Origin of the sequence: Micromonospora vulcania, from assembly GCF_042658605.1 — a bacterium.
GTDB lineage: Bacteria > Actinomycetota > Actinomycetes > Mycobacteriales > Micromonosporaceae > Micromonospora > Micromonospora vulcania.
On sequence record NZ_JBHSQS010000027.1, the window covers coordinates 1 to 55,989 of the forward strand.

Annotated in this window: 54 protein-coding genes and 1 riboswitch (1 of these 55 only partly in view); of the genes, 26 read left to right on the top strand and 28 right to left on the bottom strand. The window is 72.6% G+C overall.

The features are described 5' to 3' along the window. A partial coding sequence (locus ACFQGL_RS27975; RefSeq protein ID WP_377515534.1) for a TRM11 family SAM-dependent methyltransferase occupies nt 1–1,164 on the bottom strand: 1,164 nt, incomplete at its 3' end. A 148-nt stretch (nt 1,165–1,312) separates the two neighbouring features. On the opposite strand from ACFQGL_RS27975, the gene ACFQGL_RS27980 reads away from it, so the two are divergent. Next, nucleotides 1,313–2,185: a zf-HC2 domain-containing protein gene (locus ACFQGL_RS27980; protein WP_377515536.1), complete on the top strand. Its 873-nt coding sequence runs from the start codon at nt 1,313–1,315 to the stop codon at nt 2,183–2,185. 7 nt (nt 2,186–2,192) lie between these two features. Here the strand turns inward: ACFQGL_RS27980 and ACFQGL_RS27985 are convergent, their stop codons facing one another. Further along, on the bottom strand, nt 2,193–3,818 hold the full coding sequence (locus ACFQGL_RS27985) for a flavin-containing monooxygenase (protein ID WP_377515538.1): 1,626 nt from the start codon (nt 3,816–3,818) through the stop codon (nt 2,193–2,195). Then, nucleotides 3,815–4,480, bottom strand: a complete 666-nt coding sequence (locus tag ACFQGL_RS27990; RefSeq protein WP_377515539.1) for a TetR/AcrR family transcriptional regulator — start codon at nt 4,478–4,480, stop codon at nt 3,815–3,817. Before ACFQGL_RS27990 ends, ACFQGL_RS27985 begins: the two co-directional genes overlap by 4 nt. A 243-nt stretch (nt 4,481–4,723) precedes the next feature. Here ACFQGL_RS27990 and ACFQGL_RS27995 point away from each other — a divergent pair, with 243 nt between their 5' ends. After that, entirely contained in the window at nt 4,724–4,882 is a 159-nt protein-coding gene (locus ACFQGL_RS27995; RefSeq protein WP_377515540.1) for a helix-turn-helix transcriptional regulator, read from the top strand. 57 nt (nt 4,883–4,939) lie between these two features. On the opposite strand, the gene ACFQGL_RS28000 is transcribed toward ACFQGL_RS27995, so the two are convergent. Then, the gene (locus ACFQGL_RS28000; protein WP_377515542.1) at nt 4,940–6,190 is read right to left on the bottom strand and encodes an HNH endonuclease signature motif containing protein; all 1,251 of its coding nucleotides are present in this window, start codon (nt 6,188–6,190) and stop codon (nt 4,940–4,942) included. A 94-nt stretch (nt 6,191–6,284) separates the two neighbouring features. Here ACFQGL_RS28000 and ACFQGL_RS28005 point away from each other — a divergent pair, with 94 nt between their 5' ends. The 6 genes from ACFQGL_RS28005 (at nt 6,285) to ACFQGL_RS28030 (ending at nt 13,726) form a co-directional block, all read left to right on the top strand. Further along, nucleotides 6,285–7,472, top strand: coding sequence for an alpha/beta hydrolase (locus ACFQGL_RS28005; protein WP_377515544.1), 1,188 nt, complete (start codon nt 6,285–6,287; stop codon nt 7,470–7,472). 31 nt (nt 7,473–7,503) lie between these two features. Next, nucleotides 7,504–8,661, top strand: coding sequence for an acyl-CoA dehydrogenase family protein (locus tag ACFQGL_RS28010; RefSeq protein ID WP_377515545.1), 1,158 nt, complete (start codon nt 7,504–7,506; stop codon nt 8,659–8,661). Then, complete coding sequence (locus tag ACFQGL_RS28015) at nt 8,651–9,865, top strand: acetyl-CoA C-acetyltransferase (protein ID WP_377515547.1); 1,215 nt, start codon at nt 8,651–8,653, stop codon at nt 9,863–9,865. The genes ACFQGL_RS28010 and ACFQGL_RS28015 overlap by 11 nt, the downstream gene beginning before the upstream one ends. 18 nt (nt 9,866–9,883) lie before the next feature. Then, nucleotides 9,884–12,061: a 3-hydroxyacyl-CoA dehydrogenase NAD-binding domain-containing protein gene (locus ACFQGL_RS28020; RefSeq protein ID WP_377515548.1), complete on the top strand. Its 2,178-nt coding sequence runs from the start codon at nt 9,884–9,886 to the stop codon at nt 12,059–12,061. A 169-nt stretch (nt 12,062–12,230) separates the two neighbouring features. After that, a complete protein-coding gene (locus tag ACFQGL_RS28025; protein WP_377515549.1) occupies nt 12,231–13,346 on the top strand; it encodes a CaiB/BaiF CoA transferase family protein in 1,116 nt (371 codons plus the stop codon). A gap of 110 nt (nt 13,347–13,456) precedes the next feature. Further along, nucleotides 13,457–13,726 (top strand): hypothetical protein, encoded by a 270-nt coding sequence (locus ACFQGL_RS28030; protein WP_377515550.1) that lies wholly within the window; start codon nt 13,457–13,459, stop codon nt 13,724–13,726. A gap of 42 nt (nt 13,727–13,768) precedes the next feature. On the opposite strand, the gene ACFQGL_RS28035 is transcribed toward ACFQGL_RS28030, so the two are convergent. Together ACFQGL_RS28035 and ACFQGL_RS28040 are read right to left on the bottom strand one after the other, a co-directional pair. After that, nucleotides 13,769–14,560 (bottom strand): cytochrome c oxidase assembly protein, encoded by a 792-nt coding sequence (locus tag ACFQGL_RS28035; protein WP_377515551.1) that lies wholly within the window; start codon nt 14,558–14,560, stop codon nt 13,769–13,771. A gap of 50 nt (nt 14,561–14,610) precedes the next feature. Further along, nucleotides 14,611–15,102: a DUF2243 domain-containing protein gene (locus tag ACFQGL_RS28040; RefSeq protein ID WP_377515553.1), complete on the bottom strand. Its 492-nt coding sequence runs from the start codon at nt 15,100–15,102 to the stop codon at nt 14,611–14,613. A 221-nt stretch (nt 15,103–15,323) separates the two neighbouring features. On the opposite strand from ACFQGL_RS28040, the gene ACFQGL_RS28045 reads away from it, so the two are divergent. From ACFQGL_RS28045 to ACFQGL_RS28055, 3 genes are all read left to right on the top strand, one after another. Then, a complete protein-coding gene (locus tag ACFQGL_RS28045) occupies nt 15,324–16,580 on the top strand; it encodes a DUF2786 domain-containing protein (protein WP_377515555.1) in 1,257 nt (418 codons plus the stop codon). A 145-nt stretch (nt 16,581–16,725) separates the two neighbouring features. Continuing rightward, the gene (locus ACFQGL_RS28050) at nt 16,726–17,082 is read left to right on the top strand and encodes a YciI family protein (protein WP_377515612.1); all 357 of its coding nucleotides are present in this window, start codon (nt 16,726–16,728) and stop codon (nt 17,080–17,082) included. Next, nucleotides 17,079–18,332 carry an RNA polymerase sigma factor gene (locus tag ACFQGL_RS28055; protein ID WP_377515556.1) on the top strand — a complete coding sequence of 418 codons (1,254 nt, stop codon included), beginning with the start codon at nt 17,079–17,081 and terminating at the stop codon, nt 18,330–18,332. Before ACFQGL_RS28050 ends, ACFQGL_RS28055 begins: the two co-directional genes overlap by 4 nt. An 86-nt stretch (nt 18,333–18,418) precedes the next feature. Here ACFQGL_RS28055 and ACFQGL_RS28060 read toward each other — a convergent pair whose 3' ends face one another. The 7 genes from ACFQGL_RS28060 to ACFQGL_RS28090 all read right to left on the bottom strand — a co-directional run bounded on the left by ACFQGL_RS28060 (nt 18,419) and on the right by ACFQGL_RS28090 (nt 24,603). Next, nucleotides 18,419–19,954 carry an alpha/beta hydrolase gene (locus tag ACFQGL_RS28060; protein ID WP_377515557.1) on the bottom strand — a complete coding sequence of 512 codons (1,536 nt, stop codon included), beginning with the start codon at nt 19,952–19,954 and terminating at the stop codon, nt 18,419–18,421. Nucleotides 19,955–20,104: 150 nt separating this feature from the next. Then, on the bottom strand, nt 20,105–20,374 hold the full coding sequence (locus ACFQGL_RS28065) for a hypothetical protein (protein ID WP_377515558.1): 270 nt from the start codon (nt 20,372–20,374) through the stop codon (nt 20,105–20,107). Next, nucleotides 20,371–20,718, bottom strand: coding sequence for an ArsR/SmtB family transcription factor (locus ACFQGL_RS28070; protein ID WP_377515559.1), 348 nt, complete (start codon nt 20,716–20,718; stop codon nt 20,371–20,373). Before ACFQGL_RS28070 ends, ACFQGL_RS28065 begins: the two co-directional genes overlap by 4 nt. A 153-nt stretch (nt 20,719–20,871) precedes the next feature. Further along, complete coding sequence (locus tag ACFQGL_RS28075) at nt 20,872–21,045, bottom strand: CsbD family protein (RefSeq protein WP_377515560.1); 174 nt, start codon at nt 21,043–21,045, stop codon at nt 20,872–20,874. An 80-nt stretch (nt 21,046–21,125) separates the two neighbouring features. Continuing rightward, a complete protein-coding gene (locus tag ACFQGL_RS28080; protein ID WP_377515561.1) occupies nt 21,126–23,390 on the bottom strand; it encodes a heavy metal translocating P-type ATPase in 2,265 nt (754 codons plus the stop codon). A 12-nt stretch (nt 23,391–23,402) separates the two neighbouring features. Next, the gene (locus ACFQGL_RS28085) at nt 23,403–24,380 is read right to left on the bottom strand and encodes a hypothetical protein (protein WP_377515562.1); all 978 of its coding nucleotides are present in this window, start codon (nt 24,378–24,380) and stop codon (nt 23,403–23,405) included. Between the two features lie 13 nt (nt 24,381–24,393). Then, entirely contained in the window at nt 24,394–24,603 is a 210-nt protein-coding gene (locus tag ACFQGL_RS28090) for a heavy-metal-associated domain-containing protein (RefSeq protein WP_377515613.1), read from the bottom strand. A gap of 153 nt (nt 24,604–24,756) precedes the next feature. Between ACFQGL_RS28090 and ACFQGL_RS28095 the strand changes: the two genes are divergently transcribed. Continuing rightward, nucleotides 24,757–25,053, top strand: coding sequence for a metal-sensitive transcriptional regulator (locus ACFQGL_RS28095; protein WP_007454936.1), 297 nt, complete (start codon nt 24,757–24,759; stop codon nt 25,051–25,053). Between the two features lie 597 nt (nt 25,054–25,650). After that, nucleotides 25,651–25,781: riboswitch (cyclic di-AMP (ydaO/yuaA leader) on the top strand. A 4-nt stretch (nt 25,782–25,785) separates the two neighbouring features. Next, nucleotides 25,786–26,805: a coiled-coil domain-containing protein gene (locus ACFQGL_RS28100; RefSeq protein WP_377515563.1), complete on the top strand. Its 1,020-nt coding sequence runs from the start codon at nt 25,786–25,788 to the stop codon at nt 26,803–26,805. Nucleotides 26,806–26,858: 53 nt separating this feature from the next. Here the strand turns inward: ACFQGL_RS28100 and ACFQGL_RS28105 are convergent, their stop codons facing one another. Continuing rightward, nucleotides 26,859–27,578 carry a carbonic anhydrase gene (locus ACFQGL_RS28105; protein ID WP_377515564.1) on the bottom strand — a complete coding sequence of 240 codons (720 nt, stop codon included), beginning with the start codon at nt 27,576–27,578 and terminating at the stop codon, nt 26,859–26,861. A 200-nt stretch (nt 27,579–27,778) separates the two neighbouring features. Here ACFQGL_RS28105 and ACFQGL_RS28110 point away from each other — a divergent pair, with 200 nt between their 5' ends. Beyond that, a complete protein-coding gene (locus tag ACFQGL_RS28110; protein ID WP_377515566.1) occupies nt 27,779–28,120 on the top strand; it encodes a helix-turn-helix transcriptional regulator in 342 nt (113 codons plus the stop codon). Between the two features lie 49 nt (nt 28,121–28,169). Beyond that, nucleotides 28,170–29,411 carry a type VII secretion-associated serine protease mycosin gene (gene mycP / locus ACFQGL_RS28115; protein ID WP_377515567.1) on the top strand — a complete coding sequence of 414 codons (1,242 nt, stop codon included), beginning with the start codon at nt 28,170–28,172 and terminating at the stop codon, nt 29,409–29,411. 60 nt (nt 29,412–29,471) lie between these two features. Here the strand turns inward: mycP and ACFQGL_RS28120 are convergent, their stop codons facing one another. The 6 genes from ACFQGL_RS28120 to eccCa all read right to left on the bottom strand — a co-directional run bounded on the left by ACFQGL_RS28120 (nt 29,472) and on the right by eccCa (nt 37,880). Then, on the bottom strand, nt 29,472–30,836 hold the full coding sequence (locus ACFQGL_RS28120; RefSeq protein ID WP_377515569.1) for a WXG100 family type VII secretion target: 1,365 nt from the start codon (nt 30,834–30,836) through the stop codon (nt 29,472–29,474). Between the two features lie 17 nt (nt 30,837–30,853). Beyond that, the gene (locus tag ACFQGL_RS28125; protein WP_377515570.1) at nt 30,854–31,417 is read right to left on the bottom strand and encodes a WXG100 family type VII secretion target; all 564 of its coding nucleotides are present in this window, start codon (nt 31,415–31,417) and stop codon (nt 30,854–30,856) included. Between the two features lie 37 nt (nt 31,418–31,454). Further along, on the bottom strand, nt 31,455–33,014 hold the full coding sequence (locus ACFQGL_RS28130) for a S8 family serine peptidase (protein ID WP_377515571.1): 1,560 nt from the start codon (nt 33,012–33,014) through the stop codon (nt 31,455–31,457). 83 nt (nt 33,015–33,097) lie between these two features. Beyond that, nucleotides 33,098–33,376, bottom strand: a complete 279-nt coding sequence (locus tag ACFQGL_RS28135) for a WXG100 family type VII secretion target (RefSeq protein ID WP_377515574.1) — start codon at nt 33,374–33,376, stop codon at nt 33,098–33,100. A 25-nt stretch (nt 33,377–33,401) separates the two neighbouring features. Further along, nucleotides 33,402–33,710, bottom strand: a complete 309-nt coding sequence (locus ACFQGL_RS28140) for a WXG100 family type VII secretion target (RefSeq protein ID WP_074316322.1) — start codon at nt 33,708–33,710, stop codon at nt 33,402–33,404. A 204-nt stretch (nt 33,711–33,914) separates the two neighbouring features. Beyond that, nucleotides 33,915–37,880, bottom strand: a complete 3,966-nt coding sequence (eccCa, locus tag ACFQGL_RS28145) for a type VII secretion protein EccCa (RefSeq protein ID WP_377515575.1) — start codon at nt 37,878–37,880, stop codon at nt 33,915–33,917. A 168-nt stretch (nt 37,881–38,048) separates the two neighbouring features. Here eccCa and eccD point away from each other — a divergent pair, with 168 nt between their 5' ends. Next, a complete protein-coding gene (gene eccD / locus ACFQGL_RS28150) occupies nt 38,049–39,446 on the top strand; it encodes a type VII secretion integral membrane protein EccD (protein WP_377515576.1) in 1,398 nt (465 codons plus the stop codon). A 51-nt stretch (nt 39,447–39,497) separates the two neighbouring features. On the opposite strand, the gene ACFQGL_RS28155 is transcribed toward eccD, so the two are convergent. Further along, nucleotides 39,498–40,682, bottom strand: coding sequence for a type VII secretion protein EccE (locus ACFQGL_RS28155; RefSeq protein ID WP_377515577.1), 1,185 nt, complete (start codon nt 40,680–40,682; stop codon nt 39,498–39,500). A 161-nt stretch (nt 40,683–40,843) separates the two neighbouring features. On the opposite strand from ACFQGL_RS28155, the gene eccB reads away from it, so the two are divergent. The 8 genes from eccB to ACFQGL_RS28195 all read left to right on the top strand — a co-directional run bounded on the left by eccB (nt 40,844) and on the right by ACFQGL_RS28195 (nt 47,556). After that, nucleotides 40,844–42,445, top strand: a complete 1,602-nt coding sequence (gene eccB, locus ACFQGL_RS28160; protein ID WP_377515578.1) for a type VII secretion protein EccB — start codon at nt 40,844–40,846, stop codon at nt 42,443–42,445. 87 nt (nt 42,446–42,532) lie between these two features. Beyond that, nucleotides 42,533–42,901, top strand: a complete 369-nt coding sequence (locus tag ACFQGL_RS28165) for a hypothetical protein (RefSeq protein ID WP_377515579.1) — start codon at nt 42,533–42,535, stop codon at nt 42,899–42,901. Further along, nucleotides 42,894–44,216 (top strand): WXG100 family type VII secretion target, encoded by a 1,323-nt coding sequence (locus ACFQGL_RS28170; protein WP_377515580.1) that lies wholly within the window; start codon nt 42,894–42,896, stop codon nt 44,214–44,216. The genes ACFQGL_RS28165 and ACFQGL_RS28170 overlap by 8 nt, the downstream gene beginning before the upstream one ends. Nucleotides 44,217–44,430: 214 nt before the next feature. Next, nucleotides 44,431–44,793, top strand: coding sequence for a hypothetical protein (locus ACFQGL_RS28175; protein ID WP_377515581.1), 363 nt, complete (start codon nt 44,431–44,433; stop codon nt 44,791–44,793). 47 nt (nt 44,794–44,840) lie between these two features. Beyond that, nucleotides 44,841–45,728 (top strand): hypothetical protein, encoded by an 888-nt coding sequence (locus tag ACFQGL_RS28180; RefSeq protein ID WP_377515582.1) that lies wholly within the window; start codon nt 44,841–44,843, stop codon nt 45,726–45,728. Between the two features lie 49 nt (nt 45,729–45,777). Next, complete coding sequence (locus ACFQGL_RS28185) at nt 45,778–46,119, top strand: YkvA family protein (protein WP_377515583.1); 342 nt, start codon at nt 45,778–45,780, stop codon at nt 46,117–46,119. 30 nt (nt 46,120–46,149) lie between these two features. Further along, complete coding sequence (locus ACFQGL_RS28190; protein WP_377515585.1) at nt 46,150–46,557, top strand: pyridoxamine 5'-phosphate oxidase family protein; 408 nt, start codon at nt 46,150–46,152, stop codon at nt 46,555–46,557. 336 nt (nt 46,558–46,893) lie between these two features. Then, nucleotides 46,894–47,556, top strand: a complete 663-nt coding sequence (locus ACFQGL_RS28195; protein WP_377515587.1) for a C39 family peptidase — start codon at nt 46,894–46,896, stop codon at nt 47,554–47,556. Nucleotides 47,557–47,566: 10 nt separating this feature from the next. On the opposite strand, the gene ACFQGL_RS28200 is transcribed toward ACFQGL_RS28195, so the two are convergent. The 3 genes from ACFQGL_RS28200 to ACFQGL_RS28210 all read right to left on the bottom strand — a co-directional run bounded on the left by ACFQGL_RS28200 (nt 47,567) and on the right by ACFQGL_RS28210 (nt 49,892). Further along, nucleotides 47,567–48,892 carry an FUSC family protein gene (locus ACFQGL_RS28200; protein ID WP_377515589.1) on the bottom strand — a complete coding sequence of 442 codons (1,326 nt, stop codon included), beginning with the start codon at nt 48,890–48,892 and terminating at the stop codon, nt 47,567–47,569. Between the two features lie 160 nt (nt 48,893–49,052). Continuing rightward, nucleotides 49,053–49,406, bottom strand: a complete 354-nt coding sequence (locus ACFQGL_RS28205; RefSeq protein ID WP_377515592.1) for a hypothetical protein — start codon at nt 49,404–49,406, stop codon at nt 49,053–49,055. Nucleotides 49,407–49,709: 303 nt separating this feature from the next. Further along, nucleotides 49,710–49,892, bottom strand: a complete 183-nt coding sequence (locus ACFQGL_RS28210) for an antitoxin (protein ID WP_377515594.1) — start codon at nt 49,890–49,892, stop codon at nt 49,710–49,712. 158 nt (nt 49,893–50,050) lie between these two features. Here ACFQGL_RS28210 and ACFQGL_RS28215 point away from each other — a divergent pair, with 158 nt between their 5' ends. Then, complete coding sequence (locus ACFQGL_RS28215) at nt 50,051–51,244, top strand: AI-2E family transporter (RefSeq protein ID WP_377515596.1); 1,194 nt, start codon at nt 50,051–50,053, stop codon at nt 51,242–51,244. Here the strand turns inward: ACFQGL_RS28215 and ACFQGL_RS28220 are convergent. Further along, a complete protein-coding gene (locus ACFQGL_RS28220; RefSeq protein WP_377515597.1) occupies nt 51,210–51,887 on the bottom strand; it encodes a dienelactone hydrolase family protein in 678 nt (225 codons plus the stop codon). The two genes, ACFQGL_RS28215 and ACFQGL_RS28220, sit on opposite strands and share 35 nt — an antisense overlap. 158 nt (nt 51,888–52,045) lie before the next feature. Between ACFQGL_RS28220 and ACFQGL_RS28225 the strand changes: the two genes are divergently transcribed. Further along, nucleotides 52,046–52,225 carry a hypothetical protein gene (locus ACFQGL_RS28225; protein WP_377515599.1) on the top strand — a complete coding sequence of 60 codons (180 nt, stop codon included), beginning with the start codon at nt 52,046–52,048 and terminating at the stop codon, nt 52,223–52,225. Nucleotides 52,226–52,297: 72 nt separating this feature from the next. Here the strand turns inward: ACFQGL_RS28225 and ACFQGL_RS28230 are convergent, their stop codons facing one another. The 3 genes in view from ACFQGL_RS28230 to ACFQGL_RS28240 are tightly spaced (at most 60 nt apart) and all read right to left on the bottom strand, a layout consistent with a single transcriptional unit that may run on beyond the window. After that, nucleotides 52,298–54,670: a glycoside hydrolase family 65 protein gene (locus ACFQGL_RS28230; RefSeq protein ID WP_377515600.1), complete on the bottom strand. Its 2,373-nt coding sequence runs from the start codon at nt 54,668–54,670 to the stop codon at nt 52,298–52,300. Next, complete coding sequence (locus ACFQGL_RS28235) at nt 54,667–55,476, bottom strand: HAD family hydrolase (RefSeq protein WP_377515602.1); 810 nt, start codon at nt 55,474–55,476, stop codon at nt 54,667–54,669. Before ACFQGL_RS28235 ends, ACFQGL_RS28230 begins: the two co-directional genes overlap by 4 nt. Nucleotides 55,477–55,536: 60 nt before the next feature. Continuing rightward, nucleotides 55,537–55,989: the 3' portion of a DUF4442 domain-containing protein gene (locus ACFQGL_RS28240; RefSeq protein WP_377515603.1), read on the bottom strand. 12 nt of this gene lie beyond the right edge of the window; the window shows 453 of its 465 coding nt (coding positions 13–465); the start codon falls outside the window, past its right edge; it ends in the stop codon at nt 55,537–55,539.

Consider the following 55,989-nt stretch of genomic DNA (forward strand, 5'->3'; position numbering starts at 1 on the left):
GGCGGCGTGTACGCGGGCCGCGCCGACGACCTCTCCCTGGTCACCACGATGCCGGCCCTGGGCCGCGCCGGCCGGGTCGGGGACACCCCGGGCGGGGGGGGGCGGGGGGGGGGGGGCGGGGGGGCGGGGGGGGGGGGGGGCTACCAGGATGTCGCGCATGATGGACTGGTCTACCCGGTGGCGTAGGGCCTGGTAGGGCTGCGCGTCGATTACGGACAGGCCGGCCGCGTCCAGCGCTGCTGCGGCGGCGTCCCGGTCGGCGACGTGCGTGTTCCAGGAGATGCCGAGCGCGCCGCCGGGACGCAGCAGTCGCGCCCAGACCGGCGCAGCCTCCTCCAGCAGCGCCAGCGGACCCCGGGTCAGCCCGTGCTCGGCCGTACGGCTGCCGTGCTGGACGCCGTACGGGGCGTCCGCGACGAGCAGGTCGAAGGTCTCCGGCCGGAAGAACTCCCCGGCGCGGGTGGTGTCGGCGTTGACCACGTCCAGCAGTTGGACGTTGCCGGCCTTGTGCTCCTCGCGGGTCGACGCCAGCTCGATCCGCACCCGGCGACCGACGACCTTGCGCTCCCGCCGTACCGGCCCCGACTCCAGCACCCGGTGCTTGAGCCGCTTCTGCTTCAGCCAGGTGGTGACGAACGCCCGGTACGCCTCGACGTCCTTCTGGTCGCGTTCCACGCCGGAGGCGTCGAAGCCGTACATCAGTGCCTGGTTGAGGGTGGTGCCCCGGCCGCAGAGCGGGTCGAGCACCCGGAACCGTCGGCTGGTCAGCTCGCCGGCCCAGTCCGAGGCGAGCAGGGTGACGTTGAGCAGCAGCTTGGTGAACTGCTCGTTGGTCTTGCCCGGGTACTTCAGGATCGTGAGCAGATCGTCGTCGTAGCGGTCCAGCCGGCTCCACTCGACCGGGCGCAGCAGCTCGCCCACGAACTCGAACAGCGCGTACCCGGCGGAGAGGTTGCCCAGCACGGCCAGGTCCCGCTCGGTCAGCCCGTCGCCGCTGAACGTCACGTAGCTGGCCCCGCCGACGGTCTCGGTGGCCAGGTCGCCGATCCGACCGTCGAGCGCCGAACGGCCGAATATCTCCAGCTCAGCTTGGGTGAGGTCGACGGCGGAACGGGCGTACACCCGATTTGTCGCGGGCAGGATCAGCAGGCCGTAGCGGTTCATGATCGGGCGAGTATTCCACAACGGGCGTCGGTCGCCGCTGGTGAACGGGCGTGCCGGCCGGAGGAGCGCGATTTTCCAGCGACCGGGGTCACGTCGGTTCCGACCGGTCGGCGGGAACCGGGGCGAGGGCCGGACCGACTACCCGTACATGGGGTGTGAGCAGTGGCGGGAAGTCCTGTCGGTGCAGTTGGACGGCGAGGAGACCGCCGTGGAACGGGCGGCGGCGCAGCACCACCTCGACGGCTGCGCGGACTGCCGGGCCTGGCTGACGGTGGCGGCGGCGGTGACCCGTCGGGTCCGTACCCGGCTGGTCGTCGACGTACCCGACCGGACCGACGCCATTCTCGCCGCCGCCGCGCCGCCGCCCGGCCGACCCCGGCGGCGCTGGCGGCGCTGGCGGCCCGCGGTCGCGCGGCGCGGGGCAGCCTGGCGCGGGGCAGCCTGGCGCGGGGCAGCCTGGCGCGGGGCAGCCTGGCGCGGGGCAGCCTGGCGGGGCCGGCTGGTCGCCGGGCTGCGCGCGGCGCTCGGGCTGCTCGGCGCGGTGCAGTTGGTGCTCGGCCTGGCCCAGGTCGGCCGGGGGGCAGCCGCCGATCACCTGCACCCGGCCGGCCAGCACCTGTGGCACGAGTCAGCCGCCTGGAACGTCGCGGTGGGCGCCGGCTTCCTCTTCGTGGCGGTACGCCGCAGCCCACCAGCCGGCCTGCTGCCGATGCTCAGCGCGTTCGTCGGCACGTTGCTGCTGCTCTCGGTCAACGACCTGGCCACCGGAACGGTGAGCGGGGAGCGGCTGGTCAGTCACGGGTTCCTGGTGGTGGGCTACCTGATCACGGTGCTGCTGTCCCGGCCCGGGCTGCGCCCCGGGGGCCCCGCGCCGCAGCGGCAGCCGACGTCGTCACGCTGGCGATTCCGGACCGACGAGGTGGACCGGCCGCTGCGGGTGGTCCACTCCGAGCCGTACCCGGCACAGGCCGCCGACCGCCGGGCCGCACCGGCCGCGAGCGCCGGCCGCCGCGCCGCCTGAGGACCGACTAGACGGTACGGCCGTAGTCGGCCGGGTTCAGCCGGGCGGTACGACGGCGGTACTCGTCGGCCATTCCCGGCCAGTTGGTGACCACTCGCCCGCTGGCCGTGCGGTACCAGCTCTGACACGCGGTCCACACGCTGGAGGCGAGCCGGCGTTGCAGCTCGGCGTCGTGGTCGGCGGCAACCTCCGGGCGTACCTCCAGCGGCGGGCCGCCGGCGGCGAGCAGGCATACCGCCTGGGCGATGTGCCGGGCCTGCGCCTCGTGGAAGTAGACGACCGAGGTGTTGCCGGTGTTGGTGTTCGGGCCGTACACCAGGAAGAGGTTGGGAAAACCGGGAACCGCCATCCCGAGGTACGCGTACGCGCCGTCGCGCCACTCGTCGGTGAGCCGCCGACCGGCACGCCCGGTGACCCGGATCGGGGCCAGGAACTCGGTGGCCGCGAAACCGGTGCCGTAGACCAGCACGTCGCAGGGGTGGATCCGACCGTCGGCGGTACGCAGCCCGACCTCGGTCACCTCAACGATCTTCTCGGTGACCAGCTCGACGTCGGGGCGGGCCAGGGTGGGCAGCCAGTCGCTGGTGAACAGCACCCGCTTGCAGCCCATCGGCTCGGTCGGCGTGACCCGGGCCCGCAGCTCGGGATCGCGTACCTGCCACCGCCGCTGCGCCCGCGAGACGCCCCGGAGCACAGCGGCGGCGGCACGGTTGCCGGTCACCGCAAGCCCGGTGAACACGGTGAGCGACCAGAACGCCGCCCGAGGAAGCCGCATCAGCGCCGGCACCCGCTGGTAGAGCGCACGGCCCAGCCGCCCGTACCGGCGGTTCGGCTTCGGCAGCGTCCAGGGCGGGGTGCGCTGGAAGACGGTGACCCGCGCCGTACGGTCCGCGATGGCCGGTACCAGCTGTACCGCGCTGGCCCCGGTGCCGATCACCGCGACCCGGGCACCATCCAGCGAGATCGACGGGTCCCACCGGGCGGTGTGCAGCGCCGGCCCGGCGAACCGCTCCGCGCCGGGCAGCGCCGGCACCACCGGGCGGGAGAGCTGGCCGACGGCCGGCACCAGCACGTCCGCGGTCAGTTCCGCGCCATCGGCGGTACGCAGCCGCCAGCACTCCGCCGCCTCGTCCCACTCGGCGTCGGTGACCTCGGTACGCAGTCGGACGCTGTCGGCCAGCCCCAGCTCGTCGACGCAGCGGTGCAGGTAGTCCAGGATCTCCCCGTGCGGCGGGAAGCGCCGCGTCCAGCCGGGGTTGGGTGCGAAGGAGTACGAGTAGAGCGGCGCCGGGATATCGCAGGCGCAGCCCGGATAGGTGTTGTCCCGCCAGACGCCACCGGCCCGGTCAGCCCGCTCCAGCAGCACCACCTCGGCGTCACCGCCCCGGCGTAGCGCGGCGGCCACCGCCACCCCGCCGAACCCAGAGCCGATGATCGCCACCCGCAGCCTGCGCCGGGGACCGCCGAGCGCGGTGATGGTCGGCGCGGTGCCATCGAGCGCGGCACCATCGAGCGCGGTGCCATCGAGCGGCGTGCGGTCGGGCGAGGTGCGGTCGGGCGAGGTGCGGTCGGGCGAGGTGCGGTCGGGCGAGGTGCGGTCGGGCGTGGCAGTGGTCGGCGCGGTATCGGTCATGGCGCTGCGCGACCGGGTACGTCCGTCGTACGAGGCCGAGCGCCCGGGGCGATGGCCTCCGGAATGACCTGCTCGACGATGGCCAGCAGTGTGGTGGTGAGCAGCAGGTGTACCTGGACGCGGGTCAGCGCGCCGCGTTGCAGCCACTCCCGGGCGGTCGAGGTGGCCAGCCCGCCGTACGCCCGGACCATCCCCCGCAACTCCTCGCGGTGCTCCGCCTCCCCGGCCAGGCCGACGGCGACCAGCATCCGGTCGGCGGCGACCTCCTCGGCCTCGGCGAGCACGCGCTCCACGTCGGCGTCGCCGCCCATTCCCCGCGCGGTGACGGCGGCGAGCCAGGAGGTGCCGTGTCGGGAGACCACGTCGAGGAACCAGGAGACGCTGGCGTCCACCCGGGTACGCAGATCGCCCTTGGGCAGCCGCTCGACGGCCACCTCCGGAATGGTCACCATGACCCGGACGACCTCCAGGTAGAGCTCCTTCTTGGTGCCGAAGTAGTGGTTGACCAAGCCCCGTGCGACACCCGCCTCGCGGGCGATGTCGGTGGTCGACACGTCCGGGTAGGGGCGCTCGCCGAACAGCCGGACCGCGCAGGTCAGGATCTGCCCGCGCCGGGCGTCCGGCTCCAGCCGGCGACGACGCGGCGCAGTCTCGACGCTCATCTGCCCGACCCTAGCGGCAGCTCACGCCCCCGGCCTAGACGCGCACGCCCGCCCCCTCCCCCGCTCCTTGATCACTTGATGCTCAGCAGTTACCCAACACGTTTTCCAACTACTCAGCATCAAGTGATCAAGGGATTGCCGCGTCGGCGGCGCAAATGGGCATTGCTGATCGCCCTACCGTCAGGTGGTGGGTGGTATCCCGGGTCGCTGGTCGGCCCGCACGAGCTGCAAGATCTGCTCGGCGTGAGCCGGACTCGAATGCGCCAGCTCATCCGCTACCCAACGTTTCCCGCCCCGTTCCAACGGCTGCACGGCACGACGGTGTGGCTGCGTGCTGACGTGGAGGCGTGGATCGCCGAGCACCGCCCGCCGCGTCCCACCGATGGCGACGAGGCGGAGTGACTCGTCGCCGAGCGAGCCTCGGCAACGTCAGGCACGCGTAGGCACGCGCCCGGCGACCTATCTGCGCAGGCGGTAGTGGTTGCGGCGGGGTAGCTGATTCGGATCGAGCCAGGCCGGCGGGACGAACTCCGGGTGGCCGTCGCCGGCAAGCTGGACGGCCCAGTCGCCGTGGTGCAGGTGTCGGTGGTGGTGACCACAGAGCAGTACGGCGTTCGACAGGCTGGTCGGGCCGCCATCCGCCCAGTGCCGAATATGGTGGGCATCGCACCAGCGTGGCGGCCGGTCACAACCGGGAAAGGCACAGCCACGATCGCGTAACACCAGGGCTCGCCGCAGCGGGCCGGTGATGAGACGGCGTTGCCGGCCCACGTCGAGGACCTGCCCCGCACCGCCGAGCACGGCGGGCAGGATGCTGGCGTCGCAGGCCAGGCGGCGCACCGCCTCAGGACTGAGCGCGAGACCGGTGTCGAGGGCGCCCGCGTCGAGGCGCTGAAGCAGCGTGTCGTAGCCGGCGGTGATCACGATCTGGGCCGGGTCGCCGCCATGCTCGGGCAACTCACCAGTGCGCAGAGCCAGTCTGCACACGTCGGTGAGCGCGTCGTGCCGACGCTGGCCCGGCGTGCGAGTGTCATCCGGCCCGGCGGGCGCGCTGAGCGGGTCGATGACGGCGCGCAGAGCAGCGGCAGTCTCGGCGTCGAGGCTGCCGGCCAGGCGTAACCGACCATCGGAATATTCGCTGATGGTGACGTGCCGGTCCCGGGCGGCCCGGCGAGCCTCGGCCTCCAGTTCGGCGCGGGCGGCGGCGTCAGCGACCTCGGGGGCGACATGATCGAGGATTCGGCCGCCGAGTTTGCGCAGCAGCGCCGGATCGAACTGCCCGGCCCAATCGATCAGAACGCCGACCGCCTTGTCGGCCGCATCCGCACCGGCGCAGGCATGCACCGTGTCGATCGTGCCGGCGATGACCTGGGCCTGCTCCACGGTGATGCTGCCGTCGGCGAGGGCACGCCACACGTCGCGGGCGCCGGTGTCCAGGGCGGCCGCGAGGTCGACCAACCGGCGGGCAGCGGGGACGGTCAGCCGTAACCGCTCCCGCAACCACACGACCGTCGACGACGCACCTTGCGCGACCGCCACGCCCCGCCCGTCCAACTCCCGCACGGCCGCCAGTTGCACCGCGGCCAGCCGCTGCTGAAGCCGGTGCGACGCGTCGATCACCGCGACCAGTTCCGATTCCGGCATCGCCCAGGTAGCCGCGTCGGAGCATGCCGCCACTGCGACTTCTGCCCGCTCCAACGCCTCGACCATGACAAAAGAATAGAACAGGTGTACGACACTTTCGGTCGCGCTCGGGCCCGCCGCGGGCCTGGCTGAGGCATCGATGGTGTGCCAGGGTCGGACGATGCGACGCGCGCATCCCGACTGGCTCGCCCACTCGCGGCGCGGCAACGGCCCACCGCTAGTGCTCATCCACGGCATCGGGAGCCGCTGGCAGGTGTGGCAGCCGGTGCTGGACGAGGTGGCCCGGCACCGGGACGTCATCGCGCTCGACCTGCCAGGCTTCGGCAGCTCTCCCCCGTGGCCCAACGCGCTCAGCGCCGACGCCTCCGGCCTGCCCGGAGCCGACTTACTCAGAGCCGACCCACCCGGAGCCGACCCACTCAGAGCCGACCCACCCGGAGCCGGCCCACTCGGAGCCGACCCACCCGGAGCCGACCCACCCAGACCCCGCCCTCCCGGCTCGGTCGACCTCCTGGCCGATCGGGTCGCCGCGTTTCTGGACGCGCTCGGGGTACACCAGCCCGCCGTGGCCGGCAGCTCCCTGGGCGGCGGCATCGCGCTGGAGCTGGGCCGGCGGGGGCTGGTCCGGTCGGTCACCGCGTTCTCGCCGATCGGCTTCTGGGGGCCGGTCGGGCGGCGCTGGTGCCAACTGACGGTGGGTGGTGCACGGTCGGCGGCCGTCGCACTGCGCCCGGTGCTGCCTCGACTGCTGGCGAGCCGGGCCGGCCGGGTCTCTCTCTGCGGGCTCTTCTACGGCCACCCGAGCCAGCTGACCGCCGACGAGTGCGTCGCCTCGGCGGCGGCGCTCGCCGACGCGCCGGGCTTCCCGGCGGCCCGGACGGCATTCGGGCAATGGCAGCTCGGCCGAGGGCAGTGCCAGCTCCGCCAAGGGCAGTGCCAGCTCCGCCAAGGGCAGTGCCAGCTCCGCCGAAGGCAATGGCAGCACCGCCAAGGGCAGTGCCAGCTCCGCCGAAGGCAGTGCCAGCTCCGCCGAAGGCAGTGCCAGCTCCGCCGAAGGCTGTGCCAGCTCCGCCAAGGGCAGTGCCAGCTCCACAAGGGATACTCACAGAATCCACACGGCGGGCAGCCCCACGGCACCGCCAGGCAGCGCACGCCGGGGGCGCTGGCGCGGATTCCGGTGACGGTCGCCTGGGGTACGCGCGATCTCGTGCTGCCGTACCACAGTCAGACCCGGCGGGCCCGCGCGGCGCTGCCGGAGGCCCGGCACGTGCCGCTACCGGGCTGCGGACACCTGCCCTTCGCGGACGACCCGGACGCCTGTGCGCGGCTACTGATCGAGACTTATTGACATGCCGTCAACAGCGCGCGAGGGTGTGCACATGCCGACGCCCGCATCCGACGCGCCCTGGCGTGAGCCGGAGCATGACGACCTGGCCGACCTGGCCCGCACCTTCTTCACCAAGGAGGTGCTGCCGCACGCCGACCGCCTGCTTGCGCAGGGCCATCCGGACCGCGAGCACTACCGGCGCGCGGGTGAGCTGGGGTTGCTCGGCCTCTCGGTGCCGGAGGAGTACGGCGGTGGCGGCGGCGGGTTCACCCACGAGGCCGTGCTGCTGCACGAGCAGGCGTACACCGGGGAGGGCAGCCTCGGGCTGGCCGTGCACAGTGGCATCGTCACCGGCTACCTGGCGACGTACGGCAACGAGGAGCAGAAGCGACGTTGGCTGCCCGGCCTGTGCAGCGGTGAGCTGATCGGCGCGATCGCGATGACCGAACCGGACGGCGGCTCGGACCTCCAGGCGATCCGCACCCGGGCGGTCCGTGACGGTGACGACTACCTGGTCACCGGGGCGAAGACGTTCATCACCAACGGCGGGCTCGCCGACCTGATCATCGTGGCCGTCAAGACCGACCCCGAGCAGCGGGCGGCCGGCGTGTCGCTGCTGGTCTGCGAGGTCGGCGGCGATCCCACCGGGTTCCGACGAGGTCGTCTGCTGTCCAAGATCGGGCTGCACGCCAACGACACCGCCGAGCTGTTCTTCGACGAGTTCCGGGTGCCGGCGGGCAACCTCCTCGGCGGCACCGAAGGGTTGGGCTTCATCCAGCTCATGCAGCAGCTTCCCCAGGAGCGGCTGGTGATCGGTGTCGGCGCGGTGGCAGCGATGGAACGAGCTGTCGAGCTGACCGTCGCGTACACCAAGGAGCGCACCGCCTTCGGCAAGCCACTGATGGGCCACCAGAACACCCGGATGGTGCTCGCCGAGTGCGCCACCCGTACCCGGGTCAGTCGGGTCTTCCTGGACGACTGCATCGTCCGGCACACCCGTGGCGAGTTGGACGTGGCGACCGCCGCCATGGCGAAGTCCTGGCTCACCGACGGGCAGTGCGAGGTGATCGACCGCTGCCTGCAACTCTTCGGCGGCTACGGCTACACCACCGAGTACCCGATCGCCCGGATGTACGCCGACGCCCGCGTCCAGAAGATCTACGGCGGCACCAACGAGATCATGAAGGAGCTGATCGCCCGTGCCCTCTGAGGCGTACGTCTTCGACGCGGTCCGCACCCCGCGCGGACGCGGCCGGGACACCGGCGCGCTGCACGGGGTGAAGCCGATCTCCCTGGTGGTCGGCCTGATCGACGCGCTGCGCGAGCGCAACCCCGGGCTGGACGTCGCCCGGCTGGAGGACCTGCTGCTCGGCATCGTCACCCCGATCGGCGAACAGGGTGGCGACCTGGCCCGAGCCGCCGCACTCCTGGCCGGGCTGCCCGACCAGGTGGGCGGGGTCCAGCTCAACCGGTTCTGCGCCTCCGGCCTGGAGGCGGTCAACGTCGCCGCCGCGCGGATCCGCTCCGGCTGGGAGCATCTGCTGCTCGCCGGCGGGGTGGAGTCGATGTCCCGGGTGCCGATGGGGTCCGACGGCGCGGCCTGGGCCACCGACCCACAGACCGCGTTGGCCACCTCGTTCGTACCGCAGGGTGTCAGCGCGGACCTGATCGCCACCCTGGAGGGCTTCACCCGCGACGACGTGGACGGCTACGCGCTGCGCTCACAGGAGCGGGCCGCCAAGGCGTGGGCCGGCGGGCACTTCGCCCGCTCGGTGGTCCCGGTACGCGACGGCACCGGGCTGGACATCCTCACTGTCGACGAGCACCCGCGTCCGGAGACCACCCGGGAGGCGCTGGGGCGGCTCACCCCGTCGTTCGCGACGATGGGCGAGGCGGCCGGCTTCGACGCGGTCGCGTTGCAGAAGTTCCACTGGCTGGAGGCGATCGAGCACGTCCACCACGCCGGCAACTCGTCCGGCATCGTGGACGGCGCGGCGCTGGTGCTGATCGGCTCGGCCGAGGTCGGTCAGGAGCTCGGCCTCGCCCCGCGGGCCCGGATCGTCGGCGCGGCGGTCAGCGGCGCCGACCCGACGCTGATGCTGACCGGCCCGATCCCGGCCACCCACAAGGCGCTCGCCGCCGCCGGGCTGACCCTCGCCGACATCGACCTGTTCGAGATCAACGAGGCGTTCGCCGCGGTGGTGCTCAAGTACATCCGCGACCTGGGACTCGACCCGGACCAGGTGAACGTCAACGGCGGCGCGATCGCTCTCGGCCACCCGCTCGGTGCCACCGGTGCGATGCTGCTCGGCACCGCGTTGGACGAGTTGGAGCGCCGCGACCTGCGCCGCGCCGTGGTGACCCTCTGCATCGGCGGCGGTATGGGCGTCGCCACCGTTCTCGAGCGCTGCTGACGACCCGGAAGGACGATCATGACCGACACCATCCGGTACGACCGCGGCGCCGACGGCATCGTCACGCTCACCCTGGACGATCCGACCCAGTCCGCCAACACCATGAACCGGGCGTACGCCGCATCGATGAGCGCCGTTCTGGACCGACTGGAGTCCGAGCGCGAGGAGTTGGCCGGGGTCATCGTGACCAGCGCGAAGTCCACCTTCTTCGCCGGCGGTGACCTGCCGGAGATGGTCCGGGCGACCCGCGCCGACGCGCCCGCGCTGTCCGAGCTGCTCGGCACCATCAAGCGGGACCTGCGACGACTGGAGACGCTGGGTCGACCGGTGGTCGCCGCGGTCAACGGCTCGGCGCTCGGCGGCGGCCTGGAGATCGCGCTCGCCTGCCACCATCGGATCGCGCTGGACGCGCCCGGCTCCCGGCTCGGGCTGCCCGAGGTGACCCTCGGTTTGCTGCCCGGTGCCGGTGGCGTCACCCGGACCGTGCGGATGCTCGGCCTGGCCGGGGCGCTGACCACGGTGCTGCTCACCGGCCGACGGATGCGCCCGACCGACGCCCTGGCCGCCGGGCTGGTCGACGAGGTGGTGGCCACCCCGGCGGAGCTGCTGGACCGGGCCCGAGCCTGGATCGCGGCCAACCCGCAGCCGACTCAGCCGTGGGACCGACCGGACTACCGGATGCCCGGCGGCACACCGGCCAGCCGTGCACTGGCCGCACAGTTACCGGCCTTTCCGGCCACGCTGCGCAAGCAGCTCAAGGGGGCCCGGCTGCCCGCACCCGAGGCGATCCTGGCCACCGCCGTCGAGGGCGCGCAGGTCGACCTGGAGACCGCGTTCACCGTGGAGACGCGGCACCTGATCGGTCTGCTCACCGGGCAGGTCGCCAAGAACATGATCGGGGCGTTCTTCTTCGACCTGAAGGCGGTCAACGGCGGTGCCGCCCGGCCGCCCGGAGTGGATGTCGCTCCGGTACGCCGGGTGGCGGTGCTGGGTGCCGGCATGATGGGCGCGGGGATCGCGTACGCCTGTGCCAGCGCCGGCCTGGACGTGGTGGTGAAGGACGTCTCGCCGGAGGCCGCCGGCCGGGCCCGGGAGCACGCCGAGCGGCTGTTGGCCCGCAAGGTCCGCAAGGGCCGCGCCACCGAGGCGGACGCCCGGGCCGTACTGGACCGGATCGTCACCACCGACCAGGTGGACGCCCTCGCCGGCTGCGATGCGGTGATCGAGGCGGTCTTCGAGGACCCGGCCCTGAAGCGGACGGTGTTCGCCGAGGTGCTGCCGGTGCTGGCCCCGGGCGCGCTGCTCGCCTCCAACACCTCCACCCTGCCGATCACCGGGCTGGCCGCCGGAGTGGACCGGCCGGCCGACTTCATCGGCATGCACTTCTTCTCCCCGGTGGACCGGATGCCGCTGCTGGAGATCGTGGTCGGTGAACAGACCGGGGACGCCGCGCTGGCCCGGGCGTTCGACCTGGGCCGGCGGATCGGCAAGACACCCATCGTGGTCAACGACGGCCGGGGCTTCTTCACCAGCCGGGTGATCGGCCGCTTCATCGACGAGGCGGTCGGCATGGTCGCCGAGGGAGTGCCGGCCGCCTCGGTGGAGCAGGCCGCCCTCCAGGCCGGCTACCCGACCGGGCCGCTGGCACTGGCCGACGAGGTGAGCCTCACCCTGATCCAGCGGATCCGGCGGCAGTTCGAGGCTGCCAGCGAAGGCTTCCTGCCGCTGCCGCTGCCGGCGCACCGGCTCGTCGACGAGCTGGTGGACGCGTACGACCGGCCGGGGCGTTCCGCCGGGCGCGGCTTCTACGGGTACGCCGACGGCACCCGTGGTCGGCTGTGGACCGGCCTGGCCGAGCTGACCACCGACGCTGGCCGGGCGGTGCCGTTCACCGACCTCCAGGAGCGGATGCTCTTCGCCGAGGCGCTGGACGCGCTGCGTTGCCTGGACGAGGGGGTGCTGCGGACCGAGACCGACGCCAACATCGGTTCGATCTTCGGCATCGGCTTTCCGGCGTGGACCGGAGGGGTGATCCGCTACGTCCGGCAGTACGCGGGCGGCCCGGCGGGCTTCGTGGCCCGGGCAACCGAGCTGGCCGCGCGTTACGGCGACCGGTTCACACCTCCCGCCGACCTGACCGACCGGCTGGCGGCGGCGACGGCCGTCCGCCCCACCGAACCGGCGGCCGTCGCGTGACGACCACGAGCGGTGGATCCGAGCGGATCGCCGACCGCGCCGGAGGGGTCGGCAGCATGATCGCGCTCGATCAGGAAGGTAGTGGCGTCGAAGGGCTTCGTACCCCACCACATCCTGGATCGAGCACGATCTTGGCTGAGCGCGGCGAGGTCACGACCGTGGGTGCCGCGTGACCGCCTCGGGCGGGCCGCTGGCCGGGGTGCGGGTGGTCGAGCTGGCCAGCCTGGCTCCGGCACCGTTCGGCTGCATGGTGCTCGCCGACCTCGGCGCGGATGTCGTACGGGTGGACCGGCCGGGTGGACCGGGTGCCGGGCGGCTGGCCGCGCCGACCACCGGGCCGTTGCAGCGCGGTCGGCGGATCACCGCGCTGGACCTGAAGTCACCGGCCGGAGTCGCCGACCTGCTGCGCCTGGTGGATCGGGCGGACGTGCTGGTCGAGGCGTACCGGCCGGGGGTGGCCGAGCGGCTGGGCTTCGGGCCGGAGACCTGCCGGGCCCGCAACCCCCGGCTGGTGTACGCGCGGATGACCGGCTGGGGCCAGGACGGCCCGTTGGCAGCCCGGGCCGGGCACGACATCGACTACATCGCGGTGGCCGGAGCGCTGGAGCCACTGGGCCGGGCCGGCGAGCGTCCGTACGCGCCAATGAATTTGCTCGGCGACTTCGGTGGCGGTGGCATGCTGCTCGCCGTCGGTGTGCTGGCCGCACTGCTGGAACGGGAACGCTCCGGCACCGGTCAGGTGGTCGACGCGGCGATGGTGGACGGCTCGGCGCTGCTCACCGCGTTCCTGCACGGGCTGCTCGGCACCGGCCTGTGGGCCGCGCCGCGCGGGCACAACATGTTCGACGGCGGGGCGCCGTTCTACGACACGTACCGCACCGCCGACGGCGGCTTCATGGCGGTCGGCGCCATGGAGCCGGCGTTCTACGCCGTACTGCTGACCGGCCTCGACCTCGCCGAGGCGGACCTGCCCGCGCAGTACGACCCGAGCGGCTGGGACGAGCTGCGCCGCCGGTTCACCGAGCGGTTCGCCGAGCGGACCCGGGACGAGTGGACGACGATCTTCGCCGACCTGGACGCCTGCGTCGCGCCGGTGCTCGCCCCCGGCGAGGCGCACCGGCATCCGCACAACGCCGCCCGAGGCACCTTCGTCGAGGTGGGCGGCGAGATCCAGCCGGCCCCGGCGCCCCGCTTCGACCGAACGCCGACCAACCCACCGCCCCCAGCACCCGACCCGGAGCGGGACGTCCTGCCGGTCGACACGATCCTCAACGACTGGAGCTGACTCGTCGTCGGCCAGGCCGGGACGCGCCGCCCGGGTGGCGGCGTGCCTCTGGCTACGCTGCTGGCCACCGCCCCGACCTCCCCGAGCCTGACCATCTGGAGCCGACGAGCATGGATACGAACAGTTGGAAGGGCCACGTCAACGGAATCCTCTACGGCATCCAGTTCGACCGGACGCTCGACGACACGGTGGTGACCCGGGTCGCCACCGGGGTGACCGACGGGCGCTACCCCGGAGACCGGGCCGAAACACTGGACGCGCTCACCCAGGCGCTGCGCCACCCGGGCCCCCTGAACGACCAGATCGAGACGCACCACAGCGAGGAGAGCGTCCGGGTGTTCCTGAGCCAGCTCTCCACCGCTCTCGCAGCCCGCGCCTGACCTCGTCAAGAAACCGCCTTTTCGGATCGCGAACCTCCTTGATCAAGCCAACGGGCGAGCCGTGTGGAGCCGCCGGCTGGGCGCGTTCGAGATGGATCGGGTGGGGCGGTGGTACCAGGTGGCAAAGAGAGCTACGGCGAGCAGCAGCTCCGCGAGGTCGCCGCCGTAGTACATGAGTTGGGCGGCGGCGCGGAACAGCGCCCGATCCGGGTCGCTGAGGCCGGGCGGCAGGGTGTCGGCGTTCGCGTAGAGGTACTTGGCGAGCGCCGCGTGCCCCGCGGCCGCGCCGAGCAGCGCGCCGACCCGTACGGCCAGCCCAGGGCGACGCGGTGCCGGGTCCGGACCGGCCAGCGACCAGGCGAACAGGTACCCGGCGGCCAGGTAGTGCACGTGCAGGGCGTGGTGCAGGGCGGGCAGACGCTCCGCCGCGGCGTACAGCGGGGTGAGCAGCACCAGCGTCAGCCCACCCGCACTGAGCAGCGCGGCGGTGACCGGGTGGGCGATCAGATGCAGGGGGCGTGCGCGCAGCACCCGGCCCACCGCCCGGCGTACCGCCGGCGGCGCGACCCTCAACAGCAGGGTCACCGGGGCGCCGAGCACCAGCCCGAGCGGGGCCAGCATTCCGAGCAGCAGATGCTGCGCCATGTGCAGACGCGGGTCGCCAGAGGGTTGAGCCAGCGGCCCCACGGCGAACGCCAGTAGCGCGCACCCGACCAGCCAGGCGGCGGTGCGCCAGTGGTTCCAGCCCCGCTGGTCACGTACGACGGCCAGCAGGTAGCTGCCGGCCAACAGCCCGACCACCGCCAGCGGGAACCAGTCCGGGCCCTCGGTCACGTGCCCCTCGTGGGCGAACCAGTCCGCCCCGGCAGGTACGACCAGCCCTGTCAACGGACGCCGTCGCCCGGCGAGCGGGACCGGGCCCGCCAGACCAGCGCGGCACCGGCCAGCAGCAGGATCGCGCCGCCCACGTTCCACGCCACGTCGTACGGCACCACGTGTACGCCGTAACGAATCTGGTGCAGCCGGAGCACCTTATGGTCGACAAGCCCGTCGAACAGCTGGAATCCTCCGGCGCCGAGCAGCAGACCACCCCAGGCCAGCCTGGTCGACAGGGCAGCCCTCCGGCGCAGGTCGGCGAACCAGAAGAACCCGCCGACCAGGGCAATCAGCTCGGCGGCGTGCAGCAGCCCGTCCGAGAGCAGTGCCACCGACGGGGTGGACCGGTCATAGAAGTGGTGCCAGGCCAGCACCTGGTGGAAGAGGGTCTCGTCCACCGCGGCCATGACCGCGATCCCGAGCAGGGCACCGGCCAGGATGGACGAGCGGACGTCCGGGATGGCGGCGCTGTACGCACTCGGCTGCTTCGAACCGACCACTACCCACCTCGCATCCGCCAAAGTCCCGGTCAAACTACCTCAAACTGCCCAATCTCCACTCGATCAAGCGGCGTCGGCCACGTCGTGTTGGTCACCCGCAGCTCGCCATCCGCGGGCGGCAACATCCCCGTTTCGCGTCTTCAGCGCGTCGGACGGCATGATCATGGAGCTGCGAACGGACAGACTCACGCTGGCAGCGCAACCTGGACAGGGAGGTGCACGTGCCGGACGCGGACGAACTCGTCGCCGACGCGCTCGCGGCGGTGCGCGGCACCGACGTACGCCAGGCCGAACGGCAGCTGGATCGGCTCATGGTCGGCACCGGCGCGGCGGACGGCACGGCGGCGGTGGACGTGGCGCTGCTGCGTCGCCTGGTCCGCGGCGTGGGTCGGCTCTGGCCGCGCGGCTGGCAGCCGGTGGACCTGGACCGGCTCGCCGCCCGACGGCTCGGTGCCCGCTCGGCCCGGCTGGTGCGGGACGCGATGGCCGCGCAGCGGCGCGACCAGGCAGCGCCGGTCCCGGCCTGGTTCGACGAACAGCTCCGCGACCTGACCGCCGAGGTGTGGTGGGACGACGACCGGGGCGTACTGGCTGGCTGGTCCACCCGGGAAGGGCTGGACCGGGTCGACGCGCTGCGCGCGGCGGTGGACACCCTCGTGCTGGTGGAGAGCCTGCCGCCGATCGCGGTGCTGCGTCCGCCGCCCGGCACGACCGGCGCGGAGAGCGTCGGCCAGCCGGCCCGCGGCGGCTCGGGGTCCCGGATGCTCGATCGGGTCCGGGCGCTGCTGGCCAAGGCCGAGTCGACGACCTTCCCGGCGGAGGCCGAGGCGCTGACCGGCAAGGCGCAGGAGTTGATCGCCCGGCACAGCCTCGACGAGGCGCTGCTGTCCATCGGGTCCGAGCGTACCGACCTGCCCGGCGGGGTGCGGCTCGGCACCGAGCCCCCGTACGCGGGGGCGAAGGCGCTGCTGGTGCAGGAGGTGGCGGCGGCCAACCGGTGCGAGGCGGTCTGGTCCGACGACCTCGGTTTCGCCACCGTGCTGGGCTGGCCGGCCGACCTGGTGGCGGTGGAGTTGCTGTACACCTCACTGCTGGTCCAGGCCACCGCCGCGATGCTGCGCGGGCGGGCCGAGCGGCGGCCGGGGTCCGGACGGCGGACCCGTGTCTGGGACGAGTCCTTCCTGAACGCGTTCGCGCTGCGCATCGGTGAGCGGCTGCGGGCGGCCACCGATGCGGCGGACCGGGAGGCTGCCGAGACGGCCGGGCCGGAGCGGCTGCTGCCGGTGCTCGCCGCACGCGGCGCGGCGGTTCAGGAGCGGCTGGACACGCTCTTCCCCGGCGTCACCCGACACCGGCTCAGCGTCCGGGACGCCGAGGGGTGGTCGTCCGGCACCTCGGCCGCCGACCGCGCGTCGCTGGACGTCGGTCGCGGACGACCGCCCAAACAGGTACCGGGCCGGCCGACCCGCGCTGAGTGAACCGGCGTGGGACCCCCACGGCGAGGAATTTCTGCGATTTTCTGTGGGAACGCGGTAGGGAACGGGCGGTCCGCTCCGACCCTCCGGTGAGCCGCGCCCCGATCGGGGGTGCGACCAGGACCCGAGGAGCATCGCCGTGAAGTACATGCTGCTGATCTGGAACCGTCCCGGCTTCACCGAGGAGCTGACCGAGTCGGAGCGCACCGCCCTCTTCGGCGAGGTCGACGAGATCATGAAGGAGCTGACCGAGACCGGCGAACTGGTCGGCGGGCAGGCGCTCGCCAACCCGTCGCAGACCTTGACGGTCCGGCTCGCCGGCGGCCACCCGGAGGTCGTCGACGGGCCGTTCATGGAGAGCAAGGAGCAGTTCGCCGGTTACCTGACCGTCGACTGCGACAGCCCGCAGCGGGCCGCCGAGATCGCCGCGCGCTGGCCGGACGTGCGCTTCGGCGGTGCCATGGAGGTCCGCCCGATCATGGATCAGGCCGGGACGGAGATGTGACCGACGACCGGACGGTCGAGGATCTGCTGCGCACGCTCGCGCCGCAGGTCCTCGGCCTGCTGGTCCGTCGGCACGGCCAGTTCGACCGGTGCGAGGACGCGGTCCAGGAGGCACTGCTCGCCGCCGCCACGCAGTGGCCCGGGCAGGGCGTGCCGGACAACCCCCGCGCCTGGCTGCTCACCGTCGCGACCCGCCGACTCACCGACGAGTGGCGCAGCGAACGCGCCCGCCGGGACCGCGAGGTGGCGGTGGCGCTGCGCGAGCCGGCGTACGCCGGGGTGGCGCCCCCATCGGACGCGGAGCCAGTGGTGCCGGACGCGGACGACACGCTCACCCTGCTGTTCCTCTGCTGCCACCCGGCGCTGGCCCCCTCGGCGCAGGTCGCGCTCACCCTGCGTGCGGTCGGCGGTCTGAGCACCGCCGAGATCGCCCGGGCGCACCTGGTGCCGGAGGCGACGATGAGTCAGCGCATCCGCCGGGCCAAACAGCGGGTCGAGGCCGCCGGCGCCCGGTTCACCATGCCCGCGCCGCGCGAGCGGGACGAGCGGCTGCGGACGGTGCTCCGGGTGCTCTATCTGATCTTCAATGAGGGGTACACCTCGTCCAGCGGTCCCGATCTGCACCGGGCCGACCTGACCGGCGAGGCGATCCGACTGGCCCGCATCCTGCACGGGCTGCTGCCCGAGGACGGCGAGGTGGCCGGGCTGCTCGCGCTGATGCTGCTCACCGACGCGCACCGGGCGGCCCGGGTCGGCCCGGACGGGGAGTTGGTGCCGCTGGCCGAGCAGGACCGCACCCGCTGGGACGGGACAGCCATCGAGGCCGGGATCGCGCTGATCACCGAGGCGTTGACCTGGTCGCCACCCGGCCCGTACCAGCTCCAGGCGGCGATCGCCGCGGTGCACGCCGAGGCGCCGACGGCCGCCGCGACGGACTGGCCGCAGATCGTCGCGCTCTACCGACTGCTCGCCCGGATCGCGCCGAACCCGATGGTCACCCTCAACCAGGCGGTGGCGGTGGCCATGGTGGACGGGCCGCGTGCGGGGCTGACCCTGCTCACGCCGCTGGACGCCGACGAGCGCACCGCCGGGCACCACCGGCTCGCCGCCGTCCGGGGACACCTGCTGGAGCTGGCCGGGGAGCCCGGCCCGGCGCGGGAGGCGTACCTGGCGGCGGCGCGCGGCAGCACCAGCCTGCCCGAGCAGCGTTACCTGGAACTGCGGGCCGCCCGGCTGGGCGTACCGCGATGATGGTCAGCCGGCGGCCCGGTCGCCGCGCGGACCTTGCCAGGCGGCGACCGGGTGCGGCGCTCGGGCTTCGGGTGCCCGGCCGCCGGTCAGCTCGGTAGTTCGACGGCCGGGCAACTGGTGCCGCGACGGGGCACCACCAGGTTGGTCAGGTAGCTGTCCACCGCCGTGGTCACGCACGGCGTCGTGGTGTAGCTGCCGTGCCCCCACCCCTGGTAGGTGAGCAGCACGCCGTGCTCGCCCAACTGCCGCGCCACGTTGGTGGCCCAGTTGTAACCGCTCGCCGGGTCGTGCACGGTGGCGGCGATCAGCAGCGGCACGTCGGTGCGGACCCGCAACCGGTGCTGCGGGTTGGCGACCGGCTGCGGGGTGCCCAGGCAGGTCGCGAGGGCGAACACCGCCGTCGGGTACCGCAGGTCGGGCGCGAGCCGGGCCATCCGGCTCAGGTGCCCGGCGTACTCCCGGTAGTCGCGGACGGGAAGGCTCCAGTCCTGGCAGAAGACCGCGAAGGGGTACGGCGCCACGGCGTCGCCCGTCGACGCGGCGACCGGCTTGGCGTCGCCCGTCGACGCGGCGACCGGCTTGGCGTCGCCCGTCGACGCGGCGACCGGCTTCCCGACGCTCGGTACGGCCGCCTGGGCGTCCATCTTGCCGATCCAGTCGGCCAGCCACGGCCACCGTACGGTGTCGTAGAGATACCGATGGCTGAGCCGGCTGAGCTCGAACGGGGTCAGCACGACCCCGGGCCGATCCGGGTCGGTCAGCACGCCACGCTCGGCTCGGGCACGCGCCTCTTCCCAGATCGCCCGGAAGTCCCGCCCGTGCAGGGAGCAGGCGGTGGACCGGTCGCACCAGGCGACGAACTCGTCGAACGAGTCCTCCGAGGTGACGGCCTGGGTGTCCAGGAGCGCTCGGGTGCCTAGGCTGTGGTCGACCGCGGCCTCCAGCACCATGGCCCGGACCCGGTGTGGGAACAGCTCGGCGTACTGCTCGCCGAGCAGGGTGCCGTACGAGCTGCCGTGGAAGGTGAGCTGCCGCTCGCCGAGCGCGGCGCGGATAGCGTCCAGGTCCCGGGCCGCGCTGATGGTGTCCACGTGGTCGTAGAGCGGCCCGGTACGGGCCCGGCAGTCGGCCCGCAGCAGCACGTTGCCGGCCAGCGTGGCATCGAACTGGGCCTGGTCGGCCAGCAACTGCGGTTGCTGGGCGAGCAGCTCCCGCGAGCAGACCACCGGGTGACTGCCGCCGATGCCGCGCGGGTCGAAGCTGACGATGTCGAACCGGCGGCGCAGGTCGGCGCTGAACCGGGAACTGCCGTTCACGATCCGGTCGACCCCGCTGTCGCCCGGCCCGCCGGGGCCGAACACCATCGAACCCTTGCGGGCTGCCGGATCGGTGGCGACCCGGCGGGCGAGCGCCAGGTCGAAGCGCTCCCCCTCGGGCCGATCCCAGTCGACCGGCAGCGACAGGGTGCCGCACTCGGCGGTGGCGTCCTTGGGGCAGGGCCGCCAGTCGATGGTCGGGCTCGGCTGTGGTCGTGCGGCGGCCGGGCTCGCCGGTGTCAGGCCGGTGGCCGTGAGGGCCAGGGCGACCGCCCAGCCGGCAGTGGATTTGCGTACGCGCAGCATGAGGTGCTGTCCTCTCCTCGAAGGAGCGTTACCGGTGAAACTCGCCCACTGGGCGAGGTGATGCTGCTTCCACCCGGGCCGTCGAGTGGCCGCTCGACGGCCCGGGGTCTCTGGTCGACCTTCAGTCGACGTCGAGTTTCGGGTCGAACGTCAGTCGACCTCGCGCAGGACGCGTTCGAGCGTGCCCATCCGGGTCTCCATCCCGGCGAGCCGGCCGTCCAGCGCCGCCAGCAGGCGGGCGTTCTCCGCCTGGGCCTGCGCGGCGGTCTCGGCAAGCCGGCGGTAGTCGTCCGAGCGGGCTCCGTCGAACCGGGCCCGCCGGGTCTTGGCGAGCTGCACCATGGTCACCGTGAAGACGCTGATGAGCAGGGCGAAGATGCCGATCGCTCCGACCACCTCGGTCCAGTCGTGGTCGCTCATCGCGTCGCTCCGGGCCGCTCGGTCGGGTCGGACGCGGTCAGCGTCTCGACCGCGGTCGCGATGACCTCGGGGGTGAGTGTGAGCACGAAGGGCTCCACCTCGTAGTAGTTCATGGCCTTTCCGTCCTCCGACAATTCCAGGCGGGCGGTGACCAGCCCGGCCGCCGCCAGCTTCCGTAGGTGGACCTGCAACAGCGCCCGGCTGATGCCCAGTTGCCGGGCCAGCCCGCTGACGTACGCGCGCTCCCGGGCCAGCGCGGCGACGACCCGCAAGCGGTGCGGGTTGGACAGGGTGGCCAGCACCCGGACCAGGTCGTCGCCGGTCGGCGGCGGTGCGGCGCTCATAACCAGCCCTTGCACATGCCAATAGAAGTTAGCAGGTGTGGCCGAGCGGCGCTGGGGTCGGAGACGGAATCAGGGGAATCTCAGGGTCGTCGGACAGACAGCACGCCGGGCCGGTGATCGATCACCGGCCCGGCGTGCGGAGTACGTCGTACGTCAGCTCTTGAAGGCGTCCTTGATCTTCTCGCCGGCCTGCTTGAGCTTGGCCACGGACTGGTCAGTACGGCCCTCAGCCTCGAGCTGCTCGTTGTCGGTGGCCCGACCGGCGCCTTCCTTGAGCTTGCCGGCCGCGTCCTCGGTGGCGTTGTTGATCTTGTCGTCGATACCCATTGCCAACCTCCATTGCGAGCGTTGCTACGCCCTCAGCAGTACCCCCGCCGCCGCCGGCCCAACCATTTCGGGTCGAGACGTCACGACCCGGCGGCACCGCCGCCCGAGCGGAACCGACGCAGGCGCAGGCTGTTGGCCACCACGAAGACCGAGGAGAAGGCCATCGTGGCACCGGCGATCATCGGGTTGAGCAGCCCGGCGGCTGCCAGCGGCAGGGCCGCCACGTTGTAGCCGAACGCCCAGAACAGGTTGCCCCGGATGATGCCGAGCGTGCGTCGGGACAGTCGGATGGCGTCCACCGCCGCGTCCAGGTCGCCCCGGACCAGGGTGAGGTCGGACGCCTCGATCGCCACGTCGGTGCCGGTGCCCATGGCCAGGCCCAGATCGGCCTGGGCCAGCGCCGGGGCGTCGTTGACCCCGTCGCCGACCATCGCCACCGACCGTCCCTCGGCCTGGAGTCGTCGGATCACGTCGACCTTGCCGGCCGGCAGCACCTCGGCGATCACCTCGTCCACGCCCACCTCGGCCGCGACCGCCCGGGCCACCGTGACGTTGTCCCCGGTCAACAGGACCGGAGTGAGCCCCAGTGCGCGCAGTCGGGCGACCGCCGCCCGGCTGGTGGGCCGTACCACGTCGGCGACCGCGAGCACGCCGCGAGCACGCCCGTCCCAGCCGGCGACGATCGCCGTCCGGCCGGCAGCCTGCGCGTCGGTCACCGCGCGCTGCACCTCCGGCGGTACGTCGAGGCCACGCTCGACCAGCAGCCGAGGCCGGCCGACCAGCAGCGACCGCCCCTCGACCGTGCCGGTCACGCCCAGCCCCTCGGCATTGGCGAACCCGGTCACCGAAGGCAGCGCCCCGGCCTCGGCGGCACCGGCGGCGACCGCGCGGGCGACCGGATGCTCGGAGCCGGCCTCCACCGCCCCGGCGAGCCGGAGCAGTTCCGCGCGATCCTCCCCGACGGCCGGCAGCACATCCACCAGGGTCATCCGGCCGGTCGTCACGGTGCCGGTCTTGTCCAGCACCACGGTGTCCACCCGCCGGGTCGACTCCAGCACCTCCGGTCCCTTGATCAGCACACCGAGCTGTGCGCCTCGACCGGTGCCGACCAGCAGCGCGGTCGGCGTGGCCAGGCCGAGCGCGCACGGGCACGCGATGATCAGCACGGCCACCGCCGCGGTGAACGCGGCGGGCGGCCCGGCGCCGGCGCCGAGCCACCAGCCGAGGGTGCCCACCGCCAACGTGATGACGATCGGCACGAAGACCCCGGAGATCCGATCCGCCAGCCGCTGCACCGCGGCCTTACCGCTCTGCGCCTGCTCGACCAGCTCGGCCATCCGGGCGAGCTGGGTGTCCGCGCCGACCCGGGTGGCGGTGACGACCAGCCGGCCGCCCGCGTTGACCGTCGCGCCGACCACGCCGTCGCCGGGGCCCACCTCGACCGGCACCGACTCCCCGGTGAGCATGCTGGCGTCGACGGCCGAGGTGCCCTCGTCGACCACTCCGTCGGTGGCGATCTTCTCGCCGGGGCGGACCAGGAACCGGTCACCGACCACGAGCCGGTCCGCCGGGATGCGGGTCTCCACCCCGTCGCGCAGCACCGTCACGTCCTTGGCACCGAGTTCGAGCAGTGCGCGCAGGGCGGCACCGGCGGTCCGCTTCGAGCGGGCCTCGAAGTAGCGACCGGCCAGGATGAACACCGTCACCCCGGCGGCGGCCTCCAGATAGATGTTGCCGGCCCCGTCGGTGCGGGTGATGTCGAAGCGGAACGGATGCGTCATGCCGGGCAGGCCGGCGTCGCCGAGGAAGAGCGCCCAGAGCGACCAGCCGAACGCGGCCAGGGTGCCGAGCGACACGAGAGTGTCCATGGTCGCGGCACCGTGCCGCAGGTTGGTCCAGGCCGCCCGGTGGAACGGCAGCCCACCCCAGACCACCACCGGGGCGGCCAGGGTCAACGACAGCCACTGCCAGTAGTCGAACTGCCAGGCCGGCACCATGGCCAGCAGGACCACCGGCACGCTGAGGACCACCGAGACCCAGAGCCGGGTACGCGGGCCACGCAGCGCGTCCACCGGCTGCTCGGCGGGATCGGCGGCGGACGGTGAGGGCGGCAGCGCGGCCGTGTAGCCGGTCTTCTGCACGGTGTCGATGAGGTCGTCCGGCGTGACGCCGTCCGCGTACCGGACGGTGGCCTTCTCGGTGGCGTAGTTGACGGTCGCGCTGACCCCGTCCATCCGGTTCAGCTTCTTCTCGACGCGGGCGGCACAGGCGGCGCAGGTCATCCCGCCGATCGCCAGCTCGATGCGGTTCGGTGCCTCCGGCAGCGGTCTGCTGGTGGTGGTCATCGTCTCGTCCCGTCAGTCGTGCCCGTGCCCGGGAGTGCCGTGGTCGGCGCCGCCGGTCGGTACGGGTGCGCTCGGCGTGGTGCCGCCGCCGGGCGTCGGGGCCGTGGTCGCCGGGGTGCCGGCGACCACGGTGAACTCGGCGGTGTGCACCGACCCGCCGTGCCGGAAGTCCAGGTAGAGCCGGTAGCTGCCGGCCGAGGGCACCTCGGCGAAGAAGGTGACGGCGGGGCCGGATGGCGTCCGCCCGTCGCCCGGCGTCCCGTCCGGGTGCACGTGCAGGTACGCGAGGTCGCCCCGACGCAGCGCCACCAGGTGGCCGTACGCGCCCAGGTAGGGCTCCAGGTCGGTGACCGGCTGCCCGTCGCGGCTGACGGTCAGGGTGAGCGACGAGGTCTGGCCGGGCTGCGGTGCGCCCGCCAGGGTGACCGTGTAGCCGTCGACGGTGGCGCTGGTGGCCGGTGCGGGCAACGGCCGCTCGGTCAGCGTTCCGGGGACGGTCACGTCCACGCCGAGGGTCAGCGGCTCGGCCCCGGTCGGTGTGAAGTCGGCGAACGCCCGCCACTGCCCGGGCCCGGCCAACGGGGTGGCGACCCGCCAGGTGCCGTCCGGGCCCAGCTCCGGATGCACGTGGCGGAAGCCGGAGAGATCCCGTCGGGCGACGATGAGGTGCATCCGCTTGTCGTGCGCCACGTCGTACCGGGTCACCGGCCGGCCGTCCGGGCCGCCGATCCGGAAGGCAAACTCGCCGGCCAGAGTGGCGACCGGTTCGAGGGTGTAGCCGCGGTCGGAGACCAGCAGACCACCCGGGAGCCGATCGGCCGCCTCGTCGTGCTCGCCCTGGCCGGCTGGGCCCGCCGCATGGGTGCCGCCGTCGTGCCGACTCTCGGCGACCGGGGTGGCGGCATCGGTGACTCGACCGATCCCGTACGCCGCGCCGAAGACCGCCGCGAGACCGAGTGCGAACCCGCCCAGTCTGGTCGCCGTGTTCATGTCGGCCCCCTCGTCAGCCGTCGACGAGGTCGTAGCCGGCCTCGTCGACGGCCGCCCGGACGGACTCCACGTCCAGCGGCTGGTCGCTGCCGACGGTGACCCGACCGGTGGCCAGGTCCACCTGCACGTCTCGGACACCCGCGATGGCACTCACCTCGGCGCTGACCGCGCTGACGCAGTGCCCGCAGGTCATGCCCTGCACCTGGTACGTCGTGTTGACCATCGGAGCGTCTCCCTCCATCGCCTCCGAAGCCTATACCCCCCAGGGGTAAGGAGAAGGCGGATCCCTGCGCTGACCTGTTACCGGTACCCGGTGGGGGTATCTGACAAGAAAGGACCGTACCATACCCCCCAGGGGTACGCTATCCTGGTCCGCATGACCGCACCCACCCCGATCCGCGGGTACACCGCCAGCAAGGACCAGCTGCTCGCGCGGCTCCGTCGTGTGGAGGGGCAGGTCCGGGGCATCGAGAAGATGGTCGACGAGGACCGCTACTGCATCGACGTGCTCACCCAGATCTCCGCGATCCAGGCCGCCCTGGACAAGGTGGCGTTGGGCCTGCTCGACGGGCACGCCCGGCACTGCATGCACGAGGGAGCGGCCGAGGGTCGGGCCGACGAGATGGCCACCGAGATGATGGCGGCGGTCGGTCGGCTGATGAAGCGCGGCTGACCGCCCGCCCGTCCGCCGCCGCGTCGGCGGCCCGCCTATCCGACACTCCGCCACGCCCTGCAACCACCGGTCCGGCTGGTTAGCATTTGCGACGATGGCCCTCCGGACCCCGCTCCGCCTGCGCAGTGGACACCGGCGCCGCCGCAGCGCGGCGTCGACTCCGGCCGACCGGGCCGGACGCTCACCGTCCGTAGCCGCGGGGTCGCCATCCAGCGAACCAACTCTCCCGTACCCGCACGTTCCCGCAGCGGCGGTGAACCGAGCGGCCCGCCGGCACGTATCCCGCACCGGATCGTTGGGAGTCGCGCATCGGGTTCCGACCACACCCGCGCCCGGATCGACCCGACCCGATCCGGGCGCGGACCGCACCCCTAGCCACCGCCACCGACCAGTGGCCAGAGCGGAACAGGAGCACGGAAACGGCATGGTGACACTCCTCAGCGTGACCAGGTGGGGCGTCCGCCCTGAGAACCGCATCACTGGTCACTCAGCGCCATGGCGAAATGACGCTTTTGGTGGGCATCGGGACGTAGCTCAGCCGGTCGACTCTCGGGTAACCTCGCTGCCGGTTACCGAGGAAGGCGCGCAGCGGCGCCTGCGGTGCCACCGCCCAATCGCCAACCGGCGAGCCGGGAACCCAGGTACGTGGGGTGAATCCGCGTCAGCGGTAGGGGCCACTTCCGCCCCGAACCCGTCAGCTAACCCGGTCGGCGGTCGACGGAAGGGAACATTGTGACGGCACCCCTACGCCGCTGGATGACACCCGCGGTGGCCGTGATTGCCGCATTGACCGTGCTCGCCGGCCCCCTCCCGGCACATGCCGCCCCGGCGACGCCCACACCGTCCGGGCACGAGGAGGACGGCGAGCCTCAACTGCTCACCGACGTCATCGAGAAGACCAACCGCGACTATTCCGCGGCGAAGTCCAAGCTGGACAAGTCGAAGGCGCGGCAGGCGGATCTGGCGCGGGAGGTCGACCGGGCCAAGGCCGACCTCGACGCGCTGGCCCCGCAGGTCGGGCAGATCGCCGCCCAGTCGTACCGAACGGGGCGGATCGGCGCCATCGCGATGCTGTTGGAGAGCGACGCCCCCGACTCGTTCGTCCAGCGGGCGGCGACGCTCGACGAGATGAACATGGTCAACGAGAAGAAGCTCGCCGAGGTCAACGCCGTGAAGGCCCGCGCCGAGCAGGCCAAGCTTGCCCTCGATGCGGAGGTCCGCGAGCAGCAGAAGCAGGCCGCACTGATGGCCAAGCAGAAGCGTGACGCGGACAAGGCGCTCGCCCTGGTCGGTGGGAAGGGCTTCACCGGTGGCCTGGTGGCGGCCACCTCACCGGTCGCCCGGATCGGTCCAGGCCGCACCGCCGACGGGGACTGGAAGTCCGAGTCGTGCAGCGCGAAGGACCCCACCACCTCGGGCTGCATCACCCCGCGCACGTTGCACGCCTACAAGGAGGTCAAGCGGGCCGGCTTCAACCGGTTCGTCGGCTGCTACCGCTCCGGCGGTCCGTGGGAGCACCCGAAGGGCCGCGCCTGCGACTGGTCGCTGCAGAAGAGCGGCTTCGCCCCGTGGCACAACGAGGACACCCGGACGTACGGCAACAACGTCGCCGCGTTCCTGATCCGCAACGCCGACCGGCTCGGCATCTACTACGTGATCTGGAACCGGCAGATCTGGTTCCCGGCGACCGGCTGGAAGTCGTACAGCGGGCCGTCGAACCACACCGACCACGTACACATGTCGCTGCTCTGACCCGCACACGCGTCGAGGGCCGTCCCGCACCGTGCGGGGCGGCCCTCGTCGCGTCAGGCCGCGGCGGGCGCGGCCGGGTCGGCGGGTACGTCGAGCGTCGCGGCACCGGCCGGCACGGAGGCCACCGGACGCACCACTCCGGCGGCGAGCCGGTAGGACACCCCGACAACCGCGCACCGCCCCTGCGCCACCTCGGCAGCCAACACCGGCGACTGGTCGAGCAGCGTCTCGACGGTCTGTGCGATGTGGATGTCGACGATGCCGTCGATGTCGTCCACCCCCTCGGAGGCGGCCCGGCGCAGGCTGGGCAGCACGGCGTCGACGACCGCGCGCAGGTGCCCCCGGGGAGCGGTGCCGGTGGTGGCCGCCTCCCGGGCTGCCTGCACCGCACCGCACGAGTCGTGCCCGAGCACCACCACCAGGGGCGTACCGAGCACCGTCACCGCGTACTCCACGCTGCCCAGCACCTCCGGGCCGACAATGTGCCCGGCGGTGCGGACCACGAACAGGTCACCCAGCCCCCGGTCAAAGATGATCTCGGCGGCCAGCCGGGAGTCGGAGCATCCGACGATCACCGCGAACGGGTGCTGCCCATCGGCCACCGCCGCCCGATGCTCGGCGTCCTGGTTCGGGTGGCGCGGGGCACCGCTGACGAACCGCTGGTTACCGGCGGCCAGCTCCGCGTACGCCCGCGCCGGGTCGGTGGGCGTCGACTCCGGGCCGGCGCCTCGCTGCGGCCCCGGCTGCCCGCCGGGCGTGACGGGACGATTCATCCCCGTACCTCGTCTCCACGCATTTGGCCTGCTCAACGGGCCGTTAACCGAGCCTGCGGTGTGCGTTGGCCCGGGCTCCACCGTCACATGCACCGCAACATGCGTCAAGATATGCGTGATATAGATTTCATACGTTGGTCCGGGCCGGCCCCTCCGGCGACGGTCCGGGCAGAGCGGGAAAGCGGAGAGGCGGTCCCACATTGGCGAGCACGGCGACGGCGGCAGGCGACACCGGTGGCGGCCGGAACTGGACGTTCCTCACCAACCACGGCCACGTTCTGCTGGCCATCGCACGCGACCCCACCGCGCGGCTGCGTGACGTCGCGGCCGAGGTCGGCGTGACCGAGCGGGCCGCGCAGGCGATCGTGGCCGACCTGGAGGCGGGCGGCTACCTGCACCGCACCCGGGTCGGCCGGCGCAACGAGTACACGCTCAACCCGGCCGGTCGGTTCCGGCATCCCGCGGAGGCCGACCGTCAGGTCGGCGACCTGCTCGCGCTCTTCGCCGAGTCACCCGCCGCCGGGGCGGCCCGCCGGTCCTGACCGCCATCGCCGGGCGCTGCCCGACGGGACACAGCGGTAATCTCTGTGGGTGCGCGAATGCCTGCCGTTGAGCGCGACCGACCCGTCCCGCCGTGCCGTCCGTGCCGTTCGGGCCGTCCTCAGTGGAACGCTGGCGGCCCTGCTCGGCACCGCCCTGGTGTTCCCCTCCCCGGCAGCCGCAGCAGCACCCACCTGCGGCCCGGGCGGCGAGGACACCCTGCCAGAGATGCCGTGGGCACTGCGCCGGCTCGAACCGTCCTCGGCGTGGCCGCTGTCCCGAGGCGGCGGGGTGACGGTGGCCGTGATCGACTCCGGGGTCTCCGCCACTCATCCGCTGCTCAAGGGGCAGGTCCTGGAAGGCGCCGACTTCAACGGCCTGGCTGACAACAAGGGCCAGTGCGACGAGGCCGGGCACGGCACGCTGGTCGCCGGCATCATCGCCGCGCGCGATACCGACGGCGCACCGTTCAGCGGCATCGCACCGGCCGCCCGCATCCTGCCCATCCGGGTGCTGCCGACCACCGAGGGCACCAACGACACGAAACTGCCGGCGGAGATCGCCGAGGCCATCGAGTACGCGGTGGACAAGGGCGCCGACGTGATCAATCTGTCCCTGGTGACGCTGCCCCACCCCGCACTTGAGGCAGCCGTGAACCGCGCGCTCGCCGAGCGGGTGGTCGTGGTGGCCGCCGCCGGCAACCAGACCGCCCGCAACAGGAGCCAGCCGGCCTACCCGGCCTCGTACCCCGGGGTGATCGCCGTCGCCGGCGTGGACGAGCAGGGCGGCCACGTCGACACCTCGGTCAGTGGCGCGTACGTCGACATCGCCGCGCCCGGGCTGAACATCGTCGGCCCGGCACCGCGAGGCTCGGGCTACCGGGCCGAGCCCACGGGCGGCACCAGCTTCGCCGCCGCGTACGTCTCGGGAGCGGCCGCGCTGGTCCGGGCCGCCTACCCGAACCTCAGTCCACAGGAGGTCGCCGACCGGCTGGAACGGACGGCGGACAACCCGCCCGACGGGCACAACACGGAGGTCGGGTACGGCGTCGTCAACCCGTACCGGGCGGTGTCGAGCCTGCTGGGCAGCCGGACCAACCCGGCCGCTGGCGCGCTCCCGGTGCCCGAACGGCAGGACGACCCGCTGGCCTGGCAGCGCACCGCCGCGGTCTGGGCGGCGGCGGTCGGCGCCCTGCTCGCCGCGCTCCTGCTGGCCGCCCGGCCGATCCTGGTCCGGGGTCGCCGACGCGGCTGGCGCCCGGGCCGGCGCACCGACTCAGCGGTCACCGGCTGACCGCCACACGCTGACGCCGCCGCTGATGGTGCGTTGCGGCGGCGTCGGCGTACGGGGTTCTCAGCGCAGGATGCCGGCGGTGCCGCCGTCGTCCGCGCCCCAGACGTCCTCGTCCTCCTCCAGCCAGGTGTTGCGGGGAGCGTCCTCCTCGCCGTAGCCGGCACCGCCACCGGCGCCCAGTGCACCGGCGCCTCGGGCACCCGCGCCCCGGGCACCGGCTCCGGCACCGCCCGCGCCGCGAGCCGCGCCGCCCCGGCCGGCGCCAGCGCCGGGGGCGCCACCCATGCCGGGTGCCATGCCGCCCGCGCCCAGCTTGCCGCCCGCGCCGAGCCGGCCACCGCCGCCCCGGCCGCCACCACCGCGACCTGCGCCCGCCGCGCCGCCGCCCATCATCGGACCCATGTTCGGGGAGACCGGCCGCCCGAGTGCACCGCCGCCCGCGAGCATTCCGGTACCGGCACCGCCGCCGGCGCTGCCCAGACCGCCGCCGCTACCGAGCCCACCGGCGCCGCCCAGACCGGACGAACCCAGGCCACCGCCTCCGAAGCCGGAACCGAGGCCGGGCGCGCCGCCACCGCCGGCACCTGCCAGGCCGCTGCTGAACTCCTCGTCGTCCAGACCACCGGTGCCCGGGAAACTGCCACCGCCCGGAGTGCTGCCGCCGCCGCCTGGGTCGTACCCACCCGAGAGGTCGGGGTGCGTACTGGAGCCGTCGGGCAACTTGCCGGTGTCCGAGATGGCGCTGGCGTCGATCGTGGGCTTCCCGCCCATGTCACCGATGGACGGCTTCCCGCCGATGTCCGGCACACTGCCGATCTTGCCCTTGCTGCCGCCACCGTCGTCCAGCTTCGGGATCGTCGTCTTCGGCGACTGGTCCCCGAGGGTGGTGGCATCGCCCGGGGTGCCCGGCGCGATGTTCTGGTAGTCGCCGCTGACCCGTTGGTATACGCCCGCAGCTTCCTCGGACCGATCGTTGATCCAGTCGGCGATCGCGCTCACCGGGTCGAGCCAGCCGAGGAAGTCCGGCCCCACCTTCGCCTCGAAGAAGCCGACGCTGAGGGTCAGCTTGGCATTGCGGGCTTCCCACACGTCGTTGACGCAGGTCGCCGGGATCGGGAAATCCCGCTGGGCGGCGGTGAGTTTGTCGGCCGCGCTCTTGAGCGACTGGACGATGCCGGTGCCCTTCTCGGCGTCCGCCACGATGTTTCCGGTGTCCTTGGCGATCTGCTCGACGTGACCCTTGAACGCCTCGTACGCCGGGCCCTTCCAGGTCGTGCCCAGATCCTTGATGTTGGTGTCGAGACTCTGCTTGACGCTGTTGAGGTTCTTGATCAGCTGTTCCCAGCCGAGGGCGGCGCTCTCCACGTCACCCGGCCGGCCGTCGATGACGACCTTCTGGCACATCTCTTCCCAGCTCAGGCCCATCTGCCGTCCTCCCCGTTCTAGCGACCGTCGCCGTTGCCGGCCACGTCGCCGAAGACCTGCTGCATGTCCGCGGCGGACATCCTGTTCTTTTCTTCCGCCGTCTCGTAGTTCTGCTTGACCTGGCGCAACGCCTCCGCCGCGTCGTACAGGCTCTGGGACAGCTTGCGGACGCCGGACTCGGTGCCCTGGTAGAGCCCCTGGTGCTTGGCCGCCAACCGGCCGGCCCAGTCGAATCCGCCGAGCGGGCTCGGCTGGCCGCCCGCACCGCCCGCGGCCCCGGCGGCCGCGCCGCCCATCAGGTCCTGGATGTCCACCATGTCGTAGGAGAGCTTGTTCAGGTAGCCGGCGTGGGTCTCCAGCCAGTTGATGGCCGAGTCCAGGCTGGTCGCGTCCCACTCGGTCTTGACGCCAGCCTCGCCCGGTGCGGTGACCAGGCCCTTCGGCGTCGCCGCGTGGTTGACGTTGTCGACCTCGAAGCCGGTCACGGCCAGGCCCGATGTCGGCATCCCGCCCACGGGGACCGGGATGTACAGGTCGTCGTTCTTGTACCGCTCCGGTTGCGTGGTCCTGTCGTCCGTCATCGGTCCCCTCCCCGAAACCTTGACTGGTGGTCTGCGCTCACTGCTGCTGTGGGCCGGGTGGCGGCGGGCCGTAGCCCGGGCCGCCGCCCGGCCAGCCGGAGCCGCCCGGTGGCGGCGCTGGCGCGGGTTGAGCCGGCGGGTAACCCTGCGCCGGTTGGGCCGGCGGGTAACCCGGCGCGGGTTGCCCGGCTTGCGGGTGTCCCGGTGGGGCATAGCCCGGCGTCGGATAACCCGGCGGCGGTCCGTATCCCGGTGCGGGTTGACCCGGCGGCGGTCCGTACCCCGGAGCGGCCTGCTGCGGTGGGGCGTGCCCTGCCTGCGTCGGCCAACCCGCCGGGGCGGCGGGCCAGCCGGGTTGCGGCGGACCCCCGGGGCCGGTGACGGCCGCCGGCGCACGCCGCTTGCGACGCCGCAGCACCACCAGCAGGATGATCAGCCCGATGATCGGCACGGCCAGGCAGAGCCCCACCTGGACGATGGCCCCGACCTTGTTGGTGACCCCGAACTCGACCGCCGGATCGTCGTCGTCGCCGGGCCGGGCGGCACTACCGCCGGGCCGCGTCGGGTCGGCCGCCGTGCCCTGTAGTAGCGGGTTGGCGGTCACCGCCGGCACCGAGCGGGTCAGGGCAGCGAGCGGGTCGACGGCGCCGAAGCCGAACTGAGGGTCGCGACCGGCCGGCCCGGCGTCGCGGGCCGTCTTGACCAGCCGGTTGATGACGTTGGCCGCGTCGAGGTCCGGATACTTGGCCCGGACCAGTGCCGCCACGCCCGAGATGATGGCAGCCGCCGAGCTGGTGCCGCTGGAAACCGTGTAGCCGTTCGGCGAGGCGTTCTTCGGCGCCGGCGCGATGATCTCTTCCATCGGCGAGGCGAGCACGACCTCGGGGCCCTGCACCGAGCCGCGGAAGAAGCCACCGCGCTTGTCCAACCCCGAGACGGCGATCACGCCGGGGATGTTGGCCGGGAGGGTCACCTGCCGGTCGCCCTCCTCGATGTTGCCCGCCGAGACGACCACCACCGCGTCCTTGCCCAACGCGTAGTGGACCGCGTCCGTCAGGTCCGGGTCGGGTCGGGCCGGATCGCCGCCGTAGGAGATGTTGATGACGTCCGCGCCCGCGTCCGCCGCCCAGCGGATGGCGAGGACCATGTCGGTGATGACCGCACGTGGCCCCAGGGAGACCGGAAGGATCTTCGCGGCCGGCGCGATGCCCAGCTCCTTCATGGTGCCGCCGCCCCGGCCGGCGATGATGCCGGCCATCGCGGTGCCGTGGCCCTTCTTTTCCGCGTCGTCGTCGCGCCGCCCGTCCGCGGCGGCCTCGGCGTTGACCCCGTGCCCGGCCAGCACCTGACCGCGCAGGTCAGGGTGGGACGGATCCACTCCGGAGTCGACGACGGCGACGACCACGCCCTTACCCTGCGTGATCTTATGGACCTGTGAGATCTTCAGCGTGTCGAGATACCACTGAAGGCCACGGACCGTGTCGGCGGCCTGGGCCGGTGCCGGTGCGACGGTCACGGCGGGTGCCAGTGCGGCGCACAGCGCCAGAGCTGCGGCAGCCGTCACCCGTGCCGGTCGAATGAGATTCCCCGTACGCATCGCTCTCCCAGTACCTGTGCCGACGCCAACGCAATGCGGCTCCGGTCCGGTCGAACCGGACCGGAGCCGCACCGGTGATTGTCTCAGCCCCACACCTTGGAATTGCTCATCTCGGTGGAGACGTAGTTCTCGCGGGCGATGCCGACGGCACCACCGATCTCGTTCAGGACACGGTTGATGTCCCGGACCGAGGTGTCCCACTTGGCCTGGTGCTGCTCGTAGGCCTGCCGGTCCTGGCCGTCCCACTCGAGCTTGGACAGCATCGACCGCAGCGTGTCGAGCTTCTCGTCGATGGTCTTCGAGATGGCCTGCATTTGCTGGTTGCTGCTCTCGAGGACCGCGTAGTCAACCTTGATCGTCACGACTTCCTCCTCTGCTGACTGCGGATCACGGGTTGAGAGCAGAGTGGAACTTGTCCAGCATCTGCTGCTGCTCTTCGTCGTTGACCTGGTGCGTCGTTCCCGACTTGTCGAGCAGGTCAGCGATGCTGTCCATCGCCGTGAGCAGGTTGACGGTGTCCTCGTTCCACCGCTGCATCAGCGACTGGAACCCAGTGGACGCCTGACCCTTCCACGCCATGGCCAGGTCGTCGACTACGTTCCACAGCTTCTTCAGCTCGCCGTCGACCTCGCTACGCGTGGACCGCACGTCACTCGCGGCGGTATGCAGAGTCGCAGCTTCGACCTCGAACGCCATGCTTCACACCCTTCCGTCATGTTGTGGCGGCGGCTTTGCCGCGCCCCTCCCCCGCGGCAAGGCAGCAACACCCCACCGACGGACACTCCAGTAGAGACCGTAGCCGAACTAGTCCAGCCCGCGCAGCCCTGACCGGTGTCGTTCGATGGATAGTGATGAATCACGTACTGCCGGCACGGTCGTACGACCGTGCCGGCCAGCTCGTCAGGACGGTTCGGCCCAGGCGGTCTGGATGAGCTGCTGCCCGTCACGGCGACGCACCAGGGTGCCCCGCCCCGGCGGCTGCGGGCTCGGCCGCAACGTGCCGAAGACCGCACCCTCCTCCCGGTTGCCGGACATCAACAGACCCGGCGAATCCAGTTCGCGCAGCCGTTGCAGCACGGGCTCATAGAGCGCCCGGGACACGCCGCCCACCCGCCGCGTGATCACCAGGTGCAGGCCGATGTCGCGGGCCTGCGGCAGCAGCTCGTGCAGGGCACTGAGCGGGTTGCTGCCACCAGATGCGACCAGGTCGTAGTCGTCGACCAGGATGTACAGGTCCGGACCCTTCCACCAGCTCCGGTCGCGCAGCTGGGCGGTGGTGACGTCCGGGCCGGGCAGTCGGTTGTTCAGCGCGCTGCGGATCGAGCCGAGCCCCTGCGCGAACGCCTGGTTGGACGGGGCGTAGTCGAGCAGGTGGTCGCCCTCCACCGCGCCCAACAGACCGCGCCGGTAGTCGGCGATCACCAGCCGAGCCTGGGCCGGCGTGTACCGCTCGGTGATGCCCCGGGCGATCAGCCGCAGCAGGTTGGTCTTGCCACACTCGGCGTCGCCGAAGACCGTCAGGTGCGGCTCGTTGGCCAGGTCGAGGTAGACCGGCGCGAGCGCCGACTCGTTGACCCCGATCGGCAGGCCCGGCGCCGACCGGTCGATGATCCGGGCCAGCTCGGCCACCGGGAGCCGACGCGGCAGCAGCCGTACCTTCGGCGCCGGCCGGCCCGGCCAGTTGGCCGCGACATGCCCGGCCAGGGCCACCGATGCCTCGCTCAGGTCCTCGATGTCCCGGCGGCCGTCGATCCGCGAGATGGCGGTGAGGAAGTGCAGCTTGTCGCGGGTCAGGCCCCGACCGGGTGACTTCTCCGGCACGTTGGTCGCCGAACGCCGGTCGATCTCGGATTCGGACGGATCACCGAGGCGCAGCTCCAGCTTGGTGCCGAGCAGATCCCGCATGTTGATCCGGATCTCGGCCCAACGGACCGCCGTGAGCACCACATGCACGCCGAAGCCGAGGCCCCGGTTGGCCAGCGTGGTGATCGTCTGCTCCAGCTCCTCGTAGTCCTGGCGCAGCGTGTTCCAGCCGTCCACCACCAGGAACACGTCACCGAACGGGTCGTCGGCGAACTCCCCGGCGGCCCGGCGACGGCGGTAGCTGGCCACCGAGTCGATGCCGTGCTGGGCGAAGCGGGCCTCCCGCTCGTCCAGGACGGCCACCACCTCGGCCACCGTACGGCGGACCGCCTCGACGTCCCGCCGGCCGGCCACCCCGGCCATGTGCGGCAGCCGTTCCAGGCTACGCAACGCGCCACCGCCGAAGTCCAGGCAGAAGAACTGCACCTCACGCGGGGTGTGGGTGAGCGCCAGCGACGCGAGCAGCGAGCGCAGCATGGTGCTCTTGCCGCTGAGCGACCGACCGACGATGACGACGTTGCCGCCGGCCCCGGCCAGCTCGACCATCATCGGATCACGCCGCTGCTCGTACGGGCGGTCCACCACGCCCACCGGCACGGTGAGTCGCCCCCGGCCCGGCCAGGACGCGGTGCACAGCCCGTACGTCGGGTCGACGGCCAGCGGGCCGAGCAGTTCACCCAGGCCCGGCGGGTCGGCCAGCGGCGGCAGCCACACCTGGTGCGCCGGGCGGCCCTTGTCCTTGAGCTGGTCGATCAGCACGTCGAGCATCGCCACGGCCTTGCCGTCGGCCGGCTGCTCCGGCTCCGGCGCGGTGGCCACCGGCACCTGCGGGGTCTGCGCCGGCATGAACTCGACGCCGTACGGCACGATCCGGCGCTGCACCAGGGCCTGCGACGCGGACGCCTGCTGCCCCGGCGCCCGGTACGCCCCCGACACGTACGCGGCACGGAACCGCAGCATCGTGCTGGTGTCCGTCTTCAGGTAGCCGTGGCCCGGCGCGTTCGGCAGCTCGTACGCGTCCGGCACGCCGAGCACGATGCGGCTCTCCACGGCCGAGAAGGTACGCAGACCGATCCGGTACGACAGGTGGGTGTCCAGACCGCGGAGCTTGCCCTCCTCCAGCCGCTGGGAGGCCAGCAGCAGGTGCACACCGAGCGACCGACCCAGCCGGCCGATCATCACGAACAGGTCGATGAAGTCGGGCTTGGCGGCCAGCAGCTCGCTGAACTCGTCACAGATGATCAGCAGGCTGGGCATCGGCGCCAGTGGTTCACCCGCCGCCCGGGCCTTCTCGTACTCGAAGCGGGAGACGTAGTTGCCGGCGGCGCGCAGCAGCTCCTGCCGACGCACCATCTCGCCGGCGAGGGCATCGCGCATCCGGTCGACCAGCGGCAGCTCGTCGGCCAGGTTGGTGATCACGGCACTGGTGTGCGGCAGCGCCTCCAGTGAGGCGAACGTCGCGCCACCCTTGAAGTCCACCAGGACGAAGTTCAGTTCCTCCGACGAGTGGGTCACCGCCAACGCGGCCACCACCGTACGGAGCAACTCGCTCTTGCCGGACCCGGTCGCACCGATCACCAGGCCGTGCGGGCCCATGCCCTCGTGCGCAGACTCCTTGAAGTCCAGTTCGACGACGTTGCCGTCCGGCCCGACACCGAGCGGGATGCGCAGTCGGTCCCGGTGACCGCGCGGGCGCCAGGTCTGGTGCACGTCCACCGCCGCGGCGTCGCCAACGCCGAGCAGGTCCGGTAGCTCCATGCTGCGGGCCAACGGCTCCTCGCTGCTGGCCTGTTGCTGGGAGAGCCGGTAGGGGGCGACCTGCCGGGCCAACCCTTCGGCGGCCTCGGCGCTGAGCCGGTCCGGGCGACCCAGCCGCGACGACGAACTGCCCCGGATCAGGTCGAGGGTGCTTCCGTCACCCGCGTCGAGGCAGAGCAGCCAGCGGCCGGCGTCGCGCGGGACCGTCCCGGACAGGTCGATCACCGTGCAGCCGAGCAGCCCCGGGCCCACCAGCTGGCAGGTCGGCGAGATCTCGCCACCGTCGATCACCACGACCAGGTGCGGCGCGGTGGTCAGCGGCTTGGCCTCGGGCGCGAACCGTGGTCGCCCGGCCAGCTCGGCGGCGAGCGACTCCTCCGCCTCGGCCAGGCTGGCGAAGACCAGTCGTCGGGCCCCGGCGGCGTCCGTCCGCCCACTGTGGTGGGCGTGTGGCAACCACTTCACCCAGCTCCAGGCGGCCTGCCGGTCGGGCGCGGCGACCACCGCGATGACCATGTCGTCCGGCGCGTGGAAGGTGGCCAGCTGGCCGAGCGCCGACCGGGCCAGGTCGAGCACCGGCTCCCGGTCGCCACGCAGCACCACCCGGCTGAACGCGCGTACCGACAGCGCGGTCGGCAGCTCGGGCACGGTGGAGTGTGCGCGGACGAACCGGCGCAGCGCGATCGCGCTCATCGGCTCCAGGTCCTCGACCGGCTTCGTCTCCGGTGGGACGATCTCCACGGCCAGCCGCTGCGGACCGAGTGCGATCCGGGTCTCGCCGAAGTCGTCCTCGGTGATCCGGCGCTCCCAGAGCCGCCGGGACGCCGCGATCGACCAGAGCGCGTCGGGCTCCGGGTGCCGCCAGGCCATCGCCGCCCGCTGCTGACTCGCCGCGCGCCGGGTGCGCTTGCGCATCTGGGCCAGGTAGCGCATGTAGTCCCGGCGGTCCGCGTTCAACTCAGCCTTGTCGTTGCCGCCGCTGTTGCTCAACGAGCCGATTGCCATGCCGAGCATCGACACACCGAACAAACCTCCGGCGACGTACGTCATCATGCCGCCGCCCTTGCCGGCGTACAGGAAGGCCATCGCGCCCACGCCGCAGAACATCGGCAGGATCATGAGCAGCTGGCCCATCCCGCGCGGTGTCGGCTCGGGCAGCTCAGGCGGCGACTCCAGCAGCACCTCACCGCGCGGCAAAGCCGGCCCCGGCTGACGCGGGAGTCGGCGGAACACCACCGTGCTCACGGCTGTCTCCTCCCCAGAAGCGGCCCTGACGACCTGCCGCCGTGGACCGGAGTCCTCGGGTGGGCATCGTACGTGCCCGCCATCGTAGGTAATCTCCCGTGGGCGTGGTGGACCCGCACTGCGCGGTACGGCGGCCAGCTGATCGTAGACGGACACCAGGAGGCCACAGTGGCGACGAAGACGGCGACCGGTGGTCTGAGCCGGATCACGATCGTGGCGCCCCGTACCCGAATGGATCTGGCCCTGCCGGCGGACGTGCCGATGGCCGACCTGTTGCCCACCCTGCTGCGGTACGCCGGGGAGGACCTGGCCGACGACGGGGTCCGACACGGCGGCTGGGCACTGTCCCGGTTGGGCGGCGCGCCCCTGGACGGTGGCCGTACCGCCGCGCAGCTCGGTGTCCGCGACGGTGAGGTGCTCTACTTCAACCCCCGGTCGTCCGCGGCCCCGGAGGTCGTCTTCGACGACGTGGTGGACGCGGTCGCCACGGCGACCAACCAGCGCCCCGGCGCCTGGCACGTCGACGCGACCCGGAGCTTCGCGGTCCTGTTCGCCGCGGCGGCGCTCGGCGCCGGCGCACTCGCCGCGCTCTTCGCCGGCCCACCGCACCTGCCCGGTGCCCTGGCCGCCGTGCTGGCCGCGGTGGCACTGCTGGTCGGCGCGGCGGTGCTGTCCCGGGCCGCCGGTGACAGCCGGACCGGTGCGGTGCTGGCCATGGTCGGCCTGGTGCATGCCGGGACCGGCGGCCTGCTGCTGCTCGCCGGTGACCGTCCGCTGAGCGACCTGGCCAGCCCACACGTACTGCTCGGGGCGACCGCCGTGGTGATCGCCGGCGCGGTGGCCGCGCTGGCCGTCGGTGACCGGTACCCACTCTTCTTCAGCGCGATCGGGGTCGGCACGGCGATCGGCGTGGGCGCGCTGCTCTGCCTGACCTTCGGCATCGACGCACCAGCCGCGGCCGCGGTGGTGGCGGCGATCGCCTTCGGTTCGGTGCCGGCGCTGCCGATGGTCGCCTACCGGCTGGCCCGGCTGCCGGTGCCGTCGATCCCGACCGGCCCGGACGACCTGAAGACGGACACCGAGTCCGTCGACGGTCGGCAGGTGCTCCAGTCCAGCGAGCGGGCCGACCAGTTCCTGACCGGTCTGTTGTGGACCGTGTCGCTGCTGGTGCTCGGCGCGCAACTGGTGCTGGCGCTGGACGGGCGGCTGGCGGCCGTGCTGCTCTGCCTGGTGCTGGGCCTGCTCTCGCTGCTGCGGGCGCGTCCGCTGCTGGGCCGGGCCCAGCGCACCCCGGTGCTGCTCGCGGGCACCGTCGGGCTGGGCCTCGCCGCCGCGGCCACGTTCGGCGGCGGTTCGCTGTCGGTCCGGCTCGGCCTGGTCCTCGGCGGTCTGGTGGTGGCGGCCGTGGTCAGCCTGATCTACGGCCTGACCGTCGCCGGTAAGCCCATCTCCCCGGTCTGGGGCCGCCTGCTCGACATCGTCGAGATCCTGCTGATCATCTCGCTGGTTCCGCTCGCCGTCTGGGTCTGCGGGCTGTACGGCTGGATCGTCAACCTGCGGCCCTGATCCCCGCTCTCCCCCAGCCCGGTCGACCGACCCGGCTGGGGGATCGGCCGGTCAGCGCGGTTGCGGGCGGGCCGAGCCGAGCAGCGCCGACGCGACCGGCGCGCTGGCGTACACGCCGGGGCCGTGCTGCCCGTCGACCGGCCGGGCCGACATTCCGCCCCGCTGCGCCACGTCCCGAACGACCTTGATCAGTGCCTCGACGTGGTTGTCCATCGCCGCGACCCGCAGCAGCGGCGCCGCCACCCGACCGCCCGGCGAGACCGCCGCGGCCACCGTGTGCGAGGGCGCCGAGGTCGAGGTGATCGCGTCCACCAGTGGACCGAGCGGTACGTCCGAGCGACCCCGCAGAGCCAGGCAGCGGTGGGTCCACCCGCCGCCGCGCAGCCCTCGCCAGGTCTCCGCGGGTGGATCCGACACCAGGTCCAGCCCGGCCGCCGAGACCACGGCCGCGCGCAGCTCGTCGCGGCCCAGTGGCCGGTGCGCCAGTCCGGCAGCGGTCAACGCCTTGCCCAGCCGGCCGATCCCGGCCGCCAACGTCCGGTGTACGCCGGCGAGCCCGCCGCCTCGGCTGACCGCCTCCACCCGGGCGTCGCGGACGGTGAGCCGCAGCGCCACCCAGACCGTCCGGTGCGCGGCTGGTGGCGCACCGGGAGCCGGGTACCAGACCAGGGTGTGCGCGACGACCTGGGACCGGGAGACCGGCGCGGAGAAGTCCACCAGTACCCGCAGCGCCCGGTCCACGCTCGCCGCGTCCACCGAACCGACCGCCGCGCCGGTGGCAGGTTGCAGCGCGACCGCCGCGAACCAACCCTGCTCGTCCTGCCCGATACCGAGCCGGGTACCCCGGTCGGTCAACTCGATGACGCTCAGCTCGGGGGCGAGCGCGGCAAGCCGGGGGTCCGTGGTCGCGCCCGCCAGCGCCGCCGCGGCACGCTCCCGGCGGCGGCGCAGCCGGCGGCGCAGCAGTAGGTCCTCGAACCACCAGCGACCACCCCGACGAGCGAAGACGGCCACGACGACCAGCGCCGCCACCGCCCCCACCGCGGCGAACAGCCAAGCGGGCCCGGCCTGCGCGGCCCAAACGGCGACCGCGCACACCTCCAGCACCACGAGCTGACCGACCAGCACCGGACCGACGCGTCCCCGGCCTGGCCGGTCAGCCGCGGGCGTGGCCCGTGCCGGGACGTCGGACGGGTTCGCGGTCACTCGAGCGGGTCGCGCCTGAACCTGCGTCATCGGTGACTGTCCCTCCTGCACGGTACGGCTCTACGCCGGGCCGGTCCGGCGCCGGCCGTGGACGGTGGTCCCGAAGACCCGCCGTCGGCCCCTTATCGTAGGGAAGTCCGCGACGACGCCCCGACCTGATCGTCGCGGATCCACCCCGCCGGAGGTAAGTCATGCGGACCCGCCGCGATCAGGTGCAGGCGTACCGCTTCGTCACCCGCCGAATCGTCTCCGCGTTGCTGTCGGGCGATCCGGAGACCACGAACCTGCCGATGCGTCGACTCGGCATGGCGGTCTTCGGCAGCGTGATCGCCGCAGCCGTGGTGCTCGGCGGGGTCGGCGCGTACGGGCAGTTGACCGGGAACACCGCACCGCTGGACGACAACACGCTGGTGATCGAACGGGAGACCGGCGCGACGTACGTCTACACGGAGGGGATGCTGCACCCGACGCTCAACTACACCTCGGCCCGGCTGATCCTCAACGCGGCGGACACGACGGTACGCACGATGTCCCAGGCGTCGCTGCGGGACCGGCCACGCGGCCGTACGGTCGGCATCGTCGGTGCGCCGGACGCGTTGCCGGACCGCAAGTCCCTGACCGGCCTGCCCTGGTCGGTCTGCGACGTGCCGGATCCGGTCGACGATCGCCGGTCGACCACCCGAGTGGTGATCGACCGGGTGCTTCCCGGCGGCACACCGCTGGGCGACCGCGCAGTGCTGGTCAGCGTGGACGGCCAGGAGCACCTGCTCGCCAACAACTCCCGCCTCCGGGTGCTCGGTGGCGGTTCGACGATCACGGCTCTGCGCCTGCCCAACACCGCGTACCGGGTCGGGCAGCAACTGCTCAACGCCATCCCGGCCGGGCCGCCGCTGCGCAAGCTGTCGCTGCCCGGTCAGGGCAACCCGAGCCAGCTGCAGGTGGCCGACCGGCCGGCGGTCATCGGTCAGGTGTTCCGGGCCGCCGGCCGGCACTACGTGCTGACCCGCAACGGTCTCGCCTCGATCTCCGAGATCACCGCCCTGCTGTTGATCAGCGGTGGCGGTCGGATTACCGACATCACTCCGGATCAGGCCGGTCAGCATCTGGCCGCCGAGCGGGTGGAGGAGGAGGGGCTGCCGGAAACCCTGCCCACCATGTACCCGGTCCGCTCCGGGCAGACCATGATCTGCGCGACGTACCGGGCGGGCAACGGAGGTGGACCGCCGACCACCACCGTGGAGGTCTTCGACCGGGCGCCGGCGGAGCTGACCTCCACCGAGTCGGGCCCGCTGCCGGTGCGGCAGAGTGCCCGGGACGCGGTGCGGACGGCCGAGGCCGTGCTGCTGCCCGGCGGCAAGGGAGTGATCGCGCAGGCCGCACCCGGCTCCGGGACCAGTGGATCCGGTGCTGCCGGGTCGACGATCTACCTGATCACCCCGCAGGGCATCCGGTACCCGCTCGGTTCGGCCGAGACGATGGACGCGCTCGGCTACGGCGGTGTCACCCCGCTCGCCGTCCCTGGCTCGCTGCTCTCGCTGATCCCGATCGGGCCCACTCTCGACCAGGAGCACGCGAGGGACTACTACTCGCCCGACGGCGCGCCAGCGGCGGCGGCGCCGAAGACGCCGTCAGCCAGCCCGTCCGCGTCGACCAGCCCGTCCACGTCGGCCACGCCGTCCACGTCGGCCACGCCGTCCACGACCGCCACCCCGTCGACACCGGCCAGCGGGGCTCCGGCGAGTGGTGGCGCGGGTGGCGGTGGGTCGACCGCATCGATCAGTACCGACGATTGAGGCACCGTTACGGGTCGCCGTGGGTCGCGGCGGTGGACTAACCTGAGAACGCTGACGGTTGTCAACCAGAACGACGGGGATGTTGCCATGACCGGGCGTACGGAAGTCGACCTGCTGTCCCTCGAGGACTTCCACCAGCACCTGGCGGCTCGGCTGACCCAGGTCGAGTCGGTGCTGCGCAAGCTCAACACCGAGATGCAGTGCGCGCCTCCGGCGTTGGGCTCGTTCGCCGACGCCACCGACAACTCGAACCGCTACACCAAGGTCCACCAGTCCTACGTGGAGCAGGCTGAACGGCTCCGCAAGGCGGTGCTGGCCGCGCAGCAGGCGACCAACACGATCCTGACCAATTACCGCACCGCCGAGGCACGTAACGCGGCCAACGCCAGCGACATCACCGCCGCGCTGACCGGGGTCGACCGGGCCCTGCAGCCGAAGGGAGACGGCCGTGTCTGAATACACCCAGCGCTACCAGGGCCAGAGCCACCAGCAGCTGTACGACGCCGTGATGGCCGGCAAGCCCGAGCAGATCGACGGCGTGGCCGCCCAGTGGTCCACGCTCAAGGGCACCCTGGACGGCCTCGGCCGGGAGCTGAGCGGCGACCTGGACAAGCTCGGCAACACCTGGACGGGCTCGGCGGGTCGGGAGTTCCAGCGTCGGATGACGCTGATCGTCGACCACGCCGCGGCGTTGGGTGACGGGATGAACGGCATCAAGCAGGGGCTCACCATGATGGCCGGCGAGTTGCGCACCGCGCACAAGCAGGCGGAGAGCCCGGACGAGACCGACGACAACGACAAGGCGATCTCGGGCGCGCTCAAGGGTGCCGCCCTGGGCGTGCCCGGTCTGATCGCCGGGGGCCTGCTCGGTCACCAGCAGGACAAGGCCGAGCAGGAGAAGGCCCACCAGCGGATGGTGAACGTGGTGGCCAATCTGGCGGCCGGCTACGACCTCTCCGCGTACGACCGGGTCATCAACCCGCCGCCGCCCCACCCCGACACGCCGAGCACGACCCGCGACGACCCGACGACGCCGCGCAGCGTCCCGACCACCGCGACGCCGAGGGCCGCGCCCAACGCCACCCACAGCACCGCGCACACCGGTGACGCGACCATCCGGACGCCCGACGGCGTGACTCCGCTGGAGATCGTCGGCGGCGGGCCCGGCACCGGTCCGGACGGCGCTGGCAACGGCGGCACGCCGGCCGTGGTCGTCGACTCGGGCAGCGGCTCCGAGACCGCTCCCGGCACGTCCCTCGCCAGCGCCGACCCGGTGCTCGGCGGCGCGCTTCTCGCCGGTGGGGCCGCCGGGCTGGCCGGCCTGACCGGGCCCACCACCGTGCCCGCCAGCGCCGGCACCGGTCCGGGTCTGCTCTTCGGAGCGCCGGGTGGGGCACCGGCCGGCGGGGTGCTCCGCGCCACGTCGCTCGCCAGCTCGACGGGCAGCACGCCCACCACCTCTGCCCGGCCGGCCGCCGCTCCAGCGGCCGAGAGCCGTGCCGCCAGCGGGGTCGGGCGCAGCATGGACGGTCGACGTGGCGAGGCCAACGGCCGGGCGGCCACGGCCGGCCGCGCGGGTGCCGGCAACGCCACCCGGCCGGGTGCCGGCAACGCCACCCGCCCGGGTGCCAACCGACCTGGCGTACTGGGCGGGCACGGCCGGCCCGAGGACGACGAGTCCGACGAGCGGATGACCTGGCTGACCGAGGACGAGATGGTGTGGCGGGACGGCGGGGACGCCGCGCCGCCGGTGCTCGGCACCGCCGGCTGATCCCGGCTACACCCACAGGTCCACCACGGTGGCCTCGACCGGACGCGATCCGGCCGAGGCCATCGTTCGTTCCGGCCGGAGTCACCAGGCTCCCGGAGTCACCAGGCATCTCGGGCCCGCTGAATCCGTCCACTGTGCGCCTGGTGGCGGTGGTCACGCCGGTGCGGACCGCTGCCATGCTGCGCCATGACGAATCGGGCGATAGGTTGGTCGGGTGCCGTCCGTAGCGTCCGTCCGCCCAGCCCGGTGGGCTGTGCTGCGGTCACTGCGAGAGCTGACCCGGCTCGCGGTCACCGTGCTGGTGCTCGCGGTCGGCCTCGGCGGCGCTCTCGCCACCACCCCGCCGGACGCCCCCACGCAGGTGCGGCCCAGCGCCGTCAGCAGCCGGGTGGACATCCTCGGCCCCGCCGCCGCCGCCGAGCAGGCGAGCACCCAGCGGACGGGCCAGCCGGCCGAGCTCCGGCCCGTCAGCACGGTCGCGGCGGCGACCGGTCCGGTCATCGTCGGCCCGCAGCAGGCACCGGCCGCCGACCCCACCCGCGGCACCCCGTACCGACGCGGCCCACCCACCCGCTGACCTCGGCCGGCCACCGGTGCTGCGCTCGACGCGGCCCGGTCAGCGAGGTGCCCGTACGCGCACCCGACTCGCTGTCGACACGCCGCCCAGAGGCCACCACCCGTCGATACCCGCCGTTCGACCGCGAGGTGCTGATCATGCAGACCGTCCTCTCCGCTTTCCTTCCCGACATGCCCCGGGTCGCCGCCATCTGGCTGAGCCTGCTCGGGGTGGTCGCTGTCGCCGTCTCGGCCCTGCTGGTGCGGCCCGGACGACTCCGCCTCGACCCGGGCGCGCGGATCCGCCGAGCCGCCATGCCCAGCCAGCTCGAACAGGTACACCAGGAGCGCGAGCAGAGCCGCTACGCGCAGGAGGTCGCGGTGGCCGCCGAGCGCGCCACCACCACCGCCCGACGCCGGCGGGCCGAGTGGATCGCCGCGCAGGAGACCGTCGAGACCGCCTGGCAGGCGTACGAGTTGGCCGAGGCAGCACTGCAACGGCTCGGCGCGGCGTCCGCGATGCCGTTGCCGCACACCGCGAAGACCCCGGCGGAGTACGTCGACCGTGAGCGCTACCTGCACCGGGCCGCGCTGGACGCGTACTGGCGGCGGGAGCTGTCGGTGGAGCAACTCAGTGACGTCTTCGCGCACCGCGCCGGCTGGGACCCCCGGCTGCACCCCGTCGAGCAGGAGTTGGTGTTGCAGCGGGCGATCCGGGACAACCTGGCGGCCCGGCACGTCGCCGCCGGGGAGCGGGAGCAGGCCGCCTGGCGGGCGGCCGAGTCGGCCGTGGTGGCGGCCCGGAGCCTGCGCGAGGAGGCCTATGCGGCGACCGGACGGCGGGAGACGGAATCCGCCTCGGTGCTGCCGTTGAGCGAGGTCGGCCGACCGGCTGGCGAGCAGACCCGGGAGAACCCGGTGGTCGCCCGCGGTCGCGCGGCGGTGCCCGCGTTCTGACCCGCCCGGTCACCGGGCCGGCCCGGCGCCGGTGGGTTAACGTGACGGCATGTCCCGACAGGCGTGGGTCCTCGTGGTGGTCGCCGGCATCCTGGCGCTCGCCACACTGATCGGCGCGGTGCTGTTGGCGGTGCGAGTCGTGCGTACGCGGCGGCTGCTGACCGGCCTCGGCGCGGGCGGCAAGGTCGCCTTCTACGGGGCGCTGATCTACACGATCTTCCCGGTGGACCTGCTCCCGGACCCGATCTACCTGGACGACATGGGCATCCTGGCCGCCGCATTGTTCTATCTCAGCCGGCTGGTGCACCAGCGCCGGGCAGCCAACCGCCGGCTGCCCGCGCAGCCGGATACGCCGCCTGATCCGGACCGGGTGACCCGCCGCGTGCCATGATCGTGATCGGGTCGGCGGACGGGGGCGGGCATGGCGGGTGACCATCGGTTGGACGTACACGACGACCGCGTCGCCGCCTTCTGCGCGGAACGCCACCTCGCGACGCTGACCACCCTGCGCGCTGACGGCACCCCACACGTGGTGCCGGTCGGGGTCACCCTCGACCCGGCGGCCGGCCTGGCCCGGGTGATCACCTCCGGCACCTCGCGCAAGGCCCGGGACGTGGCCGCGGCCGGTGCGGCGGGCACGCCGGTGGCCGTCTGTCACGTGGACGGCCGCCGCTGGCTGACCATCGAGGGCCGGGCGGTGCTCCGGTCGGACCGGGCCGCCGTGGCGGAGGCCGAGCGCCGCTACGCCGAGCGGTATCGGACGCCGCGACCGAATCCGGAGCGGGTGGTCATCGAGATCACCGTGACCGGCCTGCTGGGCAGCCTCTGACGCGTCGCCGCGCCCTCGGCGACACGCAGTGGACCCGAAATCCGGAGTGCTACCGACTGACCGTTTCATCCCTCGCTGGCCGGGTCACCGAGGACGCCGTGAGCGACGGCACGTCGCAGCCGGAATCCCGTCCCGCCGGTGGTCGTTGCACCTGATCGCGACGCCCGATACCGGCAGCCGGCACCGGAATGCACGCCGGAGCAGGGCCGTTACGCATCCGGTACGCCCACGGCCGAGCGCACTGCGGGCCGTCGCCCCCTGATGAGCCGAGCGCCATTCCCGGTGCTGCTGCCCTCCGCCTGTCGGAGGCGCCAACCCCCGAACGGAGACTCGACCATGAATCCGATCATTCAGAAGAGTGGCCTGTCCGTCTGCGGCCTGCTCGTCGCCGGCGGCTGCGCCCTCGGCCCGGCGGTGGCCGCGTACGCCGCCCCGGTCCCGACCAGCCCGACCTCGTCGAGCCAGACCGACCGGAGCAGCCAGCCGGACCGCAACGCCGAGCGGGTCCTCGACATCGATTACCAGGCCCAGCCGAACTTCTACTACTGCGGCCCGGCCGCGACCCGGATCGCACTGTCCGCTCAGGGCAAGGCGCTCTCCCAGGACGAGGTGGCCAACCTGCTCGGCACCACCGAGGCGGGCACCCCGTCGGCCCTGGACACCACCCGGGTGCTCAATGAGCTCACCGGCGGCAAGTACCGGACGACCGAGATCCGTGACTCGGTGGCCCGCCCCGAGCAGGTCGAGCAGCTGCGCCGGGACGTGCTGACCGCCGTGGACGCCGGAAGGGCGGTGGTGGCCAATATCAAGGGCACGACCGTGGACACCGACGGCAACCCGCACTCGTACGAGGGCGGCCACTACCTGACCCTGGTCGGCTACCGCGACGGCGGGGACACCATCCGGGTCGCCGACCCGGCCGACCCTGCCGTGGGCGAGTACTGGATGAGCCTGCCGAAGGTCGCCAACTGGATCGCCGAGCGCGGCTACTCCTCCTGATCCTCGCGGTTCACCGGGCCGGTCTCCCCCTGTCGGGGAGGCCGGCCCGTCCGTCGTTACGCACCCGGGCGGCGAGGTGTGCCCGCCGGCGAGCCCGGGCGGCCCGGGTCGGCCGCGCCCGGTGCAACTCCTGGCGCAGCGGCGGATGAATCTCCGCCTCGCCGGCACCGGCCGCCTTGCGCACGATCCGGTTGGCATCGTCCGGTTCACAGCCGGCGGCCCGCAACAGGTCGCTGGACGCCGTACGCAGACCGGTCACGAGTGAGTCGCCGAACGACTTCACACCGACGGCGCCGGCCCGCCCAGCCAGCTCGGCGCATTCCTCGACCAGCCGACGGGTGCGTTCGGGCTCGTCGCCAGCCCGGCGCTCCGTCCGCATCACGGACACCGCCTGGCCGAGCCGGGCCATCGCGTCCGAGAGCTCCGAGGGGATCGGCTCGTCGTACTGCAGTGCGGTCGTCGACCAGCGGGCCATGGCCCGGGTGTCCAGCAACAGCCGCTCCAGGTGCTCCGCGCTGCGGGCGTACCGGTGGTACTGCTCGCGGCGATGCCACCGGGCCGGCGCGATCGTCACCACCTCCTCGGCTCCGCTCAGCGCGTCGTGCAGCCGGCCCAGGTCGTCCTCGGTGCCACGCAGCCGCTGCAGGACGCGCATCGTGTGGTCGGAGTCGCGCTTGCGCATCGCCTCCGCCAGCTCGGCGAGTTGGTCGCGGAGGACGGTGAAGATCGGTGTCGCCGCCCGGTCCAGCACCCGCATCGGGTTGATCGGCAGCAACAGCGCGACCACCACGAGGCCGACCGCCCCGCCGACCAGCGCGTCGACGATCCTGGGCACCTCCAGGCCGCGGTCCGTCGGGGCCAGCGTCGCGATCAGTACGGCGGTACCACCGGCCTGACCGACCAGTGGGCCTCCCTTGCCCGCCACCAGCAGCGCGGCGGCGATGGCCAGGGCCACCACCACGCCGGTCTGCCACGGCCCCGAGCCGAGGATGAAGCGCAGCGTGTCGCCGATGACGATGCCCAGAGCCACGCCGGCCAGCAGCTCGAAGGTACGACGAGCCCGCTGCCCGATGGCGGTGGCGATCGTACCGACGGCGGCGGCGGGGGCGAAGACGTGCGATCCGGGGCCGAGGAAGTGCGTGGCGATCAGGGCGGCGAGCGCTGCCGCCAGCCCGGCCTGGATGGCGATCACCAGGGTGATCTCCCACTGCCGGGCGCGGATCCGACCGGCCTGACCGCTGCGGTGCCGCACCCGTTCGACCGCCTGGCCACTTCGCTCGGCAGCCTCGTCGAGCGGCGACCGGTCGCGGTCGGCTGGCGGGCGGTCATCGGCCATGGCGGCGGTTACCCCGACGACGGCCGGGCAATCGCGCCCGGCCGCCCATCAGCACCAACCACGCGGCCAACACCACCCGTCTCGTGTCAGCGCCAGCCTGGCCGGCGCCCGAACCGGAGACGGGATCCCTGGTTTGGGCCTGCCGGTCGGGCCAGCGAGGTCACGCTCGGCCCGCGCCGGGTTTCCCGCACCTGTTGATGTCGCCGGTCTCGCTGCTGTATTTGCCGAGGCACGCCTGGAACTTGACCTCCATGCCCTCGGGGAGGTCACCGTAAGACCGCGTCGAACAACTTCCCGCGCCGGCCGTATGCCATTTGTTCGAGGCCCGTACCCCATTCAGCCAGGCGATGACGACCACCGACCAACCGTCTGCTTCCAGGTCGCAGACCACGATCTGGTCACCGTCGCCATACCAGGACCCCATGCCCGCGCACCCGTAGTTGGTGCAGGCGTCGGCGTCCTGTCCGGCCTGCGCGGGCGCGGCGAGCCCCAACGCCACCAACGCCGCGACCATCGAGACCACCAGTGTTCGCAGGGCGATGCGGGACGCACCGGTGCCCCTCGTTGCTGTTTTCGGAACCCTCACGAGATTGTCCTTTCCGGTCCGTAGTACGTGTCCTGCTTACGGTCGGGACACTACGGACGGAACGGCGTTTGAGCGTCCGGCGAGGGATTGACATCCGGGTAAACTCCGGCGGCAGTCCGGGTACCGGTCGTCGGGCCGGCGAAGGACCTCCCGTACCACCGTGGCGGTACGACGACAGTGGCCCCCGCCCAGCGGAGTTGCTGGTCGGGGGCCGCTGGAACGACTCGCGTGTCAGCGAACCTGGTCGCCCTCACCGGTACGCGCCTGGGCCTGGTCGACGCCCTTGTCGATGCGATCGGAGTACTTGCCCCCGGTGCGCTTGTCGACCATGTCGCCGGCCTTCTTCATGCCCTGGTCCACCTGCTTGTCGTGCTTGTTCGCGAAGTCCTTGGCCTTGTCCATGAATTCACCCATGACGATCCTCCTCCGGTCTGGTCACGCGCCGTTCGCGTTCCCTGGCCCCGATCACGCAAACCCACCCGCCACGCGCACCGGCCACGCACCGTTGGAGCGATACGGGTGTCGGCGCACAACCAGCCGGGTACGACTCGTCGAGATCGAGGAGGACCGACATGGCGGCAGACGAACCCGGAGCGGGCGCCGGGGCGACAACGGGCAGCAGCGGGACGGCAACGGGCAGCCTCGCAGCCACCACGGGCAACTCCGGGCCGCGCCAGGCCTGGGTAGCCCTGCCCTGGCTCGTCCGGACCGCGGTGCTGTGGAGCGCCTGCCTGGTGGTGGTCGTCGCCGGGCTCTACCTGTTGGGCAAGATCGCCGTCCTGTTGGCACCGCTGGCCATCGCGCTGGCGGCCACCATCTTTCTCACCGCGCTACTCGACCCGGTGCTTCTCCTGCTGCGCCGGCTGCGGCTGCCCGCGGCGCCTGCGGCGCTGCTCACCGTACTGCTGCTGCTCGGCATCCTGGTCGGTCTCGGCGCGTTGGTGTGGAACCTGACCGCCAGCCAGTTCGATCAGCTCAGCCAGGAGCTGACGCAGGGGTTGGAACGCAGCCGGGACTTCGTGACGTCCAGCCTGCCGGTCACCGACGCGCAGTTGGATCGGCTGGTCGACCAGGTTCGGGAAGGGCTGCGCGGCAGCTCGCCGGACCCGGTGGCGGGTGCCCGGACCGCCACCGAGGTGGCCGGATCCATACTCCTCGCCCTGGTGCTGCTCTTCTTCCTGCTCAAGGACGGCCGGTCGATGTGGCACTGGGTGCTGTCCCGGCTGACCGGCCCGAACCAGCCGGTGGTGGCCGAAGCCGGCCGCGCTGGCTGGCACACGCTGGGCGCGTACAGCCGGGGCACGATGCTGATCGCCGCGATCGACGCGATCGGCATCGGCCTGGCCCTGGTGGTGCTCCGGGTGCCGCTCGCCCTGCCGCTGGCGCTGATCACCTTCCTCGGCGGGTTCGTCCCGATCATCGGTGCCACGGTGGCCGGTGCGGTCGCGGTGCTGGTGGCGCTGGCCGCCCAGGGGCCGACCACCGCGCTGCTCACCCTCGCCGCGGTGATCGCGGTCCAGCAGATCGAGGGCAACCTGCTGGAGCCGCTGGTCATGAAGCGTCAGGTCCGGCTGCACCCCGCGGTGATCCTGGTGGCGGTCACCGCCGGCACACTGATCGCGGGCATCGCCGGGGCCTTCGTCAGCGTCCCGATCACCGCGGTCCTCTGGCGCATCATCGACACCGTCCAGAAGCACCGCTCGACGCCCCACCTCGACGGTCCGTCCGACCTCATGATCGACGCGCGGGGTGGACCGGGACGGTGAGGTGGGTGGTGAACCAGGCGCCGGCCTGGTCGGCGACCTGGTCCAGGGTGCCGGGCTCTTCGAAGAGGTGGGTGGCCCCCGGTACGATCCGCAGCTCGCCCACCTCACCCAGCTCGGCCAACGCCTGCTCGTTGAGGGTAATCACTTCCTCGTCCAGACCCCCGACGAGCAACAACGTCGGGGTACGCACCTGGGCCAGCGCCGCGCCGGCCAGGTCAGGCCGGCCGCCCCGGGAAACCACCGCGGCCACCCGGTCGGCGCGGGACGCCGCCGCGACCAGGGCAGCCGCGGCACCCGTGCTGGCCCCGAACAGGCCAATCGGTACGTCGCCGGCGGGTCGCTCGGCGGCGAGCCAGTCGACGACCCCGGCCAGTCGGCTGGCCAACAAGCCGATGTCGAACCGCAGCTCGGCGGTTTGTGCGTCCACCTCGTCCTCGGTCGGGGTGAGCAGATCCACCAGCACCGTGCCGAGCCCGCGACGGTTCAGCGTCTCGGCCACCGCCACGTTGCGCGGGCTGTGCCGTGAGCTACCGCTGCCGTGCGCGAACAGCACCACGCCGACCGTTTGACCGGGAAGCATCAGGTCGGCGGGGAGCGGGGCGTCCCCGACCGGGATGATCACCGTGCTGCGCTGCTCGTCCATGCCGCACCTCCGCCTGCTCGCCTGCGATCCGGGTACCCCGCCCACCGCACCCCACGCGGGCGCTGCCGTGGAGTTTGTCGAGTGGGCCGGCGGGTACGCGACGAGCGACCGCAGACCGTGTCGGCGCAGCAGCGCCCCGACGGATCGCGAGGATCGCCATGGCCCAGCAGCAGACCTCCCGACAGCAGCAGATGGACGAGCGGAACCGGCGCGAACAGGACGCCAAGCGAGGCCGGGACTTCGGGGACGAGGCCGCATCGGCCCGCCTGCCCGACGATCCCCGGGCGACGGCCCCGCGGGACGCGATCGGGCGTCCCTCGCAGGGCGAGCCCATCTGACCGCGACGTCGACAACGGGCGGGCACGGCCCGCTGGGTGACGGCCGGGGCGGGAACACTCCCGCCCCGGCCGTCACTGCTCGTGCTCGGGCAACCGCAGCAGCGGTGATCGGCCAGGCGGCTGCTCCGGTGGCGGCCCGGTCGGGTCGGCCGGCGGCACCGGTACGGTCACCGGTTCGTCGCAGGTCACGCGCACCATCTGGTCGTGGTGGCGCAGTTCCACCGCGTCCTTCGGGCCGCCGTGGCGCAGCGAGTACGTCGTCTGGTGCGGCCGGACGTCCACCCGCAGTGCCAGCCCGCGCCACTGGACGGAGAACTCCAGCCGGTTGAGACGGCTGGAGAGCCGGGGCGCGAACGACAGCTCGCCGTCGTGGTCGCGCAGCCCGCCGAGCCCGCCGACCAGGGCGATCCACGCGCCCGCCAGCGAGGCCATGTGTACGCCGTCCCGAGTGTTCTCGTTGAGGTCGTGCAGGTCCATGAGCGCGGCCTCGCGCAGGTAGACGTGTGCCAGCTCGGGGTAGCCCACCTCGGCGGCGAGCACCGCCTGGGTGCAGGCCGACAACGATGAGTCGCGTACGGTGCGGCGCTCGTAGTAGAGGAAGTTGCGTACCTTCTGCTCGGGGGTGAAGGCGTCGCCCCGCCAGTGCATGGCCAGGACCAGGTCGGCCTGCTTCACCACCTGCTTGCGGTACAGCTCGAAGTACGGGTAGTGCAGCAGCAGCGGGTACTTCTCCGACGGCGTGTGGGCGAAGTCCCACTCCTGGAGCCGGGTGAACCCCTCCACCTGCTGATGCACGTCGATTTCTTCGTCGTACGGGACGTGCATCGATTCGGCCGCGTCCCGCCAGCTCGCCGCCTCCTCGTCGGTGACACCGAGGTGGAATGCCTCGTCCCGGTAGCGCATCACCACGTCGGCGGCGGTGAGCAGGTTCCGCTGCGCCATCAGGTTGGTGTAGATGTTGTCGTTCTTGACCGCGGTGTACTCGTCCGGGCCGGTGACACCGTCGATGTGGAACTGCCCGTGCCGATCGTGGTGCCCGATCGAGCGCCACAGCCGGGCGGTCTCCACCAGCAGTTCGAGCCCGATCTCCCGCTCCAGATCGGTGTCGCCGGTGACCAGTACGTACCGGCGCAGCGCGTCGGCGATGTCCGCGGCGATGTGGAAGGCCGCGGTGCCGGCGGGCCAGTATCCGGAGGACTCCGGACCCTCGATGGTCCGCCACGGGAAGGCCGCGCCCTTCAGGTTGAGCGTCTCGGCCCGTTCCTTGGCCAGCTCCAACGTGCTGTACCGCCAGTGCAGAGCGTTGCGCACCGCGCTCGGCTGGGTGTAGGTGAGCACCGGCAGGACGAACATCTCGGTGTCCCAGAAGGCGTGCCCGTCGTAGCCGGGGCCGGTCAGACCCTTGGCCGAGATCGGTCGCCGCTCGGCGCGCGCGCCGGCCTGGAGCACGTGGAAGAGACCGAACCGGACGGCCTGCTGCACCTCCGGGTCCCCCTCGACCAGCACGTCGGCCGCGTCCCAGAACTCGTCGAGGTAGGCCCGCTGCTCCCGGCAGAGCCCTTCCCAGCCCTCCAGCCGGGCAGCGGCAAGCGCCGCGCCGACCTGGTCGCGCAGCGCGGGCAGCGAACGTCGACTCGACCAGCCGTACGTGAGGTACTTGACCACCCGCAGTTTCTCGCCGGGCTTGAGTACACAACCGATCGTGGTACGGACCCAGTCCTCGTACCCCTCGGATTCGATGGTCGTGCGGTCCGGACCGTGCACCTCGTGCTCCATGGCGGTGGCCACCCGGAGGCCGGAGACCTTGGTCCGGTGGATGAGCTGCCCGCCGTCCGGGGTGGTCAGCTCCTCCTCGGCCTGCAGCGGTGACTCCAGCACCGCTGCGACCCGGGGGTCCTTGCTCTGCGAGGGCAACGTCTCGTTGGCCACCAACTCGGACTGCACGATCAGCCGCAGCGGACCGTCGACGGCCTCCACCTCGTAGCTGATCGCGGCGACCGACCGCTGGGTGAACGACACCAGCCGGGTGCTGCGGACCTTGACCTCCCGACCGGCCGGTGAGCGCCAGTGCACCTCCCGGTGCAGGGTGCCGGCCCGTAGGTCGAGGATCCGCTCGTGCGCGATCAGCTCGCCGTAGCGCACGTCGAGCGGTTCGTCGTCGACCAGCAGCCGGATCAGCTTGCCGTTGGTGACGTTGACGATGGTCTGCCCGGACTCGGGGAAGCCGTAGCCGGCCTCCGCGTAGGGCAGCGGGCGCAGCTCGTAGAAGGAGTTGAGGTAGGTGCCCGGCAGGCCGTGCGGCTCGCCCTCGTCGAGGTTGCCGCGCAGCCCGACGTGCCCGTTGGAGAGCGCGAAGACCGACTCCGACTGGGCCAGCACGTCCATGTCCAGCCGGGTCTCCCGGACGTGCCAGGGCTCGACGGGATAGGCCCGTTCCCGGATCACGCGGGACCCCGCTCTCCGGCCGGTTGGCGGTCGCCGGGCGTACGCGGCGTCGGTGGGTCGACATCGCCCAGTTCCAGCAGGTCGGCGAGGTCGTCGACCACGACGTCGGCGCCCTGCGCGCGTAGCTCGTCGGCCTGCCCGACCCGGTCGACCCCGATCACGTAACCGAAGCCGCCGGCCCGACCGGCGGCCACCCCGGAGAGTGCGTCCTCGAAGACCGCCGCCTGCGCGGGGTCGACGCCGAGCAGCCTGGCCCCGGCCAGGAAGGTGTCCGGGTACGGCTTGCCACGCAGTCCCTGTTCCCGGGCGACCAGCCCGTCCACCCGGGCTTCGAGCAGCGGTTCCAGGCCGGCGGCGGCGACCACCTCGTGACCGTTGGCGCTCGCGGTCACCACGGCCCGGCGCAGCCCGGCCGCGGCCGCCGCCTCCAGGTATCGCACCGAGCCCGGATAGACCTCGACGCCGGAGGTTCGAAGGCGCTCCAGCAGGAGGACGTTCTTACGATTCCCGACGCCGTTGACGGTGTCGGCGGTCGGCGGGTCGTCCGGGTCGCCCTCGGGCAGCACGATGCCCCGGGACGCGAGGAACGACCGGACGCCGTCGGCGCGTGGTCGGCCGTCGACGTACCGGTTGTAGTCCGGGCCGGGGTCGAACGGCCGGAATGCTTCGCCGGTGGCCTCGGCGCGTTCCCGCAGGAACTCGTCGAACGTCTCGGTCCAGGCGGCGTTGTGCACCCGGGCGGTCTGCGTCAGCACACCGTCCAGATCGAAGAGACAGGCGGTCACGTGAGCAGGTAGGCCCAGCACGCTACGAATCTAACCACCCGGCCGGGTCGGCAAACGTGTTTCGGCCTGCCCGGGCGCGCCTCAGTTCGGCCGTAGCGTCCAGATCACGGTCATCGCCGAGGTGGCCGTGCCGTCCTCGGTGCTGATCTCCACCTCGACCGGAAACTCGGGCCGCTGGCCGGCCTCCAGCTCGGCGATCACGTCGAGGGCCGGCCGGCCGAGCCGCGCGGTGGCCAGCACCGCCCCCCGGGCCAGCTTGCGGTAGGCGATCTCGGCGCGGACGGCGAGCGGCACGGCCCGGTCGAGCAGCTGCCCGAAGGCTGCCAGCACGACCGCGCCGGAGGCCGTCTCGCCGAGGGTGAACATGGCCCCGGCGTGCGGCCCGCCGACGTGGTTGTGCGTGGCTGGCGAGTCGGGAAGCCGGACGACCGCCCGCACCCCACCCTTCGCCTCTGGCGCCACCTCGACGAACTCGAAGCCGAGCGTACGGGCGAACGGCACGGCTTCGAGCATGCCGGCCGCCACCTGGCGGGA

Excerpts from the sequence above, each read along its gene's own strand:
- ACFQGL_RS28050 (WP_377515612.1), top strand. The coding sequence starts at position 16,726 with ATGCTGCTGATCTGGAACCGTCCCGGCTTCACCGAGGAGCTGACCGAG.
- ACFQGL_RS28225 (WP_377515599.1), top strand. The coding sequence starts at position 52,046 with ATGGCCCAGCAGCAGACCTCCCGACAGCAGCAGATGGACGAGCGGAAC.
- eccB (WP_377515578.1), top strand. The coding sequence starts at position 40,844 with ATGCGGACCCGCCGCGATCAGGTGCAGGCGTACCGCTTCGTCACCCGC.
- ACFQGL_RS28030 (WP_377515550.1), top strand. The coding sequence starts at position 13,457 with ATGGATACGAACAGTTGGAAGGGCCACGTCAACGGAATCCTCTACGGC.
- ACFQGL_RS28085 (WP_377515562.1), bottom strand. The coding sequence starts at position 24,380 with ATGAACACGGCGACCAGACTGGGCGGGTTCGCACTCGGTCTCGCGGCG.
- ACFQGL_RS28120 (WP_377515569.1), bottom strand. The coding sequence starts at position 30,836 with ATGGGCCTGAGCTGGGAAGAGATGTGCCAGAAGGTCGTCATCGACGGC.
- ACFQGL_RS28205 (WP_377515592.1), bottom strand. The coding sequence starts at position 49,406 with ATGGTCGCGGCGTTGGTGGCGTTGGGGCTCGCCGCGCCCGCGCAGGCC.
- ACFQGL_RS28095 (WP_007454936.1), top strand. The coding sequence starts at position 24,757 with ATGACCGCACCCACCCCGATCCGCGGGTACACCGCCAGCAAGGACCAG.
- ACFQGL_RS28210 (WP_377515594.1), bottom strand. The coding sequence starts at position 49,892 with ATGGGTGAATTCATGGACAAGGCCAAGGACTTCGCGAACAAGCACGAC.
- ACFQGL_RS27990 (WP_377515539.1), bottom strand. The coding sequence starts at position 4,480 with ATGAGCGTCGAGACTGCGCCGCGTCGTCGCCGGCTGGAGCCGGACGCC.
- ACFQGL_RS28215 (WP_377515596.1), top strand. The coding sequence starts at position 50,051 with ATGGCGGCAGACGAACCCGGAGCGGGCGCCGGGGCGACAACGGGCAGC.
- ACFQGL_RS28155 (WP_377515577.1), bottom strand. The coding sequence starts at position 40,682 with ATGACGCAGGTTCAGGCGCGACCCGCTCGAGTGACCGCGAACCCGTCC.
- ACFQGL_RS28070 (WP_377515559.1), bottom strand. The coding sequence starts at position 20,718 with ATGAGCGCCGCACCGCCGCCGACCGGCGACGACCTGGTCCGGGTGCTG.
- ACFQGL_RS28140 (WP_074316322.1), bottom strand. The coding sequence starts at position 33,710 with ATGGCGTTCGAGGTCGAAGCTGCGACTCTGCATACCGCCGCGAGTGAC.
- ACFQGL_RS28090 (WP_377515613.1), bottom strand. The coding sequence starts at position 24,603 with ATGGTCAACACGACGTACCAGGTGCAGGGCATGACCTGCGGGCACTGC.
- ACFQGL_RS28060 (WP_377515557.1), bottom strand. The coding sequence starts at position 19,954 with ATGCTGCGCGTACGCAAATCCACTGCCGGCTGGGCGGTCGCCCTGGCC.
- ACFQGL_RS28190 (WP_377515585.1), top strand. The coding sequence starts at position 46,150 with ATGGCGGGTGACCATCGGTTGGACGTACACGACGACCGCGTCGCCGCC.
- ACFQGL_RS28105 (WP_377515564.1), bottom strand. The coding sequence starts at position 27,578 with ATGAATCGTCCCGTCACGCCCGGCGGGCAGCCGGGGCCGCAGCGAGGC.
- ACFQGL_RS28130 (WP_377515571.1), bottom strand. The coding sequence starts at position 33,014 with ATGCGTACGGGGAATCTCATTCGACCGGCACGGGTGACGGCTGCCGCA.
- ACFQGL_RS28065 (WP_377515558.1), bottom strand. The coding sequence starts at position 20,374 with ATGAGCGACCACGACTGGACCGAGGTGGTCGGAGCGATCGGCATCTTC.
- ACFQGL_RS28165 (WP_377515579.1), top strand. The coding sequence starts at position 42,533 with ATGACCGGGCGTACGGAAGTCGACCTGCTGTCCCTCGAGGACTTCCAC.
- ACFQGL_RS27985 (WP_377515538.1), bottom strand. The coding sequence starts at position 3,818 with ATGACCGATACCGCGCCGACCACTGCCACGCCCGACCGCACCTCGCCC.
- ACFQGL_RS27980 (WP_377515536.1), top strand. The coding sequence starts at position 1,313 with ATGGGGTGTGAGCAGTGGCGGGAAGTCCTGTCGGTGCAGTTGGACGGC.
- ACFQGL_RS28195 (WP_377515587.1), top strand. The coding sequence starts at position 46,894 with ATGAATCCGATCATTCAGAAGAGTGGCCTGTCCGTCTGCGGCCTGCTC.
- ACFQGL_RS28220 (WP_377515597.1), bottom strand. The coding sequence starts at position 51,887 with ATGGACGAGCAGCGCAGCACGGTGATCATCCCGGTCGGGGACGCCCCG.
- ACFQGL_RS28005 (WP_377515544.1), top strand. The coding sequence starts at position 6,285 with ATGCGACGCGCGCATCCCGACTGGCTCGCCCACTCGCGGCGCGGCAAC.
- ACFQGL_RS28185 (WP_377515583.1), top strand. The coding sequence starts at position 45,778 with ATGTCCCGACAGGCGTGGGTCCTCGTGGTGGTCGCCGGCATCCTGGCG.
- ACFQGL_RS28020 (WP_377515548.1), top strand. The coding sequence starts at position 9,884 with ATGACCGACACCATCCGGTACGACCGCGGCGCCGACGGCATCGTCACG.
- ACFQGL_RS28010 (WP_377515545.1), top strand. The coding sequence starts at position 7,504 with ATGCCGACGCCCGCATCCGACGCGCCCTGGCGTGAGCCGGAGCATGAC.
- ACFQGL_RS28080 (WP_377515561.1), bottom strand. The coding sequence starts at position 23,390 with ATGACCACCACCAGCAGACCGCTGCCGGAGGCACCGAACCGCATCGAG.
- ACFQGL_RS28000 (WP_377515542.1), bottom strand. The coding sequence starts at position 6,190 with ATGGTCGAGGCGTTGGAGCGGGCAGAAGTCGCAGTGGCGGCATGCTCC.
- ACFQGL_RS28200 (WP_377515589.1), bottom strand. The coding sequence starts at position 48,892 with ATGGCCGATGACCGCCCGCCAGCCGACCGCGACCGGTCGCCGCTCGAC.
- ACFQGL_RS28075 (WP_377515560.1), bottom strand. The coding sequence starts at position 21,045 with ATGGGTATCGACGACAAGATCAACAACGCCACCGAGGACGCGGCCGGC.
- ACFQGL_RS28125 (WP_377515570.1), bottom strand. The coding sequence starts at position 31,417 with ATGACGGACGACAGGACCACGCAACCGGAGCGGTACAAGAACGACGAC.